This window comes from Phytomonospora sp. NPDC050363 (genome assembly GCF_040655735.1).
GTDB lineage: Bacteria > Actinomycetota > Actinomycetes > Mycobacteriales > Micromonosporaceae > Phytomonospora.
Genome location: NZ_JBFAKK010000028.1, coordinates 1 through 46428, shown reverse-complemented (window position 1 = coordinate 46428; position 46428 = coordinate 1). Strand labels below are relative to the sequence as shown.

At 71.5% G+C, this 46428-nt stretch carries 50 protein-coding genes and 1 pseudogene; 23 read left to right on the top strand and 28 right to left on the bottom strand.

Going from position 1 to position 46428, the window contains the following annotated elements; genetic code table 11:
- Positions 1 to 120: 120 nt before the first annotated feature.
- Entirely contained in the window at positions 121 to 729 is a 609-nt protein-coding gene (locus AB0I28_RS38765; protein WP_357501126.1) for a hypothetical protein, read from the top strand.
- Positions 716 to 1039, top strand: coding sequence for a transcriptional regulator (locus AB0I28_RS38760; RefSeq protein WP_357501125.1), 324 nt, complete (start codon positions 716 to 718; stop codon positions 1037 to 1039). The genes AB0I28_RS38765 and AB0I28_RS38760 overlap by 14 nt, the downstream gene beginning before the upstream one ends.
- 135 nt (positions 1040 to 1174) lie before the next feature.
- Here the strand turns inward: AB0I28_RS38760 and AB0I28_RS38755 are convergent, their stop codons facing one another.
- The 3 genes from AB0I28_RS38755 to AB0I28_RS38745 all read right to left on the bottom strand — a co-directional run bounded on the left by AB0I28_RS38755 (position 1175) and on the right by AB0I28_RS38745 (position 3539).
- Positions 1175 to 2371 (bottom strand): S8 family peptidase, encoded by a 1197-nt coding sequence (locus AB0I28_RS38755; RefSeq protein WP_357501124.1) that lies wholly within the window; start codon positions 2369 to 2371, stop codon positions 1175 to 1177.
- A gap of 273 nt (positions 2372 to 2644) precedes the next feature.
- Positions 2645 to 3088, bottom strand: coding sequence for a hypothetical protein (locus tag AB0I28_RS38750; RefSeq protein ID WP_357501123.1), 444 nt, complete (start codon positions 3086 to 3088; stop codon positions 2645 to 2647).
- Positions 3089 to 3191: 103 nt separating this feature from the next.
- On the bottom strand, positions 3192 to 3539 hold the full coding sequence (locus AB0I28_RS38745; RefSeq protein ID WP_357501122.1) for a hypothetical protein: 348 nt from the start codon (positions 3537 to 3539) through the stop codon (positions 3192 to 3194).
- A gap of 140 nt (positions 3540 to 3679) precedes the next feature.
- Here AB0I28_RS38745 and AB0I28_RS38740 point away from each other — a divergent pair, with 140 nt between their 5' ends.
- The 4 genes from AB0I28_RS38740 to AB0I28_RS38725 are packed head-to-tail and all read left to right on the top strand — an operon-like array spanning position 3680 to position 7639.
- Positions 3680 to 4864: a hypothetical protein gene (locus tag AB0I28_RS38740; protein WP_357501121.1), complete on the top strand. Its 1185-nt coding sequence runs from the start codon at positions 3680 to 3682 to the stop codon at positions 4862 to 4864.
- Between the two features lie 3 nt (positions 4865 to 4867).
- A complete protein-coding gene (locus AB0I28_RS38735; RefSeq protein ID WP_357501120.1) occupies positions 4868 to 5779 on the top strand; it encodes a GNAT family N-acetyltransferase in 912 nt (303 codons plus the stop codon).
- Between the two features lie 5 nt (positions 5780 to 5784).
- Entirely contained in the window at positions 5785 to 6690 is a 906-nt protein-coding gene (locus AB0I28_RS38730) for a GNAT family N-acetyltransferase (RefSeq protein WP_357501119.1), read from the top strand.
- A gap of 34 nt (positions 6691 to 6724) precedes the next feature.
- A complete protein-coding gene (locus AB0I28_RS38725) occupies positions 6725 to 7639 on the top strand; it encodes a GNAT family N-acetyltransferase (protein WP_357501118.1) in 915 nt (304 codons plus the stop codon).
- Here AB0I28_RS38725 and AB0I28_RS38720 read toward each other — a convergent pair.
- The 5 genes from AB0I28_RS38720 to AB0I28_RS38700 all read right to left on the bottom strand — a co-directional run bounded on the left by AB0I28_RS38720 (position 7636) and on the right by AB0I28_RS38700 (position 10852).
- Positions 7636 to 7980: a type II toxin-antitoxin system PemK/MazF family toxin gene (locus tag AB0I28_RS38720; RefSeq protein ID WP_357501117.1), complete on the bottom strand. Its 345-nt coding sequence runs from the start codon at positions 7978 to 7980 to the stop codon at positions 7636 to 7638. The genes AB0I28_RS38725 and AB0I28_RS38720 overlap by 4 nt on opposite strands.
- Positions 7974 to 8216, bottom strand: a complete 243-nt coding sequence (locus AB0I28_RS38715; RefSeq protein ID WP_357501116.1) for a hypothetical protein — start codon at positions 8214 to 8216, stop codon at positions 7974 to 7976. Before AB0I28_RS38715 ends, AB0I28_RS38720 begins: the two co-directional genes overlap by 7 nt.
- A gap of 81 nt (positions 8217 to 8297) precedes the next feature.
- The gene (gene arfB / locus AB0I28_RS38710; protein WP_357501115.1) at positions 8298 to 8723 is read right to left on the bottom strand and encodes an alternative ribosome rescue aminoacyl-tRNA hydrolase ArfB; all 426 of its coding nucleotides are present in this window, start codon (positions 8721 to 8723) and stop codon (positions 8298 to 8300) included.
- Positions 8724 to 8789: 66 nt separating this feature from the next.
- On the bottom strand, positions 8790 to 10283 hold the full coding sequence (locus tag AB0I28_RS38705; RefSeq protein ID WP_357501114.1) for a glutamate--cysteine ligase: 1494 nt from the start codon (positions 10281 to 10283) through the stop codon (positions 8790 to 8792).
- Positions 10284 to 10441: 158 nt separating this feature from the next.
- Positions 10442 to 10852: a CBS domain-containing protein gene (locus tag AB0I28_RS38700; protein WP_357501113.1), complete on the bottom strand. Its 411-nt coding sequence runs from the start codon at positions 10850 to 10852 to the stop codon at positions 10442 to 10444.
- Between the two features lie 166 nt (positions 10853 to 11018).
- Between AB0I28_RS38700 and AB0I28_RS38695 the strand changes: the two genes are divergently transcribed.
- From AB0I28_RS38695 to AB0I28_RS38685, 3 genes are all read left to right on the top strand, one after another.
- Positions 11019 to 11753, top strand: coding sequence for a CDP-alcohol phosphatidyltransferase family protein (locus AB0I28_RS38695; RefSeq protein WP_357501112.1), 735 nt, complete (start codon positions 11019 to 11021; stop codon positions 11751 to 11753).
- Complete coding sequence (galE, locus tag AB0I28_RS38690; RefSeq protein ID WP_357501111.1) at positions 11753 to 12721, top strand: UDP-glucose 4-epimerase GalE; 969 nt, start codon at positions 11753 to 11755, stop codon at positions 12719 to 12721. The genes AB0I28_RS38695 and galE overlap by 1 nt, the downstream gene beginning before the upstream one ends.
- Positions 12722 to 12837: 116 nt before the next feature.
- On the top strand, positions 12838 to 13722 hold the full coding sequence (locus tag AB0I28_RS38685) for a formylglycine-generating enzyme family protein (RefSeq protein WP_357501110.1): 885 nt from the start codon (positions 12838 to 12840) through the stop codon (positions 13720 to 13722).
- A gap of 82 nt (positions 13723 to 13804) precedes the next feature.
- Here AB0I28_RS38685 and AB0I28_RS38680 read toward each other — a convergent pair whose 3' ends face one another.
- Genes AB0I28_RS38680 through AB0I28_RS38670 form a run of 3 tightly spaced genes read right to left on the bottom strand, consistent with a single transcriptional unit; the run spans position 13805 to position 16104 of the window.
- Positions 13805 to 14725 (bottom strand): NADP-dependent oxidoreductase, encoded by a 921-nt coding sequence (locus tag AB0I28_RS38680; protein ID WP_357501109.1) that lies wholly within the window; start codon positions 14723 to 14725, stop codon positions 13805 to 13807.
- A 36-nt stretch (positions 14726 to 14761) separates the two neighbouring features.
- A complete protein-coding gene (locus tag AB0I28_RS38675) occupies positions 14762 to 15343 on the bottom strand; it encodes a GyrI-like domain-containing protein (protein ID WP_357501108.1) in 582 nt (193 codons plus the stop codon).
- A complete protein-coding gene (locus AB0I28_RS38670; RefSeq protein ID WP_357501107.1) occupies positions 15340 to 16104 on the bottom strand; it encodes a MerR family transcriptional regulator in 765 nt (254 codons plus the stop codon). The genes AB0I28_RS38675 and AB0I28_RS38670 overlap by 4 nt, the downstream gene beginning before the upstream one ends.
- A gap of 70 nt (positions 16105 to 16174) precedes the next feature.
- Here AB0I28_RS38670 and AB0I28_RS38665 point away from each other — a divergent pair, with 70 nt between their 5' ends.
- The 5 genes from AB0I28_RS38665 to AB0I28_RS38645 all read left to right on the top strand — a co-directional run bounded on the left by AB0I28_RS38665 (position 16175) and on the right by AB0I28_RS38645 (position 20310).
- On the top strand, positions 16175 to 16969 hold the full coding sequence (locus AB0I28_RS38665) for an enoyl-CoA hydratase-related protein (protein WP_357501106.1): 795 nt from the start codon (positions 16175 to 16177) through the stop codon (positions 16967 to 16969).
- Between the two features lie 19 nt (positions 16970 to 16988).
- Positions 16989 to 17621: a bacterial proteasome activator family protein gene (locus AB0I28_RS38660; protein ID WP_357501105.1), complete on the top strand. Its 633-nt coding sequence runs from the start codon at positions 16989 to 16991 to the stop codon at positions 17619 to 17621.
- 92 nt (positions 17622 to 17713) lie between these two features.
- Entirely contained in the window at positions 17714 to 18550 is an 837-nt protein-coding gene (locus AB0I28_RS38655) for a DUF1028 domain-containing protein (RefSeq protein ID WP_357501104.1), read from the top strand.
- A 79-nt stretch (positions 18551 to 18629) separates the two neighbouring features.
- Positions 18630 to 19568, top strand: a complete 939-nt coding sequence (locus AB0I28_RS38650; protein ID WP_357501103.1) for an alpha/beta hydrolase — start codon at positions 18630 to 18632, stop codon at positions 19566 to 19568.
- A gap of 34 nt (positions 19569 to 19602) precedes the next feature.
- Positions 19603 to 20310, top strand: a complete 708-nt coding sequence (locus tag AB0I28_RS38645) for a hypothetical protein (protein ID WP_357501102.1) — start codon at positions 19603 to 19605, stop codon at positions 20308 to 20310.
- Between the two features lie 41 nt (positions 20311 to 20351).
- Here AB0I28_RS38645 and AB0I28_RS38640 read toward each other — a convergent pair whose 3' ends face one another.
- Both AB0I28_RS38640 and AB0I28_RS38635 read right to left on the bottom strand, forming a co-directional pair.
- The gene (locus tag AB0I28_RS38640; protein ID WP_357501101.1) at positions 20352 to 21167 is read right to left on the bottom strand and encodes an HAD family hydrolase; all 816 of its coding nucleotides are present in this window, start codon (positions 21165 to 21167) and stop codon (positions 20352 to 20354) included.
- Positions 21164 to 21988 carry an HAD family hydrolase gene (locus tag AB0I28_RS38635; RefSeq protein ID WP_357501100.1) on the bottom strand — a complete coding sequence of 275 codons (825 nt, stop codon included), beginning with the start codon at positions 21986 to 21988 and terminating at the stop codon, positions 21164 to 21166. The genes AB0I28_RS38640 and AB0I28_RS38635 overlap by 4 nt, the downstream gene beginning before the upstream one ends.
- A gap of 243 nt (positions 21989 to 22231) precedes the next feature.
- Here AB0I28_RS38635 and AB0I28_RS38630 point away from each other — a divergent pair, with 243 nt between their 5' ends.
- Positions 22232 to 22924 carry a hypothetical protein gene (locus AB0I28_RS38630; protein WP_357501099.1) on the top strand — a complete coding sequence of 231 codons (693 nt, stop codon included), beginning with the start codon at positions 22232 to 22234 and terminating at the stop codon, positions 22922 to 22924.
- Between the two features lie 724 nt (positions 22925 to 23648).
- Here the strand turns inward: AB0I28_RS38630 and AB0I28_RS38625 are convergent.
- On the bottom strand, positions 23649 to 24470 hold the full coding sequence (locus tag AB0I28_RS38625; RefSeq protein ID WP_357501098.1) for an HAD family hydrolase: 822 nt from the start codon (positions 24468 to 24470) through the stop codon (positions 23649 to 23651).
- The gene (serS, locus tag AB0I28_RS38620; protein WP_357501097.1) at positions 24470 to 25729 is read right to left on the bottom strand and encodes a serine--tRNA ligase; all 1260 of its coding nucleotides are present in this window, start codon (positions 25727 to 25729) and stop codon (positions 24470 to 24472) included. The genes AB0I28_RS38625 and serS overlap by 1 nt, the downstream gene beginning before the upstream one ends.
- Before the next feature lie 61 nt (positions 25730 to 25790).
- Here serS and AB0I28_RS38615 point away from each other — a divergent pair, with 61 nt between their 5' ends.
- Genes AB0I28_RS38615 through AB0I28_RS38605 form a run of 3 tightly spaced genes read left to right on the top strand, consistent with a single transcriptional unit; the run spans position 25791 to position 28285 of the window.
- Positions 25791 to 26138: a metallopeptidase family protein gene (locus AB0I28_RS38615; RefSeq protein ID WP_357501128.1), complete on the top strand. Its 348-nt coding sequence runs from the start codon at positions 25791 to 25793 to the stop codon at positions 26136 to 26138.
- On the top strand, positions 26138 to 26860 hold the full coding sequence (locus AB0I28_RS38610) for a cupin (protein ID WP_357501096.1): 723 nt from the start codon (positions 26138 to 26140) through the stop codon (positions 26858 to 26860). Before AB0I28_RS38615 ends, AB0I28_RS38610 begins: the two co-directional genes overlap by 1 nt.
- Before the next feature lie 30 nt (positions 26861 to 26890).
- On the top strand, positions 26891 to 28285 hold the full coding sequence (locus tag AB0I28_RS38605) for an endo-1,4-beta-xylanase (RefSeq protein WP_357501095.1): 1395 nt from the start codon (positions 26891 to 26893) through the stop codon (positions 28283 to 28285).
- A gap of 117 nt (positions 28286 to 28402) precedes the next feature.
- Here AB0I28_RS38605 and AB0I28_RS38600 read toward each other — a convergent pair whose 3' ends face one another.
- From AB0I28_RS38600 to wrbA, 6 genes are all read right to left on the bottom strand, one after another.
- Positions 28403 to 29653: a hypothetical protein gene (locus tag AB0I28_RS38600; RefSeq protein WP_357501094.1), complete on the bottom strand. Its 1251-nt coding sequence runs from the start codon at positions 29651 to 29653 to the stop codon at positions 28403 to 28405.
- Between the two features lie 12 nt (positions 29654 to 29665).
- A complete protein-coding gene (locus AB0I28_RS38595) occupies positions 29666 to 30022 on the bottom strand; it encodes a hypothetical protein (protein WP_357501093.1) in 357 nt (118 codons plus the stop codon).
- 34 nt (positions 30023 to 30056) lie between these two features.
- On the bottom strand, positions 30057 to 31175 hold the full coding sequence (locus AB0I28_RS38590; RefSeq protein ID WP_357501092.1) for a S8 family serine peptidase: 1119 nt from the start codon (positions 31173 to 31175) through the stop codon (positions 30057 to 30059).
- 45 nt (positions 31176 to 31220) lie between these two features.
- A complete protein-coding gene (gene pheA, locus AB0I28_RS38585; RefSeq protein WP_357501091.1) occupies positions 31221 to 32141 on the bottom strand; it encodes a prephenate dehydratase in 921 nt (306 codons plus the stop codon).
- Complete coding sequence (locus AB0I28_RS38580) at positions 32078 to 33076, bottom strand: hypothetical protein (protein ID WP_357501090.1); 999 nt, start codon at positions 33074 to 33076, stop codon at positions 32078 to 32080. Before AB0I28_RS38580 ends, pheA begins: the two co-directional genes overlap by 64 nt.
- 83 nt (positions 33077 to 33159) lie before the next feature.
- Complete coding sequence (wrbA, locus tag AB0I28_RS38575; RefSeq protein ID WP_357501089.1) at positions 33160 to 33810, bottom strand: NAD(P)H:quinone oxidoreductase; 651 nt, start codon at positions 33808 to 33810, stop codon at positions 33160 to 33162.
- 57 nt (positions 33811 to 33867) lie between these two features.
- Between wrbA and AB0I28_RS38570 the strand changes: the two are divergent.
- Positions 33868 to 34134 (top strand): annotated as a pseudogene (locus AB0I28_RS38570) (MarR family transcriptional regulator); the annotation flags it as partial.
- 189 nt (positions 34135 to 34323) lie between these two features.
- On the opposite strand, the gene AB0I28_RS38565 reads toward AB0I28_RS38570, so the two are convergent.
- From AB0I28_RS38565 to AB0I28_RS38545, 5 genes are all read right to left on the bottom strand, one after another.
- Complete coding sequence (locus tag AB0I28_RS38565) at positions 34324 to 34734, bottom strand: ATP-binding protein (protein ID WP_357501127.1); 411 nt, start codon at positions 34732 to 34734, stop codon at positions 34324 to 34326.
- A 50-nt stretch (positions 34735 to 34784) separates the two neighbouring features.
- Positions 34785 to 35960, bottom strand: coding sequence for a HAMP domain-containing sensor histidine kinase (locus AB0I28_RS38560; protein ID WP_357501088.1), 1176 nt, complete (start codon positions 35958 to 35960; stop codon positions 34785 to 34787).
- A 46-nt stretch (positions 35961 to 36006) separates the two neighbouring features.
- Positions 36007 to 37200 (bottom strand): FAD-dependent monooxygenase, encoded by a 1194-nt coding sequence (locus AB0I28_RS38555; protein WP_357501087.1) that lies wholly within the window; start codon positions 37198 to 37200, stop codon positions 36007 to 36009.
- Positions 37197 to 37805 carry a PadR family transcriptional regulator gene (locus AB0I28_RS38550; protein ID WP_357501086.1) on the bottom strand — a complete coding sequence of 203 codons (609 nt, stop codon included), beginning with the start codon at positions 37803 to 37805 and terminating at the stop codon, positions 37197 to 37199. Before AB0I28_RS38550 ends, AB0I28_RS38555 begins: the two co-directional genes overlap by 4 nt.
- Before the next feature lie 322 nt (positions 37806 to 38127).
- Complete coding sequence (locus tag AB0I28_RS38545) at positions 38128 to 38880, bottom strand: glycerophosphodiester phosphodiesterase family protein (RefSeq protein ID WP_357501085.1); 753 nt, start codon at positions 38878 to 38880, stop codon at positions 38128 to 38130.
- A 71-nt stretch (positions 38881 to 38951) separates the two neighbouring features.
- Between AB0I28_RS38545 and larB the strand changes: the two genes are divergently transcribed.
- Genes larB through AB0I28_RS38530 form a run of 3 tightly spaced genes read left to right on the top strand, consistent with a single transcriptional unit; the run spans position 38952 to position 41538 of the window.
- A complete protein-coding gene (gene larB, locus AB0I28_RS38540) occupies positions 38952 to 39755 on the top strand; it encodes a nickel pincer cofactor biosynthesis protein LarB (RefSeq protein WP_357501084.1) in 804 nt (267 codons plus the stop codon).
- The gene (larC, locus tag AB0I28_RS38535; RefSeq protein WP_357501083.1) at positions 39752 to 40954 is read left to right on the top strand and encodes a nickel pincer cofactor biosynthesis protein LarC; all 1203 of its coding nucleotides are present in this window, start codon (positions 39752 to 39754) and stop codon (positions 40952 to 40954) included. The genes larB and larC overlap by 4 nt, the downstream gene beginning before the upstream one ends.
- Complete coding sequence (locus tag AB0I28_RS38530; RefSeq protein WP_357501082.1) at positions 40951 to 41538, top strand: TMEM165/GDT1 family protein; 588 nt, start codon at positions 40951 to 40953, stop codon at positions 41536 to 41538. Before larC ends, AB0I28_RS38530 begins: the two co-directional genes overlap by 4 nt.
- Here AB0I28_RS38530 and AB0I28_RS38525 read toward each other — a convergent pair.
- On the bottom strand, positions 41535 to 44138 hold the full coding sequence (locus AB0I28_RS38525) for an Hsp70 family protein (protein ID WP_357501081.1): 2604 nt from the start codon (positions 44136 to 44138) through the stop codon (positions 41535 to 41537). The two genes, AB0I28_RS38530 and AB0I28_RS38525, sit on opposite strands and share 4 nt — an antisense overlap.
- Before the next feature lie 30 nt (positions 44139 to 44168).
- Positions 44169 to 45077 (bottom strand): NAD-dependent epimerase, encoded by a 909-nt coding sequence (locus AB0I28_RS38520; RefSeq protein ID WP_357501080.1) that lies wholly within the window; start codon positions 45075 to 45077, stop codon positions 44169 to 44171.
- Between the two features lie 120 nt (positions 45078 to 45197).
- Between AB0I28_RS38520 and AB0I28_RS38515 the strand changes: the two genes are divergently transcribed.
- Entirely contained in the window at positions 45198 to 46151 is a 954-nt protein-coding gene (locus AB0I28_RS38515) for a helix-turn-helix domain-containing protein (RefSeq protein WP_357501079.1), read from the top strand.
- The last annotated feature ends 277 nt before the right edge of the window (positions 46152 to 46428 follow it).

The window sequence follows — 46428 nt, the reverse complement described above, 5'->3', positions numbered from 1 at the left end:
AGGTGGAGGTGACGGCACATCGGCGGGAGTGCCCTTGAGGTCTGCCCCGCAGACCGGTTTGCACAGAGTCGATATCCCTGTATGGTCTGCCGTACAGACCAGTTTGGGAGAAGGTGCGGAATGGATCAGCGCCAACTGCGCTCGGCGGGAGCCCTATACCCCTACTCGCATCCGCAGGGCCTCTACGGAATCCCCTTCGGCATGGCGCTGGCCCTCGTCGGCCTGAGCAACCTCCATCGCCCGCCCGCAGGAACGTGGCTCGTGATCGCCGGAGTGGTCTCGACCCTCGCGGCGCTCGCCGGGGTCACCCGCTACTACCGGGTCAACTTCGGAAGGGTCACGCCCATGCGCAGCAGGCAGACCAGGTGCCTCGTCGCCGCCGTCACCGGGTTCGCCGTCTACATCGGACTCGACCAGCTCGGCCGCGCGCTCCTCGGCCGTCCGCCCGAGGAGCCGGTCAGCACCACGGCCGCCGCCTGGGCGGTGGGGATGCTGGTCTTCTACGCCATCGCCGCCGGGCTGCGCGTGCACCACGTCGCCGTATGGGCGGTCGTGTTCGTCGCCGGGGTGCTGCCGATCTGGGGAACGGGCGTCGACCGGGAGGCGGTGGCCTACTTCCCGATCGCGGCGGCCACCATGGTCGCGGGCCTGTTCGACCACAGGTCGCTGGTGCTCACCTTCCGGTCCTACCGGGACCTGGACCTACGGGACGGCCATGACGGAGCTTAACGACGAACCGGCCCTCGACCGGCTGATCCACGAACCCGCCCGCCTGGCCATCATGACGGTGATGTCCTCGGTGCGGGCCGCCGACTTCGTGTTCCTCCAGCGGACGACGGGACTGACGAAAGGCAACCTGTCGAGCCACCTGGCGAAGCTGGAGGAGGCGGGGCTGGTGCGCATCGAGAAGAGGTTCGTGGGACGCAAGCCGAACACCAGCGTCGAGCTGACGCCCGAAGGGATCGAGCGGGTGACCCGGCACTGGGAACGGCTGGACCGCCTGCGGGAACTGGCACGTGGGGCCGCCGAGGAGGAGTAGGCGTGGCCCGGCCGAGGTGCCAGGCCTTCCACGCACGGCGAAGGGCCCCGGCGGGAGGATCGCCGGGGCCCTTCCTTACCTAACCGATCGTTCATCTCACCGGACCGCTCTCACCCGGCCCGGCCCACCGGGGCGTCACGCCCCGGCGATGAACCCCACGTAGAGCAGCAGGTTCGGGGAACCCGTACCCGGGTCGGTGACCAGATCCGGGGTGGCGTTCTCCGTCAGGGCGGCCGTCACGTCGGCGGGGGTCGCCGAGGTGTTGGCCGCCAGGTAGAGCGCTGCGGCACCGGCGACGTGCGGGGTCGCCATGGAGGTACCGCTGATGGTGTTCTCGCCGCCGTCGAGCCACGCCGAGGTGATGTCCTCGCCGGGGGCGAAGATGTCGACGCAGCTGCCGTAGCTGGAGAAGCTGGCCCGCGCGTCGGTGTTGTTCGTCGCGCCGACGGTGATCGCCGACTCGACGCGCGCCGGCGAGTAGTCGCAGGCGTCGTCGGAGGAGTTACCGGCGGCCACCGCGTAGGTGACACCGGAGGTGACCGACGCCGCGACGGCCGCGTCGAGAGTCTCGTCGGCGCCGCCGCCGAGGCTCATGTTGGCGACCGACGGTCCACTGTGGTTCTCGGTGACCCAGTCGATGCCGGCGACGACGCCTTCGGTGGTGCCGGAGCCCTGGCAGTCGAGGACGCGCACGGCGACCAGCGACACCTCCTTGGCCAGACCGTAGGTCGTGCCGCCGATGGTGCCGGCGACGTGCGTCCCGTGGCCCTGGCAGTCGGTGGCGTCACCGTCGTTGTCGACGGCGTCGACGCCGGTCGTGGCGCGACCCCCGAAGTCCGGGTGGTCGAGCGTGACGCCGGTGTCGATGACGTAGGCGGTCACACCCGCGCCCTCGTTGGGCGAGGTGTAGGTGTCGTCGAGGGGAAGCGCGTTCTGGTCGACGCGGTCGAGACCCCACGACGGCGGGCTCGCCTGCTCGCCGAGGCTCCACACGGTGCGGTCCTGCTCGACGAAGGCGACACGCGGGTCGGCCGCAAGGCGCCGGGCCGCGGCGTCGTCCATCGTCGCGGCGAATCCGCCGAAGCTGTCGAACGTGTTGGTGACGGTCGCGTCGTAGCGGCCGCCGAGCAGGGACGTGGCGTCCTGAGTGGACACCCCGTCGGCGAGCTTGACGAGGAACTCTCCGGAGATTGCGCCGTCCGCGTTCGCGCCCAGAACGGTGCCTTCAGCCTGTGCCGGGGAGGCTGAGAGCAACGCTAGACCCATCGCGGCCACCGCCGAGACGCCGATGCCGGCGGCGACGCGGCGACGGAATGACGTGGTTTCCTTCATGCCGTTCCTTTCGCTGTCCGATAAGACAAACCCGGACATGCGGTCCGGGTTTTTCGAACACTTCCAGACAGGTTGAGGAATGTAAACCCTTCGATGCCGATGATGAGGACCTTCGGCCTAGTGACGAAAGTTCTCGGTTCTGCTAGCGAACTTTACGAACGTTAATGCTCGCAAGGGTTTCCGGCGCTCGAAGAGGCGCCGCTCGCGGCGGGTTCCGGCGGGCCGCTCCCGCCGGACGCGGCGCGCGTCGGGGCAGGTCAGCGCCGTTTTCGTTCAGCCACAACGGATGCGGCCGACGAAGTTACGGTCCCGTCGGTTCGGCGCGGGAGAATCGGCGGCGAGGGCGCGGGATGTGAACGCTCCCAAGGACTCGGGCTTGCTACCCGTCGGTAGCTCAGAAGCGTTTTCGCTGAATCCCAACATTTGGACATCGGAGTCGGGTGATGACAATCCGTCGACGACCGGTGGATCGACCGGGCGGGAGGCCTGGATCGGCTGCGCGGCAAGGCATTCGCGCACGTCGGCGACGGTGGCGCGCGGCGAGTCGGCGCGCCCGGCGGGGGCGCGCGGCCCCCGGGCACCGTCCGGGGATGGGAGCGGTGGGCGCGAGAGCCCCGTGATCGGCCTGGCGAAGGCGGTGGCGCCGGTCGGCGAAACCTTGCGGGTAAAGGGATCGGGCGTGAGGCCGCCGGGTGCCCGCCCCTCGGTGTCGTGCACCTCGGGGTTCTGGCACCCGGCGGACGGGAGTCCTTATATACAGCCGGTTTCGGCGCTCAATGCGGGCGCGACCGCGCGTCGGCCGTGGTTCGCGGGGCCGGGCTCAGTGTCGCGGACCCGGGCGGTACAGCAGCTCCAGGATCGAGCGCGCGGTGGTGATCCAGCACTCCAGGAACTCCGCCGTCGGCGGGTCGGTGCGCGGCGGGAGTTCGTGCAGCAGACCCCGGAACAGCGGATGCGCGGCCATGGGCAGACCGGAGTCGTCCTCGGGATGCGGTGGGAAGTACTGGTGCGGCGGTTCGTAGCGCTCGCGCTGGAAGTCGATGCGCGGGTCGCGGACGCGGCGAGGGTCCGGCGGCATCAGGCCGAGGAGCTGGTCGCCCGCTTCGGCCTGGTGCGGGACGGGCCCGTCGTGGCTGACGCTCTGTGCGTTCTCCGGAACTCGGTTCACCTTCACCATGGTGCCGCACACACGGTGTAGTTGGTGTCAATCGGGGCGTGTGTCGCGAAACCGGCTTTTCGGCGAGAGCTTTCCTAGCGGGACCTTAACAAGGGTGGCGCGCGCGTCTAGACCTCAATACGCTGCCCACCATGGCAAGGAACGCCTGGGGAACCGCGGTCGTGACCGCTTTCGGAACCGCCGCCGTCATCGGCACCGCGCAGCTCGGCGTGGCCTACGGGCTGACCATGATGGACTGGCGGGACGACACCGCCGGCATCTGGTCGACCAACATGGCCTGGACGACCTGGCTGGCCGCCGTGTCCACCGTGCTCGGCGCGCTCGCGGCGAACGTCGTGGCCGCCGCCAAGGAGGCTCAGACGGTCGTCGTGCGGCTGTCGTCGGCCTTGGCGGCCGGGCTCGGTGCGGGGCTCATCGCACCGCTGGTCGCGTTGCCCGCGAGGGACAGCGCGCAGGCCGCCGTGTCGGGCACGCCCTTCCTGGCGGTCGGCATCGGCATCGCCGCCGGCCTCGCGCTGGCGCTGATCGCGATGGCCGCACCGCCGGTCGCGTGGAGCATGTACGCCTCGACGGCGCTGGTGTGGCTGCTGGCGCTGCTGTCGGTGGCCGTGCCGGTCGGCGACAAGGACCTGCCCGTGCAGCTCGGCGTGTGGGGCACGTGGGCCGATATGACCGGCGCGCTGGGCAAACGGGGCTTCGCGCTGGCGCCACCGCTGCTCATCGGCTCGCTGCTGATCGGCGTGATCGTGGCGCTCATCGCCAGCTGGAACGGCCAGGGACAAGGAGTCGCCGCCGCCTCCGGCGTCGTCGGGCCGCTGCTGGTCACCGTCGCCTACCTCGTGGCGGGCCCCGGGACCGGCACGACCGTCGACTCGCTCTCGGCCTTTCTGGTCGGACCGTACGCGGCGATCGTCGGGCTCATCGGCTCGCTCGTGGTGGCGCTGCTGCGGCGGGAGAAGCCGTCCGCCTCGACCCGCACGCCGGTCACCGAGTCCGCCGAGTCGGAGCCCCCGCTGCCCCGCCGCGACGACGAGGACGCCGTCTACGAGCGGATCCCGGCGACGCGGAGCACGCCCGACCCCTACGTCGACGAGTACACCAAGGCTCTCGACCAGGTCGACGGCGCCTTCGCCGACGACAAGCCGCAACCGGCCCGCAAGGGCGAGGACAAGCCGCCCCCGTTCCCGCCGCCCTTCCCGCCCCCGGCCGACGATCCGCCGAAGAAGCCCGACGAGACCGAGGACTGGGTGACGGGCCTGCGCGAAGAGGAGACCCCGCCGCCGCCGAAGAAGCGGGCTCCCCGCCGCAAGAACTAGCGGGTGCGCCACGTGATCCGCACCGCCGCCGAGGCCGACTACCCGGCCGTCGCCGAACTGCTCGCCGCCGCGCACCCGTACCTGCTGACCAGCGCCGAGGCGCTGTCCTTCACCAGGCGCACGGCGAAGGGCGAGCCGCCGCTGGAGCTGGTGACCGAAGTGGACGGACGGCTCGCCGCCTACGCGTCGGTCGGGCAGAACCGCTTCTGGTCGCAGCAGGGCGCCTTGGGCGCGCAGCTCACCGTCCACCCGGACCACCGGCGCCGAGGCATCGGGTCGGCCGTCATGGACCGGATCGAGGCGCACATCCAGGCCCTGCGCGGCACCACCATCGGGGGCGCGGCGGTCGGCCCCGACGGGCTCGCCTTCGCCGAGGCGAGGGGTTTCGAGCGGCTGCGGGTCAACCGCGTCTCCGGCTGCCGGCTCTCCGCCCTGCCCGCGCCGCCACCGGCTCCGGCCGGGATCAGGCTGGCCACCTACGCCGACTTCGCCGACCTGCGGCCGGTGTACGAGACGGCGATGCTCGCCCACCGTGACATTCCCGGCGCCGCCTCGCGCTTCCACTGGGAGTTCGAGGAGTGGCGTGCCGACGTGGTCGGCGAGCCCCGCTTCGCCGGCGAGCTGTCCACCGTCGCCCTCGACGGCGAGACCGTCGTCGCGCTGTGCCAGGTCCAGCGGCTCGACGACCGGGTGCACACCAACTTCACCGCGACCCACCCCGGCCATCGCGGACGCGGGCTGGCACTGCTGGTCAAGGCGCACGCCCTGCGCGCGGCCGCGAAGGCCGGGGCCGCGAACGCCTACACCGTCAACGACGCCGAGAACGCGCCGATGCTCGCGGTGAACACGAGGCTGGGCTACCGGCCGCACGTCCTGCGCTACTCCGTGCGGCGGCAGGACGCCGTGGCAGGCTGAAAGGCATGTCCGACACCGTGATCCGTCCCGCCGTGCCCGCCGATCGCGAGAGCATGGCCGAGGTCTACCGCTCCTGCCATCCCGCGCTGCTGGTCAGCGCCGCGTCCATCGCCCACGCCTCGGTCGCCTACGGGGACGAGGGCATCGCCGAGTTCGTCGCCGAGCGTGAGGGGCGAGTCGTCGGCGTCGCCTCCTCGTGGCGCGATCCCTGGTCGCCCGAGGAGGGCGCGGCGGCACTGGACGTGGCCGTGCGGCCGGAGTCTCGCCGCCGGGGTGTCGGTGCGCTGCTGATGGCCAGGGCCGAACAGCACCACGCCGAGATCGGCGGCCGGGTGGCCCGGGGCAATGCCGCCGAGGAGGCGGGCCTGGCCTTCGCGGCGAAGCACGGGTTCGCCACCGGCCGGATCGCGCGCGTCTCGCGCTGCTCACTCGACGAGCTGCCGGCGCGCGTCGAGGCGCCCGCCGACGTCGAGGTCGTCAGCCTGTCCTCAGTGGAGGATCTGCGCGTCCTCTACGAGACCGACAGCCTCGCCGCCCGCGACATCCCCGGGGACCACCCGATCGTGCCCTTCTCCTTCGAGCACTGGAAGGCGCGGCTGCTCGACGACCCCCGCCTCGACCACGAGTTGAGCACGATCTGCGTGGTCGAGGGGACCGTCACCGCGATGGCCTACCTCCAGCGCGTCGGCGACCGCGTGCATTCCTCCTACACCGGCGCGCACCCCGGCTTCCGCGGGCGGGGACACGCCACGCTGGTGAAGTCGCACGCTCTGCACGCGGCCCGGTCGGCGGGCGCCACGGAGGCGTTCACCAGCAATGACGCCACCAACGCGCCGATGCTCGCGGTCAACGCCCGCCTGGGCTACCGGCCGTTCCTGGAGCGGACCGCGCTGCGCCGCGAAAAGGGCTGAGCGTAGCCGCCCCCGCCGTGGCAGTGTTGCGATCATGCCTGATCACCCCCTCGTTCGCCCGGCCACGCCGGCCGACTATCCGGGAATGGCCGACGTGCAGTCGGTCGTCGCGCCGTTCCTGCTCATCAGCGCCGAATCCCTGGCGCACTACGCGAAAGTGAACGAAGGCGACAGTCCGCTCCAGGTGGTCGCCGAGCTCGACGGTCGCGTCGTCGGTGTCGCCGTGGCAAGCCTGAGCCGGTTCTCCTCGCGCGAGGGTGCCGTCGGCGGGCTGATCTCGGTGCTGCCGGAGTACCGGCGGCGGGGGATCGGTTCGGCGCTGCTGGAGCGCATCGAGGGGCACCACGCGGCGATCGGCGGGTCGACGCTGTCCTCCCATTCCGTCGACGCCGACGGTCTCGGCTTCGCCGTGAAGCGGGGCTTCGCCGCCGGCCGGACCGGCCGCATCTCGCGCGCCTCCCTCGACGCGATCCCCGCCCCCGCCGCAGTTCCCGAGGGCATCGAGATCCGCACGCTGTCCGAAGTGGACGACTGGCGGGCGCTGTACGAGACCGATGTCGCCGCGCTGGTCGACATCCCGAGCAACACGCCCATGGTGCCGCCGACCTACGAGCGCTGGCACGGTGAGATCCTCGCCGACCCGCGCATGTCGACGGCGACCAGTGTCGTCGCGCTCGACGGGAAGACGGTCGCCGCGCTGGCCTACCTGTACCGCGTCGACGGGCGGGTGTACTCCAACTTCACCGGCACGCACCCCGGCTACCGGGGGCGAGGACTGGCGATGCTGGTGAAGTCGCACAGCCTGCACGCCGCGCGGGAGGCGGGCGTGACCGAGGCGTTCACCATCAACGACGCCGAGAACGCGCCGATGCTCGCGGTGAACACGAAACTGGGGTATGTGGCCTTCGCCGAGCAGCGGGCGGTGAAGAGGGCGGCGGCGGGGGACTAGATCTTGAGGTGGATGCCGAGCATCCTGTGGAGGTCGGCGAGTTCGGCTGGGCTGACCTGGCCGATGAAGCCGCCGAGGCGAAGGTGGGAGATCGCGCGGAAGTTCTCCGTTCGTACCCAGCTCGGCCGATCCAGCCCGCATGCCGTGTGGTCGAGCGGGCGGTGGCTTGGAATGCCACGATCGCGGGTGGTGACCGGCATGACTACCGCGAGGGCGCTGCGGGTGGCGTTGAACGAATGACGGCTGACGATCACGCCGGGGCGGTGGAAGCCCTGCTCATGCCCCACCGGTTCGCCGAGATCGACCCAGTAGATCTCACCGATGCGGGGAACGTTCACCACTCGTCGAGTCCGTCTTTGAGCGTGGCGTTCCATTCCTCGTTCTCGGCGTGGTAGTCGGCCATCTCTTCGGGTGTGAGGCGGTTCAGCGCGGCGTTCTGAGCGTCCCAGAACGCTTGGTGCTCCGCCTCTTTCACCGCGCGCGCGACGACGTCCGCGATCGTCGTGCCACTCGCGGCGGCGAGCGCGGCGGCGGCGTTGCGGACCGATTTGTCGACGCGGATCATCACGGTGGCCATAGGGCGAGTATACGTCAGTGTAGACACGTAGTTAGTATATGAGACGGGTACTGAACGTCATTCGCCGAGGTGAACCCGAACTCAGTCGTCCCGGTTCCGCCGCGTCTTCTTCACGTCCGAGCGCCTCTTCTTCGCCGCGATGCGCCGCTCGACCGCCCGGCGTCCCGGCTTCGTCGGCCGGCGTTTGGGCGGCGGCGCCGCGATGGCCTCCCGCAGGAGCTGCGCCATGCGCGCCAGCGCGGCCTCGCGGTTGCGAAGCTGCGCGCGGTGCTCGGAGGCGGCGACGGTGACCACGCCGTCGACGAGGCGCGTGGCCAGCCGTTCCAGCGCCCGGGCCTTCAGGAAGTCGCTCAGCGAGGTGGTCGCGGCCAGGTCGAAGCTCAGTTCGACCCTGCTGTCGGTGGTGTTCACGCCCTGCCCGCCGGGGCCGGAGGAGCGGGAGAAGCGCCAGCTCAGCTCGGCCTCGGGGATCAGGACCGAGTCGTTGACCTGCAACGGTCCTGGCACGGCGGGGCTCCTGTCGAGTGGGTGTCGAGTCCATCCTACGAAGCCCGCGCCGTGCGGTCAGGTCCTTTACCGCACGTCCCACTCGTGCACGGGCGAGAAGGTCGAGGCGTTGCGCACGTACTCCTTCAGCATCTCCCGCAGAGCCTCCGTGCGGCCCCTGGTCTCCTCATGGCGCCTCACCGTCGCGATCTGCCAGGCCGAACCGTTCATCCGGGTACGGCAGCGTGCCTCGATGATCCCCAGCAGCCGGTCGCGTTCGGCCGGGTCGACGCCGAAGCGGTCGAGGCCCTCGTAGGCCAGCGGCAGCAGCACCTCGTCGACGAGCCGGACACCGTCGACCTCACCGATTCCCGGCCACCACTGGCGGGCGTCGATCCCGTGCCGGGCGGCGGCCTGGAGGTTCTGCTCGGCCACGCCGAAGGGCATCCGCGTCCACACGGGGTGGTCGCTTTCGGCCAGCATCCGCACCGCGCCCATGTAGAAGGCCATGTTGGCCAGCACGTCGACGACGGTGGGCCCGGCCGGCAGCACGCGGTTCTCGACCCGCAGGTGCGGGCGGCCGTTGGGGCCGACGTCGTAGACCGGGCGGTTCCAGCGGTACACGGTCCCGTTGTGCAGCCGCAGTTCCGGCAGTTTCGGGACCCCGCCCGAACGCCACACCTCGAAAGGGTCCTCGGTGTGCGACTCGGGCAGCAGCGGCGGGAAGTAGCGCGAGTTCTCCTCGAAGAGGTCGAGTACCGAACGGGCCCAGCGCTCACCGAACCACACCCTCGGCCTCACCCCCTGGGCCTTCAGCTCGCGGCTGCGGGTGTCGGTGGCCTGCTCGAACAGCGCGATCCTCGTCTCGGCCCACAGGTGAGTGTCGAACAGGTACGGCGCGTTGGCCCCGACGACCAGCTGCGCGCCGGCGAGGACCTGCGCGGCGTTGTAGTAGGCCGCGAAGTTCTCCGGACTGACCTGCACGTGGAACTGGACGCTGGTGTTGGCGGCCTCCGGTGCGATCGAGTCGGTGTAGACGCGGAGCCGTTCGGTGCCGCGGATGTCGATCTCGATGTCGTCGCCGCGCGCGCTGATGATCGAGTCGTTGAGCATGCGGTAGCGCAGGTTCACCGACAGGCTGTCCTCGGTGGCGTCGGCGTGCCGCAGGGTGGGCAGCGTCCCGACGAGGACGAGGGTCGAACCGGTCTTGCGGGCGCGTTCGTCGACCTCGTGGAGCATGTGCCGCAGATCCTGCTCGTAGGAGGCGAAACCGCCCCCGCCGAGCAGTCTCGGCGACATGTTGAGCTCCAGGTTGTACTGGCCCAGTTCGGGCTGGACCGAGACCTCGTTGTAGGCGTCCGACTCGGCCAGGTAGGCCAGGACCTCGGCGTTCTTCAACGAGGCGCGTGCGGCGTCGTCTATCAGATTTATCTCCAGCTCGACCCCGGTTAACATCTCGTCGGAGTCGAAGCGGCCACTGTCGAGCATCAGCCCCAATGTGGACAGACATCGCCGCAACTTGCCTCGGTATCGGCGAAGATCCGCGTGTGTGTACGTGCGCTGACGTACCTGGTCGCCCATCTGCCCTCCCCAGCGTCCGGCGCCATCGGAAACAACCGGTCGAACGGTTGTTACATCATGGCTACCGCACGCTAGGCGGACCGACACCATCCGGGGAAGGCCTTTCCCTCAGCTGTCAACTAATCGACGGATGGCTATACACGGCTCGGTATGCGTGCTCAGTGCATGGGTGTCGTCACGCTGTCCTGCGGCTGGACCGCCTGCGACCAGACGCGCACGATGTCGCGCACCGAGATCACCCCCGACGGCTCATGGCCGTCGATGACGATCAGGTGGCGAAACCCGCCCCGGACCATCGCCGCGGCCGCCTCGTGCAGCGTCCACGTCGGCGGGGCGAACACCAGGTCACTGGTCAGATGGGAGCCCGTGCGCTCGACGTCGGGGTCGAGCCCCGCGCCGATCGCGTTGAGGATGTCGCGCTCGGTGAGGATCCCGATCCCCGAGGAGTCGGGGTCCACGACCACCGCCGCGCCGACCCTCCGTTGCGCCATCAGCGCCGCCGCCTGCCGGAGTGTGTGATCCGGCCCGATCGACAGGACCTGCGTGCTCATCGCGTTGCGTACCTGCATGGAAGTCACCTCTCGCCGCCGTCCTGACCTGCGTACGTACGGTCATACTCGCCCAAATCGTCGCTCGCCTCAAGGTCTTGACCGGCACATTCGGCGAATATGTCATCTTGAGTACGCTGTGTGCGCCCTCACGCGGTTCCCCAGGTCCTAAGGAGCACTAACGAGCATGCCCAGCGACCCCGTCCTCAAACCGCGAGCAGCCGACTTCCTGGCCGTGAACCGTCGCGGCGGCCTGTTCACCCAGATCGTCAACCAGCGAATAGGCGCCTATTGCGCGCTCGCCGCCCACCGCCTGGGCCTCGCCCCCACGATGGTCACCCTCATCAACCTGGTCCTCGGCCTGGCCGTGTCCGCGCTGCTCGTCGCCACCGCCCCCGCCATGGCCGACGGACGCGTGTCGCCGGTGCTGATGGGGCTCCTGGCGCTGGTGGTGTGGCAGTTCGCCTACTCCCTCGACTGCGCCGACGGCCAGCTCGCCCGCGTCACCGGCCGCTCCTCCCCGGCCGGTGCGAAAGTTGACATCCTCGCCGATATCGCTCAGCAGACCGCCGTGACCGCCGCGACCGCGTCGGTGGCCGTCGCCTACGTCCCCGAGACGCCGACCTGGCTCGTCGCCGCCTTCGCCGGCCTTTGGATGACCAACCTCGTCACCTCCGTCATGGGCAAGGGCGGCGACGGCGACAGCCTCATCGCCAGCGAATCGGTCATCGTGGGCGTGGTCAAGCTGATCCGCGACTACGGGGCGATCGTCGTTTTCATCCCTGTGGTCATCGCCTTCGCCCCGCAGTGGACGATCTGGGTCCTGGCCCTGTTCGCCTTCGTCAACGGCGGCTTCCTGGCCGCGCTCATCGCCAAGACCGCCCTGGATAGTCTGAAGCCTCCCCAGACCCAGGAGGGCTGATGACCTGGCTTGTCACCGGCGGAGCGGGCTACATCGGAGCGCACGCCGTCAAACGGCTGCACGCCGCGGGCACGCCCGTCGTCGTCTACGACAATCTTTCGACCGGCGACGCGCGTCGGGTACCCGACGGAGTGCCGCTCGTCGAAGGCGACGTCACCGACAAAGCCGCGCTCGCCGAGGCCTTCGCCAAGTACCAGGTCAGCGGGGTCCTGCACTTCGCCGCGCAGAAGTCGGTGCCTCTCTCGATGGAGCGGCCGGTCTTCTACTACGAGCAGAACGTCGGCGGGCTCGCCGCGATCGTCGGCGCGATGACCGAGGCCGGTGTCGGCCGGATCGTGTTCTCCTCGACGGCGGCCCTGTACGGGCTGGCGCCCGAGCAGCCGCTGGTCGAGGACCTGGTCGTCGACCCGATCTCGGTCTACGGGGAGACGAAGCTGATCGGCGAGCGCATGCTGCGCTTCGCCGGGAAGAGCCACGGGTTCTCCTGGATCGCGCTGCGCTACTTCAACGTGGTCGGCGCCGACGAGCCCGCGCTGGGCGACACGTCGGTCGGCAACCTCGTGCCGATCGTGTTCCGCTGCATCGACGAGGGCCGCACGGTCAGCGTCACCGGCGCGGACTACGAGACGCCCGACGGCTCGGGCGTGCGCGACTACATCCACATCGCCGACCTGGCCGACGCGCACGTCGTCGCCGTCGACCACCTGATCGGGCGCGACCCGGGAACGGTCGGCGAGGTGTACAACGTCGGCACCGGGAAGGGCTCCTCGGTGCTGGAGGTGCTCGACGCCGTCCGCACCGTCACCGGGCTGGAGGTGCCGGCCGAAGTGGTCCCGCGCCGTCCCGGCGACCCCGCGCGGTCGGTGGCCGGTGTCGGCAAGATCGAGCGCGACCTGGACTGGCGCGCCAGCCGGAACCTGACCGAGATGGTCGCCGACGCCTGGACGGCCTGGCGGGCGGCGCGCTGAACGGCGAGGACCCCGCCGGGGCGCCCTGCTGCGCCCCGGCCTCGCCGTCGGCGGCGCCGGTCGCCGCCGACGTCGTCGCGCTCGGCTTCACGCCACCGCGGCGGGATCGCGCGTCGGTGCTCAAGGGCATGGTCGCCGTCCCCGCCGGGACCTACTCGCTGGGCGGCGACGACCCCGACGCCAACCCCGGCGACGGGGAGGGGCCCGTGCGCGAGGTGGAGCTGTCGGCGTATCGGATCGACCCGGTCGCCGTCACCGTCGCCAAGTTCGCGACCTTCGTCAAGGCCACCGGATACGTGACCACCGCCGAACGCGAGGGCTGGTCCTACGTCTTCCACCTGCTCCTCGACCCGAAGGACCGCGCGGCCGTCGTCGACGCCGAGATCCCCGGCACGCCCTGGTGGCTCGCCGTCCGCGACGCCGACTGGCGGCGCCCCGCCGGGCCGAGCTCCGGCGTCGAACGCCTCCAGAACCACCCCGTCACGCAGGTGTCCTGGTTCGACGCCGCCGCATACGCCGCCTGGGCCGGCAAACGGCTGCCGACCGAGGCGCAGTGGGAGGCCGCCGCGCGAGGCGGACTCGTCCGCGCGCGCTACCCCTGGGGCGACGAGCTCACCCCTAAAGGCCGCCACCGCGCCAACATCTGGCAGGGCCGCTTCCCGCGCGTCAACACCGCCGAGGACGGCCACGTCGGCACCGCCCCCGTGAAGACCTACCCGCCCAACGGGTACGGCCTGCACCAGACCTCCGGGAACGTCTGGGAATGGTGCGCCGACCGCTGGAGCACCGACTGGCACGCCGAGGCACGGCCCGAGACGCGCACGGACCCGCGCGGGCCCGGCACGGGAGACGCGCGAGTGGTGCGCGGCGGGTCGTACCTGTGTCACGACTCCTACTGCAACCGCTACCGGGTCGCGGCGAGAACGCAGAACACGCCCGACTCGTCGAGCGGGAACACCGGATTCAGAACTTCTTGGTCGGAGGCCGACGAAACCTCCTGAGAGGCATGGGATCGGGCTGCGGCACCTCCTCCGGTGCCGGGTCCCCGACGTCTTGTCACGCCTGCACTGAGGGGTACCGGGCCTAGCCCGGCGTCAGCACCACCTTCCCCCGCACGTGCCCCGCGGCGAGCTCGCGCATCGCCTCGGCCGCCCGCGTCAGCGGGAACGTCCCCGCGACCTCCACCCGCAGCTTCCCCGCCGCGTACAGCGCGACGAGGTCCTCCAGCCGCTCCGGCGTCCGCACCGTCCCCAGCTGCCGCACACCCAGCTCTCCGGCAAGCGGGTTCGACGCGACCGTCCCCGCCCTCCCCGGCGCCAGCGCCGCCCCCACCCGCAGCGACTCGCCGGTCGCCACGGCGTCGAAGGACACGTCCACGCGCTCGGCGACCTCCCCGACCCGCTCGGCCAGCCCCGGCCCGTAGGCGACCGGCGTCGCCCCCAGCGAACGCAGGTACTCGTGGTTGCGCGCGCTCGCCGTCCCGACGACCCGCGCGCCCCACGCCACCGCGATCTGCACCGCGTAACTCCCCACGCCTCCGGCCGCCGCGTGCACCAGCAGCGTCTCCCCGGGCTTCACGTCCAGGTCGCTCAGCGCGGTGTGCGCGGTCTGCCCCGACGCGGTCAGCGCCCCCGCCTCCGCCCACGGCATCCCGGCGGGCTTGCGCGCCAGATGCCCCTCGGGCACCGCCACGTACTCGGCGAAGGCCCCGTTGCACCAGCCCAGCACCTCGTCGCCGACCGCGAAACGCCCGGCCCCCTCCCCGACGGCGTCGACGACACCGGCGGCCTCGTTCCCCAGCCGCTGCGGCCCGCCGCCCCGGTCGAAGCTCGCCGGCGCCCACTCCCGCGCACCCCCACCCCGAAACAGGTTGTCGAACGGCTGCGCACCGGCCGCCCGCACCCGGACCCGCACCTCACCGGGGCCCGGCGCGGGGACCGGGACGTCGACGACCCGCAGGACCTCGGGACCGCCGTACTCGCTGAACACCAGAGCCTGAGACATGTGCACAGTCTTACCAGCGGCCCGGTCCCGCTGCGGCTAGCCCGATGCCACCGGATACCGCAGGATCGTCTTCAGCTTCTCCGGCGCCGCCCGCCGCGGATCCGACAGGTAGATCTCGTGGTGCGACCCCCGCAGCACCCGGCCCTGCTCGGCGACGAACTTCATCAGCCGGTCACGCGTGGGCACCTCGTCGGCGTAGGGCCCGATGTGCAGCACCTGCGCGCACTCGCCCTCGTCGAAGACCTCGAAACGCGGAGGCGACGTGCCCGGATGCTTCGCGCCGACGGTGCCGAGAGCCGCCGCCACCAGCTCCGGCGTGGCCTGCGGCGGCTGGAGGATCATCATCGTCCACCGCCACGACGACCGGTCCGGATCGAAACCCTCCCCGTGCCAGCGGCCCTGCAACGGCATCACCGAGTACTCCACCCCGGACTTGAGCGCCGCGCGCACGGCATAGGACGTCCGGTAGAGGCCCTCGACGGCGGCGCGGTAGGTCTCACCGTCGGGGTCGCCGACCCCGTCGGCCATCAGATACGGCAACGGCGGCGCCGCCACCAGCGCCGGCTCGCGGTTCGCGTCGTACAGCGGCCGGTTGGCGCGCTTCAGGTCGAGCTTCACTTCGGTTCCTCCACGGGGATGACGATGTCGGTGATCAGTTCCTCCGGCCCCGCCTCACCGGGCGCGACCAGGTACAACTCGCGCACCGGCGCCCTGGGGGCCAGCCCCCGGTCGCCGATCCACGACAGCAGCGCGTGATACGCCAGCGGCAGCTCCGCGTACGGACCGTGATGCCGCGTGGTGACCGCGTCGGTCTCGGGCAGACGCAGATTCGGCGACAGCGCCTCGACGCCGACCGCCACGCGCATACCCTCGCGCACGTCCAGCGGGAACAACCCGACCACCGGAGGACGCCACCCCTCAGCCGCCGACAGCAGCCGCCCGACCAGCGCACCGGCCGCCTCGCCGATCCCGTCGGGATCGCACACGTCCTCGACGCTCATCAGCGCCAACGCCGGTGCGACCGTCCGCGACACGTCGTAGGGCGCGTCCAGCGCCAGCCGCTCCAGCAGCCGCAACCGCTCCCGGTCCCGCTCGATCCGCGCCGCCAGGCGCTCGCCCTCGGCCCGCAGCAGCGCCGAGCGCTCCGCGGCCGCCGAGCGCACGATCTCGGCGATCGCCGGCAGCGGCACGTCGGCGTCGCGCAGCAGCGCGATCGTCAGCGCGTCGCGCGCCTGCGCCCGCGAGTAGTTCCGGTAGCCGCTGTGCGGGTCGACGTGCGCGGGTGTCAGCAGCCCCAGCTCGTCGTAGTGCCGCAGCTGCTTCACCGACAGCCGGCACAGCCGCGCGAAGCGGCCGATGGTCAGTAGTTCGTCGCGCATGCCACCAGCCTGGACCCTCCCACCGTGGAAGGGTCCACTTCACGCCCCGAAAGCCCTATCGTGGGCAACCATGCAGACAGACGAATTCACCGACGTCCGCTACGAGGTCGCCGAGGCCACCGCCACCGTGACCATCGACCGACCCGAGCGGATGAACTCCTTTCGGGGCCGGACCGTCGATGAGCTGATCAGCGCCTTCAAACACGCCTGGGCCGACAAGTCCGTCGGCGTCATCGTCATCACCGGCGCCGGCGAGCGCGCCTTCTGCGCCGGCGGCGACGTCAAGGAGCGCGCCGAGACCGGCTCCTACGGCGAGACCGAGTGGGGCACCTTCGAGATCGAGCGCCTGCACCGGATCATCCGCGACGTGCCCAAGCCCGTCATCGCCGCCGTCAACGGCGTGGCCGTCGGCGGCGGGCACGTCCTGCACGTCCTCGCCGACCTCACCCTGGCCGCCGAGCACGCCCGGTTCGGCCAGTCCGGGCCGAGGGTGGGCAGCTTCGACGCCGGTTTCGGTTCGGCCTACCTCGCCCGCGTGATCGGCGAGAAGCGGGCGCGCCAGCTGTGGTTCCTGTGCGAGCTCATCGACGCGCGCACCGCGCTGAACTGGGGCTTGGTGAACGAGGTGGTCCCCGCCGACGCGCTGGCCGACACGACGCGGGAGTGGGCCGCGAAGATCAATGCGCTCTCACCGACCGCGCTACGCTTCCTCAAACACTCGTTCAACGCCGACACCGACCATCTTGGCGGCCTGTCCCACCTGGCGTTCGACGGGCTGGACGTCTTCGGCCGCACGGCCGAGGCCGCGGAGGGAGCGGCGGCGTTCAACGAGAAGCGCCGACCTGATTTCGGCCGGTTCCGTTGACAGGGAGAGACTGGTAGCCATGACCGACATTGACGCAACCGCCCAGGACGGCAACGGGGACGACAAGCGCGACGACGCGGACAAGCCCCGCACCGTCGTGGTCGTGGGACCCGACGGGCAGCCCGTGGGCACCGTCGAGGTCGGCGGCCACGAGGAGGACCCCGACGACCGCGAGGACCCGGCCAAGCTCGTCGAGCAGCCCGCGAAGGTCATGCGCGTCGGCAGCATGATCAAGCAGCTCCTCGAAGAGGTCCGCGCCGCGCCGCTCGACGACGCCGGCCGCCGCCGCCTCAAGGAGATCCACCGCAAGTCCATCGCCGAACTCGAAGACGGCCTCGCGCCCGAGCTGCGCGACGAACTGGAGCGCCTGTCCCTCCCCTTCGACGAGGAGGTGCCCAGCGAGTCGGAACTGCGCATCGCGCAGGCCCAGCTCGTCGGCTGGCTCGAAGGACTCTTCCACGGCATCCAGGCCGCGCTCGTCGCCCAGCAGATGGCCGCGCGCGTGCAGCTGGAGCAGATGCGGCGCACCATGCCCGCCCTGCCCGGCGGACCCGTCGGCGCCGGCCAGATCCCCGGCCTCCAGGCCGCCCTCCAGGCGGCCGGCAAGGGCGACGACGACGAGGACGAACCCGGCCACGGGCAGTACCTGTAGACGACTCCACGAAGGGCCGGGCGCGCGCCCGGCCCTTTTCGGTGACCTCACCACCTTGGCGAGCGCCGGGCGCAGACCCTAACCTCGCACCCATGACCTTCTCGATCGTGGCCCGCTCGGCCGACGGCACCATGCACGGCGTCGCCGTGGCCAGCAAGTTCCTCGCCGCCGGCGCCGTCGTCGCCGAGGCGCGCGCCGAGGTCGGCGCGCTGGCCACGCAGGCCTTCGCCAACCTCGCCTACCGCCCCCAGGGCATCGCCATGCTCCAGACCGGCACCGCCCCCGCCGACGTCGTCGCCGCCCTCACCATCGCCGACGCCGGCCGCGCGCAACGCCAGCTCGGCGTCGTCGGCGCCCATGGGCCCGCCGCGACCTTCACCGGCGAGGAGTGCATGGACTGGGCCGGCGGGATCGCCGGCGAGGACTTCGCCGCCCAGGGCAACATCCTCACCGGACCCGAGGTCGTCGACGCCATCGCCGCCGCCTGGCGCGACGGCGAGGCCATGCCCTTCCCCGAACGCCTCCTCGCCGCCCTCCACGCCGGCGACCAGGCCGGCGGCGACCGCCGCGGCCGCCAGAGCGCCGCCGTCCACGTCGTCGGCAAAGGCCTCGGCTACGGCGGCACCAGCGACGTCGCCGTCGACCTGCGCGTCGACGACCACACCGACCCCGTCGGCGAACTCGGCCGCCTCCTCGGCATCCACCGGCTCCTGTTCGGCACCCCGGACCCCGACACCCTCCTCGACCTCGACGGCGAACTCGCCGCCGAAGTCCGCGAACTCCTCGCCAAGGCCGGACACCACGGCCCGGCCACACCCGAGGGACTCGACCGCGCGCTGTCGGACTGGGCCGGCGTCGAGAACCTCGAAGAACGCCTCGTCCCCGGCCGCGTCGACCCCCTCGTCCTCGACCACCTGCGCGCCTCCTGAACCCGCCCGCGCAAGGGATGTGCCACTCGGCACGCCCGATCGGGCGCCGAAGAGCCCTACCGAGCGGTAGAAATGACGGGTGGAAACAGATCACCTCGGCGACGCCTACCGCTTCGAGACGATCCCCCTCGGCACCGACCGCGAAGGGGACGTGGTCGCCACGCTCGTCGAACGCTGCGACAACCCGCCCGACGGCCCGGCCGTCCTCTACGTGCACGGATTCTCCGACTACTTCTTCCACCCCCACGTCGCCGACTTCTACCGCGACCGCGGCTACGCCTTCTACGCCCTCGACATGCGCAAGAGCGGCCGCAGCATCCGCCCCGGCCACACCCCCTACCTCGTCGGCGAGATCAGCGACTACTTCCCCGAACTCACCGAGGCCGTCACCCGCATCCACCGCACACACGGCAAACTCCTCATCAACGCCCACTCGACCGGCGCGCTCGCCGTCGCGCTGTGGGCCGAGGACACGCGGGGGCGCGGGCTGGTCGACGCGCTGGTGTTCAACAGCCCCTTCCTGACGCTCAACGCGCCCCGGTCGGTGCGCTTCCTCGGCTCGGGCATCGCGCGCACGCTGGGGCGTTTCTCGCCGCTGTCGGTGGTGCCGCTGCCGTCGAGCGGGGCGAACGTGCAGAGCATCTACGCCGGCGCGCACGGCGAGTGGGACTTCAACGTCGAATGGAAGCCGCTGACGGGCGTGCCGGTGCGGATGGGCTGGCTGCGCGCGGTCGTGCGGGCGCAGGCGCGCCTGCGGCGGGGGCTGCACATCGAGGTGCCGGTGCTGGCGGCCTCGGCGGGCACGACCTACCGGCGGCTGGGCTGGACGCCCGAGGCGATGACCGGCGACGCCGTCCTCGACGCCGACGCGATCGCCAAGGCCGCGGTCCGGCTGGGCGAGGACGTCACGGTCGTGCGGATACCCGACGGCATGCACGACCTCGCGCTGTCGGGGGAGGCCGCGCGGGCCCGGTTGTTCAAGGAGATCGGCGTCTGGCTGGACGCGCGCTTCGACTGAGGAAGGCGTGCGGGCGCTTGCTACCGTGCCTGCGATGAGTGACGAGATCGACATCTACGAGCAGTACGGACCGGCGACCCACGAGGTCACCAGCGGTGTCTGGAACACGTGGGGAGCACTGGACCCGCACGTCATCGGCCACCTGGTCAACCCGTCCTTCATGGGCGGCCCGCGCTGGCCGGCGCTGCGCCAGGCGCACGTCATCTCGCGTCGCGACGACGCGCTGCTGGTCGCCAGCGACGGTCTGGCCGATCCCATGACCTGGAACGACGCCGAGCCCTCCAACGGGTTCGAGGTCGAGGTGTACGGGATCGGCGAGCGCTTCGATGGCGACGACACGATGGGCGTGGCGGCGCACTGGCTCGGGCGGACGGTGATGACGCTGTCGAACACGGTCGCCTCGCACGGCATCGTGTTCGGGCGCCAGCTGGCGCACTGGGGGACGCTGACGATCGGGCTCGGCGGGATCGGCGTTCCCGGCGCGTACGAGGAGAAGTACGTCGACGGCGAGGGCAACGTCGTGGCGATCCTCGGCCTCGACGACGCCGAGATCCCATCGAGTGCGGACGGTCCACTGTCGGCGATCCGGCTGGTCAACGCGAAGCTGCTGACCGTCGCCGAGGCCGACTTCTGCGTGCAGTCGGGGACCGGGCAGCAGGAGGCCCGCGAGGAGCTCGGCCGCCGCTTCGCCGAGCAGGGCGGGGTGCTGCGGTCCTGGCTGGACCGCGAGTCGGTGGTCTAGGGGCCGGTCCAGGGGCTGGATCGGGAACGAGCGTTCGCGCCTCAGGCGAGCAGGGCCTCGATGTAGGCCGCGACGCCGTCCTCCACATTGGACAGCGTGCGGGCCCGCGCGGCGGCCAGGACGTCGGGGTGCGCGTTGGCCATCGCCACCGAGTTCCCGGCCCAGCCGAACATCGGGAGGTCGTTGCGGGCGTCGCCGAAGACGAGCACGTCGTCGGAGGACAGGCCCAGGTCCTGCGCCACGAAGGCCAGGCCGGTGCCCTTGTCGTGCCCGGGCGGGCACAGCTCGACGTAGCCGATGCCGGCCTCGGTGAGCATGCACCACGACTCGGGGACGAGCCGCCGGGCGGCGTCGAGGACCACGTCGATGTGCACGATCGGGCTGCGCACGAAGGCCTTCACGACCGGCGCGGTCAGCGAGGCGGCGCGGTCGGCGTGGGTGAGGGTGACCGGGAACGGCCAGTCGGTGGGGACGGGGTCGGCGAGCAGCGGCGAGTCGTGGCCGCCGTCGTTCTCCACGACCAACTCCAGCGGCCCGACCACGTCCTCCAGCTTGGCGACGACCCGCTCGACGCGGTGCCCCGGGAGGAGCGCGGCGTGGCGAAGGTCGGCGCTCTCGGCGCCGAGGCGGTAGATGTGGGAGCCCTGCGCGAGGACGAGGTAGTCGGCGAGCGGGACCTCCATCCGGCAGATGTCGAGCAGCCGGGGGCCGCGGCCGGTGATGCCGACGATCGCGATCCCGTGGTCCTTGGCGGCCTCCATCGCGCGCTTCGTGCGGGGCGAGGACGCGTGGTCGGCGCCCAGCAAGGTCCCGTCGAGGTCGGTCGCGATGAGTTTCGGGAGTGCCGAGCGGGTCATGGGAACCACCGCCGCAGCACCGCGGCGACGCCGTCCTCGCCTACGGAGGGGGCGACCTCGTCGGCCGCCGCCTTGATCGAGTCGGCGGCCTGTCCCATGGCCACAGCATGCCCCGCCCAGGCGAACATCGGCAGGTCGTTGGCCGAATCGCCGAACACGACCGTCTCGGCGGCGGTGACCCCGTAGGCCTGTGCGACGCGGTCGAGGCCCGAGGCCTTCGTGGCGCCGGCCGGGCCGATGTCGGTCCAGCCGTTGAAGCCGACCTCGGCGTGGTAGATGCTCGTGTCGAGGCGGGCGCCGTCGGTCGCGGCCTGCGCGCGGGGGCAGCGCGCCTCCCCGACGCCGTAAGGGTTCTGGCTCGGTACACGCGCCACGAGCCGCACCGTCCGCGTCGCCGACAGGGCCTCCAGTTCGAGGGTGTGCAGCCACACCGACTCGAAGTCGCGCTTGAAGTCGGCGGTGGTCACCCAGCCCCGCGACTCGTACTCGACGGCGAAGGTGACCTCCGGGTCGGCGGTGCTGTAGGCCGTGATCGCCGCGGCCGGGTCGATGTGCTGCCGGTGCACCGCCCGCTTGGTGGCGATGTCGTAGACGACCGCGCCGTGCGAGGCGACGTGGAGGCCGTCGGTGAAGCCGAGGTCGGCGATGGTGCGCAGGGTGCTCCACAACGCCCGGCCCGTCGCGACCGCCACCGGGACGCCCGCCCGTCGTACGGCCGCCAGGGCGTCCACCACGGCCGGGCTGGGGCGCAGGTGGGTCGTGTCGTGGCCGACGACGGTGCCGTCGAGGTCGACGACGACGAGTTTGGGGGTGCGCATCATCATCCGACATTACCGACGCGGGGGTGAACGGCTGTGATCAAAGGGGAGTTGTGTTGGGCACAATTCGGCTGATCGAAGGTGAAAGGTGCGGGGGGCTTGGGGGCGGTGCGGACGGCGGGAACGCGCCATGCGGGGGTCGAACGGCGGCGATGTGAGGGGTTCTCACGCTAGGTTCATGCGCGGCTCAGGCGGCGCGTCGAGGTGTGCGCGGTGGCGGGCCACGACGTTCATGGGGGTAGAGACGTGCGAATCGTGGGGAAACTGGCGGTGCTGACGACGGCCGCGATGGTGGGGATCGTCGGCGGGGTGGCGGGGGTCGCGGCGGCAGGGGGCGGGGACGGGGGAAGGATCCTCGTGGCGCCCTACCGGGTCGCCAACGACGGGGGCGAGTTCCGCACGGAGGACGGTGCCGAGGGGGCGCACCGGACCGATCCCATGGCCGGGGATCTTCGGATGGCGGCGGAGCGGTTCGAGGTCGACCTCGGGGGGACCGATCCCACCCGCCTGGAGATGACGACGGCGCCGGTGGTGGACGGGGCGGCCGGGGTCGGGGACGGGGTCGGGGACGGGCTCGGCGTGGTGACGATCGTCGGGGACGGGCGGGCGGAGATTGAGCAGGAGTCGATCCTGCCGCCGGTGTGGAGGATCGTGATCAGCGTCGACCTGGTCGTGACGGTGGAGCACCCGCCCGCCGAGTGGGGCGACGGGGGAGCGGACGGCGGGCCGGTGGTGTTCACGTCGGCTGAGCCGCTGAGGCTGACGGCGACGATCGGGAGCCTGACGATCGAGGAGTTCACGCTGGGTGTGGAGGGGCCGGTGCGGCTCGTGGGGCCGTCGGGGGACGTGGGGACTGGTGGCGGCGACGGTGACGTGGGTGACGGGACGGACGTGGGGGTGAGTCTGGCGCTCGACGCGATCGTCAGTACTCGGGTTTGAGGGTTGGGTAGAGGTGGGCGGGTTTGGATCGAGGTGAGTTGATGCGGGCGGAGTTCTCGGCACTCGACCGAGGCTCCGCCTCAGCGCTGCCGTGCCCCGGCTCTTCCGCACTCCGCGCGCTTCGTTGGACCCGCGTCCTTCGCGTTTCCCTGCGCTCTCCCTCGCTGGACTCTTTCCCGGATCCTGCTGGGCCTCGTTCCGTGCGCGGCGAAATGTCGCACCTCGCCCGTATCGTGATCTGTGGGGCCCCCTGGGGCGCACAGGGAAAATGCGCGATTCCCGAAGCCGCGTGGGACAGAACGCTGCCCACACCCAGGGCCATGCCGGTCACGAGCGGTAGCTCGGCGGCGGTGGTCGGCAGCTCGCCGGCCAGCTGCCGGCCGAGGAGTCGGCCAGCGCGGCAGCTTGGGTGCTTGGTGGCTGGCCTGTTCCTCGCGTTCGACCGGCTGGGTGGCTCCGCCCCCAGCACCCCCGCCGGGACTCCGTCCCGGACCCTGCTGGGGCACCGCCCCAGACCCCGCTGGGAGGCTTCGCCCCCAGACCCCCACCAGGAACTCCGTCCCTGGACCCGGTCCTCGGCCTGGGCTGCGGGCCGTTGGGGGGCGGCCAGCCCGGCCCGGTCGGCCGGGCTCTGCCCAGCCTGTTCGCCCGGGCGGCCAGCCGGGCTGGCCGGGCCCAGCCCTTTCGTCAGCCCGGCTGGCCGGGCCCTGCCCAGTCGGGCCCTCTACCTCGGGAACCACCGGCGAAGAACCGTCGCCACGCCGTCTTCTGTGACGGCCGGCGCGACTTCGTCGGCCGCCGCCTTCACGTCGTCCAGAGCCTGTCCCATCGCCACCGCGTGGCCCGCCCAAGCGAACATCGGCAGGTCGTTGCTGGAGTCGCCGAAGGCCACGACGTCGGCCGGGTCCACCCCGTACTCCTCGGCCACCCTCCCCAGCCCCGAGGCCTTCGAGGTGCCCGCCGCCAGGACCGCGATCCAGCCCTTGATCCCCACATCGGTGCGGTACACGGTGGCATCGAGACCGGCGGCCTGCACGGCGGTGGCGCCGTGGGGGCAGTGGTCGGTGGGGCCGTAAGAGGTGCCGTCGCAGGTCACCTTCACGCCGAGGAGGATCGTCCGCGAAGCGGTCAGGGCGTCCAGCGGCAGCCGTTCCCGCCAGGTGGTCGGGAAGCCGCGCACGTAGTTCTCGCAAGTCGACCAGCCGCCCTCGTCGTGTTCGACGACGAAGCTCGCCGCCGGATCGACGTCGAGGAACGCCCGCACCGCCGCGCCGGCGTCGAAGTGGGAGCGGTGCACGTCGCGCCCGGCGCCGAGGTCGTGGACCAGGCCGCCGTGCGAGTAGACGTGCAGCCCATCGGTCAGCCCCAGCCCGGCGACGACCTTGCGGGCCTCGCACTCGGCACGTGCGGTCGCCACGACCACGGGCACGCCCGCGTCGCGGACCGCCCGCAAGGCGTCGACGACGGCCGGGCTCGCCTGGTGACCGGAACCGTGCCGAAGCACGGTCCCGTCGATGTCGACCGCGACGAGCCCCGGCCTGCGCATCAGGAACCCACCGGCTCCAGCACGTCCTTGCCGACCCACGGGCGCAGCGCCTCGGGCACGATGACCGAACCGTCGGCCTGCTGGTTGTTCTCCAGGATCGCCACGAGGAAGCGCGTGGTCGCCAGCGTGCCGTTGAGGGTCGCGGCGATCTGCGAGCGGCCCTCCTCGTCGCGGTAGCGGACGTTGAGGCGGCGGGCCTGGAAGGTCGTGCAGTTCGACGACGAGGTCAGCTCGCGGTAGCGCTCCTGCGAGGGGAACCACGCCTCGATGTCGAACTTGCGGGCCGCCGAGCTGCCCAGGTCGCCCGCCGCGGTGTCGATGACCCGGTAGGGCAGGCCGAGCAGGCCCATCATCTCCTCTTCCATCGCCAGCATCCGCAGGTGCTCGTCGCGCGCCTGCTCGGGCTTGCAGAAGGAGAACATCTCGACCTTGTCGAACTGGTGCACGCGGATGATGCCGCGGGTGTCTTTGCCGTGGCTGCCGGCCTCGCGGCGGAAGCAGCTCGACCAGCCCGCGTAGCGCTTCGGCTCGGTCAGGTCGAGGATCTCGTCACTGTGGAACGCCGCCAGCGCGACCTCCGAGGTGCCGACCAGGTACAGGTCGTCGCGCTCCAGGTAGTAGACCTCCTCGGCGTGCGCGCCCAGGAATCCGGTGCCCTCCATCGACTCCGGGCGCACCAGCACCGGCGTGATCATCGGCGTCAGGCCGTTGGCGACCGCCCGCTGGATCCCCAGCTGGAGCAGCGCGATCTGGAGCAGCGCGCCCGGACCGGTCAGGAACGAGAAGCGCGAGCCCGAGACCTTCGCGCCGCGCTCCATGTCGATGGCGCCGAGCAGCTCGCCCAGCTCCAGGTGGTCGCGGACCTTCTCGATGGCCGGGATCTCGCCGACCTCGCGCAGAACGACGAAGTCGTCCTCACCGCCGGGCACGACGCCCTCGTCGACGATGTTCGGGACGTCGAGCTGGGCCTTCTTGAGCGCCTCGGCACTCTCGGTGACCTGCGCGTCGGCGGCCTTGACCTGGACCGCGAGCTCCTTCGTGCGGGCCAGCAGCTCGGCCTTCTCCTCGCCCTTGGCCTTGGCGACCTGCTTGCCGAGCGTCTTCTGCTCGGCGCGCAGCACCTCGTAGGCGTGCAGGGCGGCGCGGTTGTCCTCGTCGGCCTTGACCAGCGTGTCGACCGCGGACTCGGACGCTCCGCGGGTGCGCTGGCTGGCACGTAGGAGGTCCGGGTTCTCGCGGAGAATGCGCAGATCAATCATGCCGTTCAGGGTAACGACAGACCGAAACGGCCCGCACGCGAGTTAACTTGTCGGCGTGGCCGTGGAGATGGATGCCGAACGTTTCGAAGAACTCGTCGCCGACGCCCTCGACGAGATACCCGAGCAGCTGCTGCGCATGATGCGCAACGTGGCGATCGTCGTCGAGGACGAGTCCCCGTCCGACGGTCCCGAACTGCTCGGGCTCTACGAGGGCGTCGCGCTGCCCGACCGGGGGTGGGACTACGGAGGGGTGCTGCCCGACAAGATCAGCATCTTCCGCAACCCGATCCTGCGGATCTGCGACACCGACGAGGACGTCGTCGAGGAGGTGGCGGTGACGGTCGTGCACGAGATCGCCCACCACTTCGGCATCGACGACGCGCACCTGCACGAATGGGGCTGGGGCTGATGTCGTGGTTCCCCGGCGGGACCTCGGTCTCGCGCGTCACCGTCTATGACTGGTCCACAGTGGATGGAATGGCCGGCGGTTCGCCGCATCTGCACACCGCCTCGGCCGAGGGCTATGTCGTGGTCGGCGGCGAAGGTGCCGTCGAGACGCTCGACTCGACCGGTTTCGCCTCGCATTCCCTTACGCGCGAACGGATCCTGTGGTTCACGCCGGGGACCGTGCACCGCCTGGTCAACCACGGCGGCCTGGAGATCCTCGTCGTCATGTCCAACGCCGGGCTCCCCGAAGCCGGCGACGCCGTCATGACCTACCCGCCCGAAATCCTCGCCGATCCCGAGGCGTACGCCGCCGCGACCGCCATCCCGCCCGGCCCCGGTGCCGAGGACTTCGTCCGCCGACGCCGGGACCTCGCCGTCGAGGGATACCTCGGCTGGCGCGCCCGCGTCGAGGACGAGGGACCGGCCGCCTTGGCCGAACTTCACGAACTCGCCGCGAAACTGGTGCGCGGCAAGGCCTCCGGCTGGCAGAATCTATGGCGGGAGAGGCCGCTGGCCGAAGCGCGCCGAACTGGTGAACACCTCGACGCGCTGGCCGAAGCCGATCCCGCGCACCTGTCACAAGCTTCCGTGCACGCGGCCCCGGCGCACGCCGGACCGCTCCGGTACGGAATGTGCGGACACCTGCAGACCTTCGACGTGGAAGGTGCCCAACCTGCGCGGTAACCGCTTTTCGCTCCTTGGAAAGGCAGCACCGTGTACACAAAGGACGCAAGACTCTTACTGGCGCGCCTGGGAATCGTGGCCCTGCTGGCCACGTTCGGGCTCATCCTCACCGGCTCCCCGTCGCAGGCGGCGAGCACTCTGCGCGCGGCCGCCGCGGAGAAGAACATCGTCATCGGCACGGCCGTCGAGCCCAGCCTCCTGTCCGGCGAGACCGCGTATCGCGAGATCGTCGCCCGCGAGTTCAACTCGCTGACCGCCGAGAACGCGATGAAGTGGGAAACGGTCCAGCCGTCCCGCGGCTCCTTCAACTGGTCCGGCGGCGACGCCGTGGTCAATTTCGCCGCCCAGAACGGGCAGCGCGTCTACGGCCACACGCTCGTGTGGCATTCGCAGACACCCCAATGGGTGCAGAACCTGTCGGCGGCCGAACTCCTGCCGGTGATGCGCACCCACATCGACACCGTCGTCAAGCACTTCGGGTCCTCTGTGGACACGTGGGACGTGGTGAACGAGGTCGTCGGCGACAACGCCGCCTACCGCGACTCCTTCTGGTACCAGAAGCTCGGCGCGAGCTACATCGCCGAGGCCTTCCGCGCCGCGCGGGCGGCGAGCCCGACGGCGAAGCTGTTCATCAACGACTACAACATCGACGGCATCAACGCCAAGAGCACCATGTACTACAACATGATCCGCGACCTGAAGGCCCAGGGCGTTCCGATCGACGGCATCGGCTTCCAGGCCCACCTGACCGTCGGGGGCGTCCCCGGTGACATGAGGGCCAACCTCCAGCGCTTCGCCGACCTCGGGCTCGACGTGCGGATCACCGAACTCGACATCCGCATGCAGACACCTCCCGACGCGACGAAACTCGCCCGGCAGGCCGCCGACTACGCCGCCGTCGTCAACGCCTGCCTCGGGGTGAGCCGCTGCCGCGGGATCACCATCTGGGGCTTCACCGACAAGTACTCGTGGGTGCCCGACGTCTTCCCCGGACAGGGCGCCGCGCTGATCTACGACGCCAACTACCAGGCGAAACCCGCCTACCAGAGCACCCTGACCGCTCTTGGCGGAACGCCGGGCCCGGGCCCGGATCCCGACCCCGATCCCGGCCCCTGCAAGGTCACGTACCGCACGAACGACTGGCAAGGCGGGTTCACCGGCGCGGTGACGGTCGCCAACACCGGAACGGCGTCGATCACGGCGTGGAGCCTGGTGTGGACATTCCCCAGTGGACAGAGCGTGAGCCAGGGCTGGAACGGCACCTACACGCAGTCGGGGACGACCGTGACGGTGCGGAACGTGGCGTACAACGGCACGATCGCGCCCGGACAGTCGACGCAGATCGGCTTCAACGGCACCTGGACAGGGGTGAACACGGCGCCGAACGCGTTCACGTTGAACGGTACGAGCTGCACGGTCGGATGACGGCCGGGCAGGACGGACGGTAGATCGCACGACTGGTGAGTCGCACGACGAATGCGGGGGACGGGCCCGGCGCGAAGGCGCCGGGCCCGTTCGTGCTCGTGTGTGCGGCCGACCGCGTCAGCTCTTCCGGGGAACCCGCCGCAAAGCAGGTCCGGCGTCACGCCGCCGCACCTTCGTCGGCGGTTCCGGTCGCACCACGTCCGGCCCCGCGTCGAGGGCCAGACCCTCGAAGAGTTCGTCGGTCTCCGGCCCATCCCGGTGAGCGGGGCTGTACCGGTCCTCGTCCTGAGCGCGACCGCGCTGCCCACCGCCGGCGTTGTTCGTCGCGGCCTGCCGCGGATTCCGGATCACGCCGCGATCGTTGGCCGCAGAGGCGGCCGCCGGCCGGGTCAAGCCCGCCTGCGTCGGCCGCTGGCCGAGCACGGAGGGTGAAGTGCGAGGGCCGCCTGCGGGGGCGGGGGACATGCCCCCCGGCCGCTGCACGGGAAGGCCGGGCGTGGCGGACGGACGCATCCCACCGAAAAGGCCGGGGTTCGGCGGAGGCGTGCCGTGCATGGGGCTGAGCGGCGCGGGCCCGACGGGAGACGGGGTGGGGACGGGCCCGGGCCCCGTGATGACGCCGGGGCCGGGGCCAGGGGTGGGGAACTCGAGCTGGGGGCCGTCGGGCGGGCGGGGAGTGGGCGTGAGGAGGGGCGGGTCCGCGCCCGCGGCGGCGGGCGGGGGCGGGGTAGGGGGCGGCGGGGTGTAGGTGAAGGGGTAGGTGATGTCGCGACCGCCGCCGGACCCGGAGCCGTCGGAGGGGGTGACGGGGACGCGGGGGACGTTGCCATATGTGGGGCCTGTGTAAGGGCCCGGCTCGTGCATGTCGGTGTGCCACGCCTGGGTGGTCTCGACCGACATGGTGTGCATTCGATCCCTGGCAGCCTGGTCGTACGATGCCTTGGCCGCTTGGAATCCGGTGACGCCGTCGATGGCGTAGTTGTCGAAAACGTGGGGATCTTTCTCGTAGGCCGCCTTCATTGCCGCCCACTCGGCGCGGATCTCGTCCAGATCGGTTTTGGCGGCTTCGATTGCATCGGCGATGGCGTCCAGCGCCCGGGCGTTGCCAGAGGCTGTGAGCATGCCTCGCTGGAAGGACTCGGCGATGCCGGAGGACTCATAGCGCACCACACTTGTGGCACGGGACGACCAATGATCCATCGCCCGTTGTAGATGTCCGGTGATCTTCGAATGATGCAACTCGGCGAGCTCGGTGAGCTTGCGGTATGCGGCGGCTTGCGAACGCCAGATGGGCACTTGGGCGTAGTCAGCGTCAATGATGGCTGCTAGTTCATCCAAGCCGTTGCCTTCGAACCACTGCTCGGCCATTCGAGTCCTCCCCTAGGACGACGGTGGCGGTGTGAAGTACTGCATGATCGTTGAGATGCTGGTCTCGGAGTCCACGTCTGTTTCAGTGAAATCCTCAGAGACTGAGGCCAGGACGTTGGTTACGGCTATGAGACCCGCATCGAGGTTGTCGAAGAACTCGATCATCTTGCCGACACAATGATCGTGATGTGCACCGATACCACCAGGGCCGTATATGTAACCTGCGTGCCTGTCGGACATGACGTCCGCGTTCGGCGCGAGCGCCTCACTGATATCGAGGAGTTTGGGCCTGTAGTCGAACTCCAGGTCCCCAAGCGCCAGTTCAGCAACACGGCGCAACTCGGCCGCATCCAAGCGGATGTTGGTCATCGAAATCCCTCCCCTGGATATAGTCTCAGAAGTGTCAAGCACGCCGACGGCTGAGTACTACCAGCAAAACGAGTCCGCCCACCACCGCTGCACCAACGATTCCTATGAGTGCCCATGGTGGCTGTGAATCAGCTGGCGGGGCAAGCGACGAGGTGGCTGGCGGGTCTGACTGATAGACCGGATCGCCGTTTACGTGTGGAGGATTCGATGGATCGTAGGGCCGCACTGGCGAAGTAAGAGCCGTCAGTGGGTTGATCACTCCATACCCGACCTTGCGGTCCCTGCCGGCCTCTTGCTTGTCGTCAGCCGTCGAGTACAGCTGCCGCATCATGTCTTCACGAGACATATCCGGCCAGTGCGACTTGAGTAGTGCAAGTGTTCCTGCTGTCGTGGCAGCAGCTTTTGAGGTACCGCTCGTATCCTCGTACCCCCCATCCGGGCCAGCGGAGGTGAGTCCTTCGCAGGGGGCAGCCACCGCGATCGCGGGGTGCTCCAGGCCAACCTCGGAGTAGTCGCCGTCCTTGCCGCTGCAACCGGCCAGGACGACGTTGGTGAACAGCCCGGGAAAGCCAACGTGCTTCTCCCCGGCCAACGCGTTCGCCGTCGGCGCCACCACGGGAATCCCTTTGGCCTCCGCCTCATCGATGAGCGCCTCTTCTTCAGGCTCCCCAGTCCCGCCCCCGTACGCCAGCAAGATCACATCGGCACCGTTGTCGATGACCCACCGGATGCCCTTCAGCAACTCCGCGTCGTCGTACTTCTCGTCCCCCGGCCGCCAAGCCCCGTACGACAAAATCCTCGCCCCCGGCGCCACCCCCAGCACCCCGTCCCCCCCACCGTCCCCGTGCCCGTGCCCCGCGACCAGCGATGCCATCGCCGTCCCGTGCCCCGTCACATCCGTCTGCCCATCCCCCGCCGGACTCCACGAGTCCTTCCCCGCGACCACGACCCCCGTCAGGTCCGGGTGCGTCGAGTCCACCCCCGTGTCCACGATCCCCACCGTCACACCCTCGCCGGTGGCGATCCGGTGCGCCTCCGGCAACCTCAGCGCCTCGACCATCCACTCGGCATCGCGCACGTCGTCGGCATGCGCGGCCGGCGCCCACACCAGCAGGATCCCAACGGCCGCAACGCCCGCCCACAACCGTCGCATGTGGGGCACGCTAACCCACCGCCGCAACCGACCGCAAGCCGCGCGTTACAGCGCGGTCCCCTCGCGCAGCCCTCGCAGCCACAGGGCGGCGGCGTCCAGGTCGGCGTCGCGCAGTCCTTGGGGGGCCGCGACGGGCGGATCGTCGCTGTCCCTTGGGTAGGAGCCCAGGAACCGCACCTCGGCGCACACCCTCCGCAGCCCGAGCAGGGCCTCTCCCATCCGGGGTTCGGCGACGTGGCCGGCGCAGTCGAGCAGGAAAACGTACCTCCCCAGCCGCTCACCGGTCGGCCTCGACTCGATGCGCGTCAGGTTGACGCCCCTCACCGACAACTCGGTCAGCACCGACAGGAGCGCGCCGACCCTGTCGTGCGCGATGTACACCGCCAGCGACGTGACGTCGTTCCCCGTCGGCGCCGGCGGTGCGGTGCCGGGGGGCGCGACGAGGACGAAGCGGGTGGCGGTGTCGGGACGGTCGCCGATGTTGTCGGCCAGCACCGGCACCCCGAGCTGTTCGGCGGCGATGGGCGCGCAGACGGCGGCGTCGGCGGCGCCGTCGAGGACGGCCTGCGCAGCGGCCGCGGTGGACAGCACCTCCACTGTGGACGCCGACGGCAGCTTGGCGCGCAGGAATCCCCGGCACTGCGCCAGCGCGTGGGGGTGGCTGGCGACGGTGCGCACCGACTCGATCGGCATGCCCCCGGCCAGCACGAAGGTCACCGGCAGGACTACCTCCCCGACGACGCGCAGCGCGGGCCCGCCGAGGAGGTTGTCGAGGGTCACCGGCACCGAACCCTCCAGGGAGTTCTCCAGCGGCACGAGCGCGGCGCCGGTGGTGCCGTCGCGGACGGCGTCGAGGGCCTCGGGGATGCTGCGGACGGGCACGGCGGCTTCCGGCGCGGGGCTCAGGCGGCGCACGGCCGACTCGCTGAAGGTTCCGGGCGGCCCGAGATATGCGACGGTGACCATCCCCCGAGCCTAGATAACCCGCGACCGCAGGCCGCGCACGCGGGTCGGGTGAGCTGGAAGTACGCCACGGCCGCCGCCCCCATGCCCCACCCCCACACCCAGTAGGCGGGCACGGCGACCCAGTAGAAGGCGAGCGGGAGCGTGCCGCCGTCGAAGTCGCCCGACGCGCTGCTCACGGCCAGCTGGGCCAGCGCGATCCCGAAGTAGACGACGAGCCCGATCGCGAACACGGCGGCGGGCCCGAGCACGAGCCAGCGCGGGACGCGGCGCCCGCGCAGGAACAGCGTCCAGCGCGGCCACACGCGGCCCCACCGGTGCACCAGCGCCAGCGGCAGGAGGGTCCCGGCGAGCAGGAAGCCGCCCTCGAAGACCAGCAGCGATCCTTGCAGCGGCATGCCGTCGAAGCCGACGGCGACCTGCGCGCCGACCCGCACGAGGCACCCGGCGACGGCCAGCCACGCGCCGGCGCGTGCCCAGCGCGGGACGGCGGTCCACCGGTGCCACCCGTCGGTGCGGCCGCAGCGCAGGCACGCCTCGCGCATGCCGCGCCGGTAGCGGGCCACCGAGGCGAGCAGGAGCAGCGCGAGGACCGCGCAGCCGAGGCGGCTGGCGAGGGCGGCGAGTTCGGGGCCGGTGTCGACGCCGAAGGTGAGCACGCCGACGATGTCGAGGAGGAAGAGGGCGTCGGCGGCCAGGAGCGCGACCGCCACGGCCGTTCCCGCCACGGCGAGCACGCGCGAGTTTCCCGACAGCCGCATGCCGATGGCGATCCCGGCGGCGGCCAGGCACAGCGACGCGGGTGCCCAGCCGGTGAGGACGATGAGGTCCTCGCCCATCGGGGGCAGGTCGGGCGCACCGAGCAGGGCCCAGGCCGCGCGCAGGGCGCCGTAGGCCAGCGCCCACGCGACGGTGAGGACGGGCAGGTGTCGGGTCATGCCCCCAGCCTCGTGAGCGCGGCGGGCGGGCACCTCACGTGCGAAGGGGAGGCGGTTCCCCCGAGCGAGGGAACCGCCCGGCGTCAGCGGCTGAGAGCCCGGGCGACCTCGACGGCGCGTCTCATCTGCACGCCGATGGCGGCGACCTGGGGTTCGGCGATGCCGGAGCCGCCGACGACGCTGACGCCGTAGGGGTTGCCGTTGGCGGGGTCGAACATGACGGGGTCGGCGTATCCGGGGCTGACGATGACGCAGCCCCAGTGGTAGAAGGTGTTGTTCAGCGCCAGGATCGTGCTCTCCTGCCCGCCGTGTGTGGTGGCCGTCGAGGTGAAGGACGTGGCGACCTTGTTCACGAGCTTGCCCTGTTCCCAGAGGGGCCCGGAGGTGTCGATGAACTGCTTGATCTGCGCGGTCGGCAGCCCGTAGCGGGTGGGTGTGCCGAAGGCGAGGACGTCGGCCCATGCGAGGTCGTCGAGGGTGGCCTCGGTGACGTCGCCGGTGGCCTCGGCGTGCGCGGCCCAGTCGGGGTTGGAGGCGATGGCCTCGTCGGGCGCGAGTTCGGCGACCTTGCGCAGCCGAACCTCGGCGCCGGCCTTCTCGGCCGCGGCGACGGCGTGCCCGGCCATCGCGTGCACTGTGCCGGTCGAGGAATAGTAGATGACGGCTACTTTGACCACGGTGGTGTCCCTTCTCGCGTGTTTCCCCTGATTGTGCTGCTTTGCCTGCTCTGGCATGCGGGAAGTGTGAGGCCGGGGACACGGAGCGGAGGCGGCATTGGGGAGACTTGCCCGATGGACTCCTACGACGACCGCCTCACCGCGATGGGCCTGCTGGTGGAGGCCTACCAGGGACTCGTGGACAAGCAGCTGCCGATCGTGCAGGCGGCGGGCCTGTCCCAGATCGACTTCGACGCGCTCATCCGGCTGCACCGCTCCGAGGGCGGGCGCCTGCGGATGTGCGACCTGGCGGCGCAGACGGCCATGTCGACCAGCGGAATGACCCGCATCGTCGACCGCCTGGCGGGCAAAGGGCTGGTGCGGCGCGAGCCGGTGCCGGGGGACCGCCGTTCCTACCACGCGGTGATCACGCCGGAGGGCGTCGAGCGCGTCACGGGCGTCGTGCCGGCGGTCGCCGAGGCGATCAGTGAATGGTTCACGTCGAGATTGGCACCCGGCCAGCTGGAGGCGACGCTGACGGGCCTGCGGATCATTCGCGACGGGGTACGCCCCGACGCCACCGCGGGTGGGTTAGGCCGCCGACCCGACCCCCGGGCCGCCGCTCAGTGCGGCCCGCACGGGGCCAAGCCAGGCCCACACCGACTGCCCGTCGTTGCCCATGCGAACACCCCAGCGCTGTGCGAGGGCGTCGACTATCGTCAGCCCGCGGCCGTCGACGTCTTCCATCGTGGCCTGGCGGGGCTTCGGGGTGGTGTCGGCGCCGCCGTCGGTCACCGAGATCTCCACGTGCGTGTCGGTCACCTCGCACCCGACCGACACGACGCCGCCGGGTAGCGGCGTGGCGTGCCTGATGGCGTTGGCGACCAGCTCAGTGCCGACCATGGTGGCATCGGCGACGAGTTCGCTGGAGAGGCCGGAGAGCTGCTCGGCGAGCCAGCGCCGGACCAGCGCCGCGCTTCGGGCATGGTGAGCCACCCGCATCACGCCGCGGGTCGGTCCACCGGTGGCCGTCTGCAAACCCGTAGTTCTCCCTACCGCGACCTCAAGGGCGCCGCGCGTGGCAACCGCACTTCGATGACGGTCCCGCCTCCCGGCCGAGGCTGGAGGGACACCCATCCGTGCTGACGTTCAACGATCTGCCGTACAAGGTACAACCCCAGACCCACGCCGCCATAGCGTCTGTCGTCTCCGCGCTCGGCCTGCCAGAACCGTTCGAAGGCCATCGAGGCCTCTTCCGCGCTCAAACCTGCCCCACGATCGGCGACCCGCAAACACGCCGTGCCCTCTTCGGTGACGACCGACACATTAATCGGGGTGTCACCGGGAGCGTACCGGGAGGCGTTCGTGGCCAGTTCTCCGACGACCAGGGGGAGGCTCGAACGGTCCCCGTGGGCGACGGTTCCGGGCACCAGATCGGTCTCGACGCGCTCGGCGAGGTCGCCGGGGAGTTCGTCGACGGCGGTGCGGACCTCCTCGGCGAGGTCGAAGGTGCCCAGGCGGGTCTCTCCGGGCGCTCCGAGCGCGGCCCCCGACAGGAGGCGGTCGGCGAGGGTGGCCAGCGCGTCGGCGCGCTGGGCGATGACGTTGACGGCTTCGAGGCGGGCGTCGTCGTCGAGGCGCGTCCAGCGGTGGCGCAGCGTGTCGGCGTAGCCCTTGATGACGGTGGCGGGCGTGCGCAGCTCGTGCCCGGCGGCGGCCAGGAACAGGTCGGCGCCGGAGTCGTCGCGCACGGTGTCGGCGGTGGCGGCCTCGTGGTCGCCGACCAGGTGCGCGGCGGTCGCGGCGGCCAGGCGCAGCAGGGGCGCCTCATCGGCGCGCAGCGGCCGGTCGAGGTACAGCTCCAGGCGCCCGACGGGCCGCTCGTGGACGATGACGGGCACGTGCGCCGCGCGCGTCGAGCGCGTGGCCAGGAGCGGGTCGGTGACCTCGGCCTCCCAAGGGCGCCCGGCGGCCAGCCCCGTCAGGTCGTCGTCGGACAGGTCGGCCTGGCGGCCGAGCAGGAAACGGGCCTCGCGTGAGGCCGACAGGGTCCGGGACTTGCGCCCGACGACGTCGGCGTAGGTCACCAGGCCCGCCCCGACCGCCTCGGCGGTGATCTCGGTGAGCCTGGTGAGGGCGGTGACGCCGTGGCCGTGGGGCCCGCCGGCGTCGGCGGCGGAAAGTACGTCGCCGATACCGGTGAGGAAGGTGGTCACCCGCGCGGTCATGCCCCCACGCTACGGGTGCGCGGGGGCGCGTGCCACGGGGTGCGGCTTATGCGCCGGCGACAGCGTCCCAGTCGACGCGGTGGTCGAACTGCCAGTCGAAGGACTCCGGCCTGGCCATGCGCATCACGACGGGCATCGTCAGGTCGCGCAGGACGCGCGCGACGGGCCCGGCGGCCTTCTGCGCGCTGTTGCGGGCCGCGAAGGCGATGATCCGCTCGACGCGCTCGCGGCGCTGCTCCTCGTAGGCGGCGAAGGCGCGCTCGTAGGGCAGGTCGCGCAGGCTGCGGCCGAGCACGACGGCGCTCTCGATCGCCATCGACGCGCCCTGCCCGGAGCTGGGCGAGGTGGCGTGGGCCGCGTCGCCGACGAGGACCGTGCGGCCGCGGCTCCAGGTGGGGACGCGGGGGAGGTCGTAGAGGCCGCCGGTGACCACGAGCGCGGCCGGGTCGGTGCGGCCGAACAGCTCGGCGGTCGGGAGGCGGTCGCCGGCGAAGGCCTCGGTGAGCACGCGCATCCACTCGCGGGCGTCGACGCGGCGCGCCTCGGCCATGGTGAGGGGTTCCTTGCGGGGCAGGTTGACGAACCAGCCGCCCGAGCCGTCGTCGTGGACCTGGTGGCCGAGGAAGGCGCGTTTGCCGAAGCTCAAGAGCATCTTTCCGCCGGTCGGCGGCAGGCCCGTGTCGGGCAGCATCGCGCCGAAGCCGAGCAGCCCGACGTAGCGGGGGCCGGGGGCGGCGGGGTCGATGAGGTGGCGGGTGACCGAGCGGATCCCGTCGGCGGCGACGAGGATGTCGGCGGTCGCCGAGGTGCCGTCGGCGAAGCGCGCGGTCACCGCGTCCGGGGTTTCCTCGACGCCGACCAGGCGCTTGCCGTAGGCGAAGGGCACCCCGCGCGAGGCGGCCTCCTCGGCGAGGGCGCGGTTGAAGTCGCCGCGCCAGACCGCCAGCTGCGGCGGCAGGTGCTCCGGCGTGCCGAACTCGGCGAGCCGTTTCCCGGTCCAGCTCTGCATGACCAGGGCTTTCATGGGAAAGCCCAGGCGGTGCACGACGTGCTCGGCGCCGAGCACGGCCAGTGCGTTGAAGCCGTTGGGGGCGATGCTCAGCAGACCCCCGACGCCCTCGGCGGGACCGTCGTAGGCCTCGTGGACGCTCGCCGAGATCCCGGCCTTCTGGAGGGCCATGCCGGCGACCGGCCCGCCGATCCCGCCGCCGATGACCAGTGCGGTGCTGACGTTTCTCATGTCCTTCGCCTCTCTGTGTGGAACGCGGCCCACGCGGGCCCCCAGCCGTCGACCGGGTCGACGATCCGGTCGACGAACCCCTCGATGAAGCGCGACTCCGCGTCCAGCAGCGCCAGGCGGTACTCCTCCTCGACCAGGAACAGCGGGTGCACCTCCCCGGCCGACTCGATCGCCGCCCGCGCCTCGGCCTTGAGCGCGTCGAGGCGCACCCGGCGCTGGCCGAGCAGCTCGACGACCTCGTCGGGCGGGAGCACGCCGATCAGCGAGAGCGCCGCGACGAAGTGCGGGTACTCGTGCTCGGGGTGGCCGATCAGGTCGCGCATCCAGTTGCGCAGTTCGGTGCGGCCCGCGTCGGTGAGCTCGTAGACGGTCCGTTCGGGGCGTCCGCCGTCGCGGCTGGTCCCGGCCTCGGTGATGAGGCCGGCCTTGGCGAGCTGGCCGACGACCATGTAGAGCGAGCCGTGGTTGAACTTGACGCTGCGGGCGTCGCCGTTGTCGCGGAGCGCGCGGCTGAGTTCGTAGGGGTGCATCGGCTCGCGGACCAGGTAGGACAGGACCGCGAGGGCGAGGAGGTTGGTGACCTTGCGCTTCGGCTTGGGTGCCATGGTGGGCTCCGTGGTGTTCTGGACATGAGTATTCAGGACTGACTAGTCAGTGTCAACTATTTAGAGCTGACGAGCCTGTCCTCATGGTGCTCGACGGGGAGGAAGGCGAGGTGGGGAGGGGTGGCCGCCCGGCGCCGCGGAGGGCGGCGGCCCGGCCGGAAACCGTTGCCGGGCAAGCAAAGAGCCGCCCCGATGGCCTGGCAGCTTCCGGGCGGCTCCGAGCGGGTCCGAGGACTCGCGATGCCCGCGAATCTAGCAGGGCGGGGCAAGTCGCCTCGGCCGGGCACTCCCTGTCGGGCGTGCCGGGCCTCGGCAGGAGGGGTCAGACCTTGGTGCGCAGGGCGTCGCGGATGACGCCGGGCCGGTCGCTGATGATCGCGTCGACGTTGTGGCGCGCGAGCATCACCGCGTCGGCGGGGTCGTTGACGGTCCACACGAAGACCTTGCGGCCGTTGCGGTGCGCGCGGTCGATCATGTCGAGCCGCTTGCGGACCAGGCGCACGTCGACGCCGATGGTCCCGGCGAACGGCGGCGGCGGGCCCAGCGGGTACTGGAACAGCCACACCAGCGGCGTGTCGGGCGACATCACCCGCGCGCGGTGCAGGGCCGTGCGCGAGAACGACATCACGGTCGCCTCGACGTTCGGGTAGCGCTTCAGCGCGGCGAACAGGCGCCGCTCGACGCGCGCGCCGTAGCGGGTGGGGTGCTTCGTCTCGACGCACAGCCGCACCGGGCGGCCGGCGTCGGCGGCGAGTTCGAGGAGCTGGGGGAGCGTGACGATCTCGCGGTGGGCGGCGTCGGCGGGGACGCCTTCGCGGTTGACCGAGAAGTCGAGGCCGCGCAGCTCGGCGAGAGTGAGGTCGCTCACCGCGCCGCTGCCGTCGGAGGTGCGGTTGACCAGACGGTCGTGGTGGAGGACGAGGTGACCGTCCTTCGTGAGCCGCACATCGCATTCGAGGGCGTCGGCGCCCAGGGCGATGGCCTCGGCGTACGCGGCGACCGAGTGCTCTGGCAGGTGCTCGTTCGATCCCCGGTGCGCGACGATCATCGGTTGCCTGCGTGCTTGGCCGGACATGCCGGAAGGCTAACCCACGCGGGCGTGACAGCATGGCGGGGTACGGGTGATCAAGAGACGGGGAAGAGCACATGGACGCCGACGCCACGCGCGCGCTGCTGGCCGCGGTCGCCGCCGGTGAGGTCGCGGTGGACGCCGCGCTGGACCGCCTCTCGGCGGGGGTCCTCGGCGACGGCGACGGTTTCGCCGACCTCGGATTCGCGCGCGTCGACACGCACCGCGCGCTGCGCACCGGCGACCCGGAGGTGGTCTACGCCGCCGGGAAGACGCCGGAGCAGGTGGTCGCGATCGTCGAGCGCCTGCACGAGGCGCACCCCGCGCATCCGGTGCTGGTCTCGCGCGCCGACGACACCGTGCGCGGCGCCCTGCGCGACGTCTTCGCCGAGCTGTGCACGGACGAACCGCTCGGCCGGATGGTCGCCGTCGGCGCGCACCCGTCGGTCACGGGCGGGAAGGTGACGGTGCTGTGCGCCGGGACCTCCGACCTGCCGGTGGCCACCGAGGCCGCGTTCACCGCCCGCGTGTGCGGCGCCGAGGTCACCCAGATCAGCGACGTCGGCGTGGCCGGCATCCACCGCCTCCTGGCGACGCGGCCCGTGCTGGCCGCCAGCGACTGCGTCGTGGTCGTCGCGGGCATGGACGGCGCGCTGCCCAGCGCGGTCGGCGGGATGGTGGGCGTGCCGATCGTCGCGGTGCCGACCTCGGTGGGCTACGGCGCCTCCTTCGGCGGCCTCGCGGCCCTGCTGACGATGCTGAACTCGTGCGCGCCGGGGGTCACGGTGGTCAACATCGACAACGGTTTCGGCGCCGGTCTGGCCGCCGCGCGGATCGTGCGCAACGTGGGCGTCGGCCCCGGACCGGGAGGTTCATCGTGATCGGCTGGCTCGACTGCGGCGCGGGCGCCAGCGGCGACATGTTCCTCGGCGCGCTCGTCGACGCCGGTGTGCCGCTGGAGATCCTCCAGGAGGCCGTCGACGCGCTGGGCGTCGAGCGGGTCGAACTGCACGCCGACCCGGTGAGCCGGCACGGCCTGGCCGCCACGCACGTGCGCGTGGAGTGCCCGCCGACGAAGGTCGACCGCCGCTTCGTCGCCATCCGCGGCCTGATCAACGCCGCCGAACTGCCGCAGGAGGTGCGCGACGAGGCCGTCGCCGCCTTCACCCGCCTGGGGCACGCCGAGGCGAGCGCGCACCGCGTCGAGCTGGAGCGCGTGCACTTCCACGAGGTCGGGGCGCTCGACTCGCTGGCCGACATGGTCGCCGCCTGCGCGGGCATGCACTGGCTGCGAGTCCACCGTGGACTGTCCACTGTGACCGCGAGCCGGGTCACCGTCGGCGGTGGCGTCACGCGGGGGGAACACGGCGCGATCCCGCTTCCCGCGCCGGCGACCCTCGCCGTGCTCGGCGCCGCCGACGCGCCCGTCAGCGGCGAGGTGCCCTACGAGGCGTGCACGCCGACGGGTGCCGCGCTGATCGCGACCTTCGCGTCGGGTTACGGCCCGCTGCCGCCGATGCGCGTGCGCGCGATCGGTGCCGGGGCGGGCGGCCGCGACCCCAAGGAGCGCGCCAACATGCTGCGCCTGGTCCTCGGCGAACCCGCCGGGGCCGTCGCGGGCGCTCCCGGCACGGCGACCGTGCTGGAGACCAATGTGGACGACCTGGATCCGCGCCTGTGGCCCTCGGTGCAGGCCGCGCTGTTCGCCGCCGGCGCCTCCGACGCCTGGCTCACCCCGATCCTGATGAAGAAGGGCCGCCCCGCCCACACGCTGCACGTGCTGTGCCGCGACGAGGTGTCCGCCGCCGTCCGCGAGGCCGTCTTCGCGCACACCACGGCGATCGGGCTGCGCAGTCTCACCGTCGGCAAGCACGCCCTGGACCGCGAGATGTCCACCGTCGAGGTCGAGGGCCGCCCGATCCGGATCAAGATCGCGCGCGTCGGCGAGCGGACCGTCAACGTGTCGGTCGAGTACGAGGACGTCGCCGCCCTGGCCGCCGAACTCGGCCGCCCGCTCAAGCAGCTTCTCGCCGCCGCCACCGCGAAGGCCTACCTTCGCTACCCAGGGGCCGAAGCGTGAACGGCGTCGCCCTGCTGGCCACCTTCGGCCTGATCTTCATCGCCGAACTGCCCGACAAGACGATGATGGCCACGCTGGTGCTGTCGAGCCGGTACCGGCCGCTGCCGGTGCTCCTCGGCGTCTGCGCGGCCTTCTTCGTGCAGACCGTCATCGCCGTCGCCGCCGGTGGGCTGCTGCGACTCCTGCCGCAGCAGGCGGTCCTCGCGGTCGTGGCGGTCCTGTTCGCCGTCGGCGCGGTCCTCCTGGTCCGCGAGAGCATGGCCGAAGACGATGACGAGGAGGAGGGCAAGGGCAAGGCCGTCACCGGATTCGGCCGCATCGCGCTGACCAGCTTCCTGGTGCTGTTTGTCGCCGAATGGGGCGACGCCTCGCAGCTGGGCACGGCGGCGCTGTCGGCCAAGTACGGCGACCCGCTCGCGGTGTTCATCGGCGCGTTCGCCGCCCTGGTCACGATCGCGACGATCGCGGTCCTGCTCGGTCGCGTGATCGTGCGGTACATCCCGCTGAAGTGGATCCAGCGGGGCGCGGCGGTGCTGTTCGCGATCTTCGCGCTGATCGCGGGGTTCGAGGCGATCTTCGGTTAGAGGCCGGGGTCGAAGAGGGTCACGCGGTTCCCGATCGCGACGAGGATCATGACCCTGCCGACGTATCCGCTGAAGCCCAGCACCGGCGTCGCGGTGCCCAGGTCGATCCGGTGCTCGCCCAACTCCTCCGCCTCGCCCAGGTCGCAGACCCGCAAGCTCCCCTCCGTGTCGACCGTCACGGCGATGGTGCTGCCGTCCCATTCGCCGGCCAGCAGGCCGCCCTCCATGATCGGCGCCCCGACGTCGACGTGCCTCTTGTCCTGGCCCATGACGGGGTCCCACAGGGTCACGCGCTCGCCGAGGGCGGTGACCACGCCGCCGGGTATGACCGCCAGGGCCGGCCGGCCCGGGAGCGCGATCGTGTCGGTCGCGGCGGGCGCGCCGGTGAGGTCGTAATAGCCGCCGACGCCGGTCTCTGAGGCGTAGTAGGTCGTCGTCTCCCCGTCGAAGGTCCGCAGGCCCAGGTCGCTGGGCCCGTCCGGCGGGGGCGTGCCGAAGTTCCGGATCCGGGTGCAGCCCGCGACGTCCCACAGGCCGAAGTCGTCGCCCCCGGCGCTTGCCATCACCGTGTTCGAGCTCCAGTCGAGGCCCATCGCGAACTCGGTGAAGTACTCGCCCTCACCGGAGATCTCGCAGTGCTCCGAACCGTCGGCCACGTCGAAGATGTAGGCGTGCCCGGAGGTCCCGACGACGGCCTTCAGGCGGTCGTCGACGAACGCCAGCTCGACGTCGGTCCCCGTGGGGAAGGGGATGTCGTAGGTGTGGGTCACGCCCCCGTCGAAGGGATCGAACACGTCGACGCGGCCATCGGCGCGCAGTCCCACGCCCGTGGACTCCGAGTCGGTGAGGTGGGTGGCCACCGAGACATAGGGGGACTCGGAGACGAAGGATCCGACGACCGGCATGCCGTCGCCGTCGCCCCCCTGTCCGGCTTCGGTTCCGGTCCGCTGTGCCGTCCACGGCGGGTTGATCCCCACGGTCAGCGCGACCACGACGGCGACCGCCAGCGCCGTGAGGGCCCTGCGGGCCCTGGCCTCGCGGTTCCACGCCGGGTTGTCCGGCACGCGGTACCAGTCGGCGGCGGCGCGAGAAGCGGCGAGTTCGACGCCGAGGATCCCGGCGGCGATGAAGGGCAGCTGGATCGCGGCGGCGGCCCAGCCCGACGGCCCGAGGACGGCGTCGGCGGCGTGCGCGGCCGCGAAGGCGAACTGGGCGGTGACCAGCACCCGGCGCGAGATCGGGACGCGCCACCAGTACATCCCCTGGGCCACCACGAGCAGCGCGAAGGAGACGAGCAGGTAGGGCGGCTGCTCGCGGGGAACCAGACCGGAGCCGACCGGCAGGAAGGACGCGAGGAGTTCGGCGCCGAGCAGCGCGTTGAGGGCCCACAGGAGCGTGGGGCGGGGCTTCGGCCGTGGGGACGGCTTCGCGGGGGCGGGCTTCGGTGGCGGCGTGATCGCCGGCGCGGGTTCGGGCCGGTGCTGTGGGGGAGCCGGGACCGGCGCGACGGGTGCGGTCGCCGTCGCGGTCGTTTCGGTTCCGGCACCGAGGATCGCGCCGTGCGCCACGATCTGCTCGATGTGGTCGGTGATGGCCGGCGCGCGGCCCAGCTGGCGGTGCAGAAGCGTTGCCACCAAAGGCATCCGGCTCCCACCGCCGACGAGGAACACGCCCGCCACCGAGACCGGCGAGACCCCCGCCTCCTCCATGACCGCCGTCGTCACCGCCACCGCGCGAGCCAGCAGCGGCGTCGTCAGCGTCTCCAGCTCATCGCGCGTGACGTGCACATCCCGCTCCAGGACCGGGATGTAGAGATCGGCGCTGGACTGCCGGGAGAGCCGCTCCTTGGTCAGCCGCACGTCCTCGCGGAAGATCCGCCGGTGCCTGCGGTCGGCCGGGCTCTGCGGGCTCAGCAGCCGCGCCCACGCCCCGGGATCGGGGTACTGGTCCCGAAGATGCTGCGCCAGGGCCTCGTCGACGTCGACACCGCCGAGGTCGTCGAGACCGTCGACGGCCAGCACCTCGAAACCCTCCGCCGTGCGCCGCACGACACTCGCGTCGAAGGTGCCGCCGCCGAAGTCGTGGACCACGACGGCCGCCCCCGGCGCCACCTCGCGCCGCAGCTCCCGGACGTAGTAGGCCGCCGCGGCAACGGGTTCGGGCAGCAACCGCGCCTGCGGCAGACCCGCCTTTCCCGCCGCCGCCCGCAGGATCCGCTTGCGCCGCGGCCCCCACGCCGCCGGATGCGTCAGCGTCACCGCCGCCGGAACCTCCCGCGCGACCTCGGCGCAACGCTCCCGCACCTTCGCCAGCACCGCCGCGAACAGGTCCTCCACGGCGAACTCGCGCTCGCCGAGGAGGACCGTCCCGTCATCGACGCGCCGCTTCGGGTGCGGTTCGAAGGACGCCGGATCGCTTCGCGCGGCGTGGATCGCGTCGGCTCCGACGCCGATCACGCCGTCGGGCCCGGCGAAGACCGCCGAGGGCAGCAGCGGCGTGCCGTCGAACATCAGCGGCTCGACCCGGCCGTCGTCTCGGCGCAGGACCGCCACGGTGTGGGAGGTGCCGAAGTCGACGCCGAGATGAGGAGAGGCGGGCATGCGGCCAAACTATCGGACCGAGGCCACGGCTCAGGGCGTCGCGAGACCTTCGGCGATCACCTCGTCGAGACCGCTCGCCTCGACGCCGAGCTTCCCGATCGCCGAGCCGTCCACAATGTAGGGACGGTCCGACATGTGCGCGGTCTCGTGCAGCTCGCCCCAGAACGGCGCGGTGAGCGTGAGCAGGGCGAGGTCCCTCTCGGTGAGTTCGGTGAAGCGGGGGACGGGCGCGCCGGCGATCGCGGCGATCCGCGCGGCGGCCTCGCGCGTGGTCGCGCTGATGACGGGGGTGTGCCAGGCGCGGCCCCAGCCGTCGGCGGAGTCGGCGACGGCGATCAGGCTGCGGGCGGTGTCGCCGATGGCGCTGAAGGAGTTCGGCAGGTCCGGGTCGCCTTGCAGCGGGATCAGCCGTCCACTGAGGACGTTGGGCTGCACGATCAGGCTGAACAGCGAGAACGCGCCCGCGCCGAGGAACTGGGAGGCGCGGACCTCGGCGGCCTTGACGCGTCCGGCGTCGTGGGCGGCCTCGGCCTCCCGCCACATCTCGGCGCGCACCTTGCCCTTGGGGCCGTCGGCGGCGAGGGGGGCGTCCTCGGTGATGACGCCGTCCTGGGGGCCGTAGCCGTAGAGGTTGCCCAGCATCACGTATCCCGCGCCGGTGCGCTCGGCGACGGTCAGGAAGGAGCGGAACAACGGCGGAATCGCCTCGGGCCAGGTGTGATAGGCGGGCATCGCGGCGTTGAAGAGGGTCGCCGCGCCCTCGGTGAGGGCCGCGAGCCCGTCGGTGTCGAGTCCGTCGAGTGCGACGAGCTCGATGCCGGGGTGGGCCGGGCCGGTTCCCTTGCGGGACACCAGTCGCACCTGGTCGCCGCGGTCGGCGAGGATCCGCGCGGTCGCCTGACCAGTGCCGCCGGCGCCGACGATCACTTGAAGAGCCATGGTTCTGCACCTTTTTCGCATAGCGGGTCTTCTGACGCGAAAACCTCGTGCTACCAAGGCTCCTGCGACAGGCCCGGCTAGGCTAGTGGCCCGGAAGCCAGGTATCCCAAGGATCGAGCCATGAACCCCGTGCCCCACAAAGTCGCCGTGCTGGCGCTGCCTCCCGTGAAGACCTTCGACCTGTCGATGCCGTCGACGATCCTGGGTTCGGTGGTGGTGGACGGCCGGGCGCACTACGACGTTCGCGTCTGCGCGCCCGATCCCGGCCCGATCGACGCGGGCATCGGCGTCGACGTGCTCGTTCGCGACGGCCTTGAGATCCTCGACTGGGCCGACACCGTGGTCGTTCCGAGCACCGGGCAGCGCCGCGACGCCGACCCGCGAGCCCTGTCGGCGCTGCGCGGGTTCGCCGCCACCGGCCGCCGCATCGCCTCCATTTGCAGCGGCGCCTTCGTGCTCGCGCAGGCCGGCCTGCTCGACGGCCGGCCCGCGACGACGCACTGGGGCCTCGCCGAGGAGTTCGCCGACGCGTTCCCCGCCGTCGACGTGCGGCCCGACGTGCTGTTCGTCGACGAGGGGGCGGTCCTCACTTCTGCGGGGGCCGCCGCGGGGATCGACCTGTGCCTCCACCTCGTGCGCGCCGACCACGGCTCCGCCGTCGCCGCCGCCGCGGCGCGGGCGACCGTGGTGACGCCGGTGAGGTCGGGTGGGCAGGCGCAGTTCATCGAGAGGCCGCTGCCGGAGGATCGGGGAGGGTCGCTGGCGCCGACGCGGGAGTGGGCGCTGGGGAGGTTGGACCGGCCGCTGGGGCTGCCGGAGCTGGCCGCGCACGCGAGGGTCAGCGTACGGACGTTGACGCGGCGGTTCCGGGCGGAGACGGGGGTGTCGCCGCAGCGGTGGCTGCTGCGGCAGCGGCTGGAGCGGGCGAGGGCGATCCTGGAGTCGACGACGCTGCCGGTGGATCGGGTCGCGAGGGAGAGCGGGATGGGGAGCGCGGAGTCGCTGCGGGTGCACATGGTGAGGCAGATGGGGGTGACGCCGAGCGGGTACCGGGCGGGGTTTCGGGTGGGGTAGGGGTGGGGTGGGTTTTGGGTTGGCGCTGGGGTGTGCGGTGGGGGTGGGTTGTGCGCTGGGGGTGGGTTGTGCGGTGCCTTGCGTGAGTTCCTGGGGCGCTGCCCCAGACCCCGGGCCTCGCTCTGGAAACGGTGGGGTGCTTCGGGTTTCTGGTTGGCGCCCCACTGGCGGTTAGGGCTGCTGGAGGTTGCGGGTTGGGTGTGTGGGGTGTTTCCGTCTTTCGGCCTGTTCAAGGGCACCTGGGGGACCTGTCGGGGTCAAGGGAAAGTGCGCCCTT

Coding starts and splice junctions, on each gene's coding strand:
- pheA (WP_357501091.1), bottom strand. CDS start 32,141: ATGGTCACCGTCGCATATCTCGGGCCGCCCGGAACCTTCAGCGAGTCG.
- AB0I28_RS38520 (WP_357501080.1), bottom strand. CDS start 45,077: ATGGCTCTTCAAGTGATCGTCGGCGCCGGCGGCACTGGTCAGGCGACC.
- AB0I28_RS38555 (WP_357501087.1), bottom strand. CDS start 37,200: ATGAGAAACGTCAGCACCGCACTGGTCATCGGCGGCGGGATCGGCGGG.
- AB0I28_RS38560 (WP_357501088.1), bottom strand. CDS start 35,960: ATGACCGCGCGGGTGACCACCTTCCTCACCGGTATCGGCGACGTACTT.
- AB0I28_RS38635 (WP_357501100.1), bottom strand. CDS start 21,988: ATGATGCGCACCCCCAAACTCGTCGTCGTCGACCTCGACGGCACCGTC.
- AB0I28_RS38550 (WP_357501086.1), bottom strand. CDS start 37,805: ATGGCACCCAAGCCGAAGCGCAAGGTCACCAACCTCCTCGCCCTCGCG.
- AB0I28_RS38760 (WP_357501125.1), top strand. CDS start 716: ATGACGGAGCTTAACGACGAACCGGCCCTCGACCGGCTGATCCACGAA.
- AB0I28_RS38655 (WP_357501104.1), top strand. CDS start 17,714: ATGACCTTCTCGATCGTGGCCCGCTCGGCCGACGGCACCATGCACGGC.
- AB0I28_RS38640 (WP_357501101.1), bottom strand. CDS start 21,167: ATGACCCGCTCGGCACTCCCGAAACTCATCGCGACCGACCTCGACGGG.
- wrbA (WP_357501089.1), bottom strand. CDS start 33,810: ATGCCAGAGCAGGCAAAGCAGCACAATCAGGGGAAACACGCGAGAAGG.
- AB0I28_RS38765 (WP_357501126.1), top strand. CDS start 121: ATGGATCAGCGCCAACTGCGCTCGGCGGGAGCCCTATACCCCTACTCG.
- AB0I28_RS38665 (WP_357501106.1), top strand. CDS start 16,175: ATGCAGACAGACGAATTCACCGACGTCCGCTACGAGGTCGCCGAGGCC.
- AB0I28_RS38600 (WP_357501094.1), bottom strand. CDS start 29,653: ATGGCCGAGCAGTGGTTCGAAGGCAACGGCTTGGATGAACTAGCAGCC.
- AB0I28_RS38565 (WP_357501127.1), bottom strand. CDS start 34,734: ATGCGGGTGGCTCACCATGCCCGAAGCGCGGCGCTGGTCCGGCGCTGG.
- AB0I28_RS38755 (WP_357501124.1), bottom strand. CDS start 2,371: ATGAAGGAAACCACGTCATTCCGTCGCCGCGTCGCCGCCGGCATCGGC.
- AB0I28_RS38715 (WP_357501116.1), bottom strand. CDS start 8,216: ATGGCCACCGTGATGATCCGCGTCGACAAATCGGTCCGCAACGCCGCC.
- AB0I28_RS38595 (WP_357501093.1), bottom strand. CDS start 30,022: ATGACCAACATCCGCTTGGATGCGGCCGAGTTGCGCCGTGTTGCTGAA.
- larB (WP_357501084.1), top strand. CDS start 38,952: ATGGACGCCGACGCCACGCGCGCGCTGCTGGCCGCGGTCGCCGCCGGT.
- AB0I28_RS38625 (WP_357501098.1), bottom strand. CDS start 24,470: ATGCGCAGGCCGGGGCTCGTCGCGGTCGACATCGACGGGACCGTGCTT.
- AB0I28_RS38590 (WP_357501092.1), bottom strand. CDS start 31,175: ATGCGACGGTTGTGGGCGGGCGTTGCGGCCGTTGGGATCCTGCTGGTG.
- AB0I28_RS38515 (WP_357501079.1), top strand. CDS start 45,198: ATGAACCCCGTGCCCCACAAAGTCGCCGTGCTGGCGCTGCCTCCCGTG.
- AB0I28_RS38705 (WP_357501114.1), bottom strand. CDS start 10,283: ATGGGCGACCAGGTACGTCAGCGCACGTACACACACGCGGATCTTCGC.
- AB0I28_RS38610 (WP_357501096.1), top strand. CDS start 26,138: ATGTCGTGGTTCCCCGGCGGGACCTCGGTCTCGCGCGTCACCGTCTAT.
- serS (WP_357501097.1), bottom strand. CDS start 25,729: ATGATTGATCTGCGCATTCTCCGCGAGAACCCGGACCTCCTACGTGCC.
- AB0I28_RS38730 (WP_357501119.1), top strand. CDS start 5,785: ATGTCCGACACCGTGATCCGTCCCGCCGTGCCCGCCGATCGCGAGAGC.
- AB0I28_RS38525 (WP_357501081.1), bottom strand. CDS start 44,138: ATGCCCGCCTCTCCTCATCTCGGCGTCGACTTCGGCACCTCCCACACC.
- AB0I28_RS38660 (WP_357501105.1), top strand. CDS start 16,989: ATGACCGACATTGACGCAACCGCCCAGGACGGCAACGGGGACGACAAG.
- AB0I28_RS38740 (WP_357501121.1), top strand. CDS start 3,680: ATGGCAAGGAACGCCTGGGGAACCGCGGTCGTGACCGCTTTCGGAACC.
- AB0I28_RS38725 (WP_357501118.1), top strand. CDS start 6,725: ATGCCTGATCACCCCCTCGTTCGCCCGGCCACGCCGGCCGACTATCCG.
- AB0I28_RS38680 (WP_357501109.1), bottom strand. CDS start 14,725: ATGTCTCAGGCTCTGGTGTTCAGCGAGTACGGCGGTCCCGAGGTCCTG.
- AB0I28_RS38580 (WP_357501090.1), bottom strand. CDS start 33,076: ATGACCCGACACCTGCCCGTCCTCACCGTCGCGTGGGCGCTGGCCTAC.
- AB0I28_RS38670 (WP_357501107.1), bottom strand. CDS start 16,104: ATGCGCGACGAACTACTGACCATCGGCCGCTTCGCGCGGCTGTGCCGG.
- galE (WP_357501111.1), top strand. CDS start 11,753: ATGACCTGGCTTGTCACCGGCGGAGCGGGCTACATCGGAGCGCACGCC.
- AB0I28_RS38700 (WP_357501113.1), bottom strand. CDS start 10,852: ATGCAGGTACGCAACGCGATGAGCACGCAGGTCCTGTCGATCGGGCCG.
- AB0I28_RS38645 (WP_357501102.1), top strand. CDS start 19,603: ATGAGTGACGAGATCGACATCTACGAGCAGTACGGACCGGCGACCCAC.
- AB0I28_RS38695 (WP_357501112.1), top strand. CDS start 11,019: ATGCCCAGCGACCCCGTCCTCAAACCGCGAGCAGCCGACTTCCTGGCC.
- AB0I28_RS38545 (WP_357501085.1), bottom strand. CDS start 38,880: ATGTCCGGCCAAGCACGCAGGCAACCGATGATCGTCGCGCACCGGGGA.